The sequence below is a fragment of the Arthrobacter sp. P1_B9 genome (assembly GCF_056406495.1).
In genome coordinates, this window is the sequence record NZ_JBFUAA010000003.1 from 57672 (window position 1) to 115342 (window position 57671).

A 57671-nucleotide genomic window follows, 5' to 3' on the forward strand; every position below is an offset into this window, starting at 1 on the left:
CGGAACTGTTGTTTGCCGAGCTGGGTGAGACCGGCCGTGCCGCGGCAGACGGCATCGAGGACGCCGTGGACTACCTGCGCGACCGCCGCCCGGAGGTCTACCGCTCCTGGGGAGTCTGACCGGCAGCCGACGCCTGACCTGCGCTGGCCGGTGCACTGGACGCCTGACCTGCGGTGGCCGGGGTGGGCGGCTCAGGCTCGGCCTGGTACTGCAGGGCGATCCAGAGTTCCGCGCGCGCCTGGGCCTGGTTGAGGTCTAAGCCCAGCAGCTCAGCGATGATGCCGATCTGCCGGCGGACGCTGTTTCGATGCAGTCCCGTGGCCTTTGCCGTGGCGTCCCAGCTTCCGTTTTCGCCCAGCCAGGCCCGCAGGATGCCGAGCAGGCTGTCGCGGCGCTCCGGCTCGAGGGCGAGCAGGGGCGCCAGCAGATGGCCCGCCAGCAGGGTGCCGGCAGCCGGTCCCAGCAGGCCGGCCACCGACCACGTCACGTCATCCGCCCGGACGCTCCGGCGGCTCGTGAGAACGCGGTTGCGCAGTGAAGCGGCGTGCCGGTAAGCCTCCGGCAGGTTCGCGAAATCGGTGCCGCTGCCGATCACCAGGCGCCAGCCGAGCCGCTCCACTTCGGCGAGCAGGGCGTCGTCGACCTTTAACCGGGTAATGGCGGCAAAGCCGTACTCGGTGAGCTCCACGAGCTTTGTGTCGAACAGCCGCCGCCACTCCAGCAACGCCCGCACCGGAGCCTCACCCGGTCCGCCCGGGGTCCGGGAGCTGTCCGGGGCGGCGTCAATCCGGAGACCCTGCACGACCCGCAGCTGGCCGGACCGGGTGGAGGAGATGCTTTGGGCCAGCAGGTCCTTGAACCCGTTGACATGCCGTGCGGATCCCGAGGCCACGCTCTCCGGGTGCAGCAGCAGCGCCGTGGCCAGCTGGCTCGGGGCCAGGGAGCCGCTGATGCGCTGGCGGACCAGCAGTTCCAGCAGCCCGACCGCGGTGGAGACAACGCTGTTCTGGGCCGGGGTCAGCGGGGCGTCCGTGCCGAGGATGAGCGCGCCGAGGTTGGCGTCCCGGGTGCTGCGCAGCGGATACCCGAAGACGAGGGACGAGCCCGCGGCGTCGAACGAATCCATCTCGACCCGCGGACCGCTGCCGGCGAGCAGCCGGGCCAGCAGCGGCTGCAGGTCGGCGGAGTCAACTCCCGGCACGGTGCCGGCAGCGGCGCCGGCGGCCCGCGGACCGGGGGAGGGGCCCGAACCGCGGGCGCGCACCCGCCCGTCGGCGCCGACCAGCACGGCCCAAACCGGGACGCGCTGGACCAGGGCCGCGAGGAGTTCGTGCTCGGGGCGCGCGGACAAGACCGCGCGCATGAGCTGCCGGCTGGTGTCGGCCAACTGGCGGAAGGTCTTGGCGTTGTCCGACTCCAGGAGCCGGGAGAATTCCAGTCCCAGCGCGGCGAACGGGAGGCTCTCCGGGATGGCGACCAGGGTCAGGTTGTGCTGCCGGCAGGCCCGCACCACGGCATCGGGCACGGCGTTGAAGTACGGTTCCAGGCCAAAGCCCAGGGCGCCCACGCGGGCCTGGACCAGGCGCCGCACGTAAGCGTCCACCGCCTCCTCGCTGCCGCCCCCGCCCACGAACGGCAGGCCGGCCGTGAGCAGGAACTCGCCGTCGAGCAGGTAGGGGGTGGGATCTTCCAGTTCGCTGGGCTCCACCCAGCGCAGGCGCTCCTGGCCGTTGCCGCCGTCGTGCACGACGGCCAGTGCCGGCAACTGGCCCAGGAACTGCGCCAGAGTGACGAAGCCGAGCCGCTCCGGGTCCTCAGCAGCCACGGCCGCGGCCCCCGTGCCGGCCGCCCGGCCGGCGGAGTCCAAGTGCATTAAGTCTCATGAGTGAAGACTACAGGTCGTTTTGCACAACCTTGAGAGGTGGCTCACACGCCTAGGGTTGGTTCGGGAAACCGACCACTACTGAAGATAAGGACGTCAATGATGACTGTGCCAACTCTGATCGGCGAACGCCCGCCGGCGGAAGCCGGCCGTCCCGGGCTCACCGCCCAGCTCCTGCGCCGCAAGCCGATCGGACAGCTGGTCCGCGAGGCCGAGACCGGACACGGCGGCACGCGGCTGGTCCGCAGCTTCGGTGTCCTGCAGCTGACCATGATCAGCGTCGGCGCCACCCTGGGCACCGGCATCCTGGTCATCCTGGGCCAGTCGGTGCCGCTCGCCGGCCCGGCCATCTGGATCTCCTTCGCCATCGCCGGCTTCGCCGCCCTGCTCTCCGCCGTGTCCTACGCGGAGATGGCCGGCCTGGTCCCTGCCGCCGGTTCCAGCTACTCCTACACCTATGCCACCATGGGCGAGGGCATGGCCTGGATCTGCGGCTGGTGCCTGGTGCTCGAATACGCCGTCTCCGTGGCCGCCGTCGCGGTCGGTGCGGGCCAGTATGTCAACGAGGCCCTGGCGGTCTTCGGCCTGGAACTCCCGGACGCCATCTCGCAACCGCCGGGAGCCGGCGGCGTGCTGAACGTGCCCGCAATCGTGATTGTCGCCCTGGCCACCGTGCTGTTGGTCCGCGGCGCCAAGGAGAGCGCCTGGATCAACACGGCGATCGTCCTGGTCAAGGTCGGCATCCTGCTGTTCTTCTGCGCCGTGGCCTTCACCGCCTTCAACGGCGGACACTTCGAACCCCTCATGCCGATGGGCGCCGCCGGCGTCTCCGCCGCAGCCTCCCGGGTCTTCTTCTCCTACATCGGCTTCGATGCCGCCTCCACGGCCGGCGAGGAGGCCCGGAATCCCAAGCGCGACCTCCCGCGGGCCATCCTGCTCTCCATGCTGATCGTCACCAGCATCTATGTGCTTGTGGCCGTCGCCGCCATCGGCGCGCGCCCCTGGGGCTGGTTCGACGGCACCGAGGCGGCCCTGGTGAAGATCCTTGAGGAAATCACCGGCCAGCCGTGGGTTGGCGTGGTGTTCGCCGTCGGCGCCGTGCTCGCCATCGCCAGCATCGTGCTGACCGTGCTGTACGGGCAGACCCGGATCCTGCTTTCGATGTCGCGCGACGGCCTGGTGCCCAAGGTCTTCGGCCGGATCTCGGCCCGGACCGGCACGCCGGCTGCCGGAACCCTGATCGTGGGCACCGCCGTCGCACTGACCGCCGGCCTGGTGCCGCTCGGTGCCCTCGCGGACGCGACCAGCATCGGTACCCTGTTCGCCTTCGCCCTGGTCAACGTGGCTGTCATCTACCTGCGGCGGACCCGGCCCGAACTCACTCGCAGCTTCCGCGTCCCGCTCTTTCCGCTGACACCGGTTCTCGGCGCCCTCATGTGCGCTTACCTCATGGCCAACCTCGGCGCCGAGACCTGGGCGGTGTTCGGGGCCTGGATGCTCGTTGGCTGTGCCGCCTACTTCGGCTACGGCCGGAAGAACTCCAGGGTGGCTGCGCTGAGCCACGAGGACTACCTTGACCTATCTAGCCGCCACCCTGACAACACCACCACACCCCAGGAAATGAAGGCAGAGATCTCATGACCATCGCCACCGAACTTCCGGCTCCCCGGTCCGCCGCTGAAGCGGGCGCGGCGCCCATCACCATGCTGAATCCGGACTTCCCGTTCAGCTACGACCACTACCTCGCCCACCCGGAGGGCCTGGGATCGGTGCCGCCCGAGCTGTACGGGACGGAGGTCGCCGTCGTCGGTGCCGGACTGTCCGGACTGGTGACCGCGTATGAGCTCATGAAGCTGGGCCTGCGGCCGGTTGTCTACGAGGCCGACAGGATCGGCGGCCGGCTGCGGACCGCCAGTTTCCCGTCCGCGCCGGGGATCGTGGCGGACCTTGGCGGAATGCGTTTCCCGGAATCCGGCAAGGCCTTCTACCACTACGTGGACCTGCTCGGGCTGCAGACCCGGGCCTTCCCCAATCCGCTGGCGCCGGCGACCTCCAGCACGGTGATCGAGCTCGCGGGCCAGAAATACTATGCCGAGACCGCCGCGGACCTGCCGCCGTTCTTCCGTGAGGTGGCGGACGCGTGGAAGGCTGCCGTGAACGACGGCGCCGCGTTCGCCGAGATGCAGGACGCCATCCGCGCCCGGGACACAGCCCGGATCAAGGACCTCTGGAACGCGCTGCTCCCGCAGTTGGACGAGCAGACGTTCTACGGCTTCATCGCCGGCAGCGACTCCTTCAAGGAAGCCGGATTCGCCCACCGCGAGGCCTTCGGGCAGGTGGGATTCGGCACCGGTGGCTGGGACACCGACTTCCCCAACTCGATCCTCGAAATCCTTCGCGTGGTCTACACCGACGCCGATGACCGGCACCGGCTCATCGACGGCGGCGCGCAGCGGCTCCCCGAGGCACTGTGGGAGCACGCGCCGTCGGGCATGGCCCACTGGCCGGACGGCACCTCGCTGGCCTCGCTGCACGCAGGCGCGCCGCGCGGCGCCGTGGACCGCATCGCCCGCGACGGCGGCGGCGACTTCCGGATCCGGGAACGCTGGGGTCGCGAATCCGCCTACCCGGCGGTGGTGACCACCTGCCAGTCATGGCTGCTCTCGACCAGGATCCACACGGACGAGGCCCTGTTCCCCGCCGAACTGTGGACGGCGATCGAGCGCTCCCACTACATGCAGTCCTCCAAGACCTTCGTCATGGTGGACCGGCCGTTCTGGAAGGACATCGACCCGGCCACCGGCCGCGAGGTCCTGTCCATGACGCTGACCGACCGGCTGAACCGTGCCACCTACCTGCTGGACAACGGCCCGGACCAGCCGGCCGTGATCCTGCTGTCCTACACCTGGAACGACGACGCGCTGAAGTGGCTCTCGCTCACCGCGGAGGAACGGGCGGAGCTCATGTTGCACTCGCTGCAGCAGATCTACCCCGGGGTGGATATCGCCAGCCACATCGTGGGCCAGCCGATCACGGTCTCCTGGGAGGCCGACCCGAACTTCATGGGCGCCTTCAAAGCCAACCTGCCGGGACACTACCGCTACCAGCAACGGCTCTTCACGCACTTCAAACAGGACGGGCTGCCGGCCGAACAGCGCGGGATCTTCCTCGCCGGAGACGACGTCTCCTTCACCGCCGGCTGGGCCGAGGGAGCCGTCACCACAGGGCTCAACGCCGTCTGGGGCGTGGTCAACCACCTCGGCGGCTCCACCCCCGCCGGGAATCCCGGACCGGGCGAGCTGCTCTCCGAGCTCGGGCCGATAGCCCTGGACTGAGCGGCGCCGGCCCCGGCGCCGGTTTCCTCAGGCGCTGTGAAGTTCGCGGTGCGCGCGTGCCAGTTCCTGATAGTGGGCGGCGTTGTGCTGGACACCGGCGAACTCCTCGTCGCTGAGCTCGCGCCGGACCTTGGCCGGAACGCCGGCCACCAGCGAGCGGGGCGGGATGACGGTGCCCTCCAGCACCACGGCACCGGCGGCGATGAGGGACCCGGCGCCGATCACGGCCCCGTTGAGGATGGTGGCGCTCATGCCGATCAGGCAGTCGTCCTCAACGGTGCAGCCGTGGACCACGGCGCTGTGGCCGACGCTGACCCGCGCACCGACGGTGCAGGGGAAGCCGGGGTCGGCGTGCAGCACCACGTTGTCCTGCAGGTTGCTGCCGGCGCCGACGGTGATGGCAGCGGTATCGGCGCGGACTGACACGCCGTAGAAGGCGCTCGAGTTCTCGGCCAGGGTGGCGTTGCCGATCACGGACGCCGTGGGCGCGACGAAGGCGGAGTCATGGACGGCCGGAGTGGTACCGGCGAATGCGTAGAGGGGAGCCATGCCTCCAGCCTAGGACACGCCCCGGCTGCTGCCCTTCAATGCCGTTGAGCTATCAGTTCTGGTTGCCATGGGCGCGGTTTAACCACCACAAGTGATAGCTCAACGGGAAAAGGAGGGTCAGGCGGGGGAGCGGAGCACCGTGAAGCCCTCGCCGCCCCACTCGCTCTCGCCACGCCACTCGCCCTCGCCGCGCGGGTCGGCCGAGGTGTGCGGGTCGCCTGAGCTGCGCGGTTCGGGTGCGGGGAGTACGACGGCGATCGGCGCGCCCGGTTCCGCCACCCGCCCGAGTTCGCGGACGACGTCGTCCCACTGTTCCGCAGGCAGGCCCGCCAGGGCGTCCACCGCCCACACTGAGGCAAACGCGGCATCGGCGAACGGCAGGGAGACCGGTCCGGCCACGGAGGCTTCCAGCCCGTGGGATCGGGCGATGTGGATGTTCTCCTCGGACTGGTCGACACCGGTGAAATGGATGCCGGACTGCACAAAGTGCAGCCCGTCGGCGCCCGGGCCGCAATCCAGGCCCAGCACGCCGTGCCGGCCCTCGTTCTTCAACAGCGCCACAAACGATTCGAGCCGGTCCCTGCGGGAGGATTCCATAGCTCCAGTTAATGACCGCTTCTAGTTAAAGACAACCGTCCGGTTGCCGTCGAGCAGGACGCGGTGCTCGGCATGCCACTGCACGGCCTGGGCGAGGGTCCGGCCCTCCACGTCGCGGCCCATCTGGACGAACTGCTCCGCGGTGCGCCGGTGGTCCACGCGGATGACTTCCTGCTCGATGATGGGCCCCTCATCCAGGGCCGCCGTGACGTAGTGCGCCGTGGCGCCGATGAGCTTCACGCCGCGGGCATGCGCCTGGTGGTAGGGCTTGGCACCCTTGAAGGAGGGCAGGAACGAGTGGTGGATGTTGATGGCCTTGCCCGTCAGCTCGGTGCAGAGCTCGTCCGAGATGATCTGCATGTACCGGGCCAGGACGGTGAGCTCGATGTCGTGTTCCTTCATCAGGACCCGGAGGGCGTCCTCGGCCTGGATCTTGGTGTCCGGGGTGACCGGGATGTGGTGGAACGGGATGCCGTAGAACTCCGCCAAACCCTCGAGGTCGCGGTGGTTGGACACGATGGCCGGAATGTCGATCGGCAGGGTTCCGGAGCGCTGCAGGAACAGCAAGTCGTTGAGGCAGTGGGCGGACGTGCTGGCCATCAGCAGGGTGCGGACCCTCCGCCCGGCCGGGTTGAGGCTCCACTGCATCCCGAAGGCCTGCGCCACAGGTTCCAGCGCCGCCTGCAGCTCCGCCTGGGCCGCCGCCGTCGTCGCCTCGACCCGCATGAAAAAGGTGCCCGTGCCCTGGCTCCCGTACTGCTGGGAATCTGTAATATTGCAGCCCGCCACCAGGAGGGCCCCGGCGACGGCGTGCACGATGCCAGGCCGGTCAGGGCAGGAAAGAGTCAGGATGTAGGAGGCAGTCAGGTTCTCATCAGTCACGAGGAACAGCCTACCTGCGCTTCAAGGGCAGTTTTGAAAGGGTTTTGGTAGTGTTAACCCGTCGCAACTGGCGTTGGATGGCTAACCATCAGGGAGCGGCACTCACGAAGACCACGGATCGTACGCCTGGGCCGAGGGTCATGTCTTACCGGTCGGCAGCATCACTGCTGCCGCACCGTTGCTGGTGCCCGCGCGGGGTGCCGGCCGCCGCTGTCGCGGCCCGCTGTCAAGGGGCCCGTAATCAAGGGGCGGCGCAACGGGCCAGCCGGTAGCCTGACCAATAGCCGTACCCGTTGCCAACCAGGAGTTCCTCGTGACTACTACCACCGCCACCTCAGCCGCCGTGAGCAACCAGCCGCTGGCCGAACTCGACCCTGAAATCGCCGCCGTCCTTGCCCAGGAACTTGGCCGCCAGCGCGGCACCCTGGAAATGATCGCTTCCGAGAACTTCGCCCCGCGCGCCGTGATGGAAGCCCAGGGCTCCGTCCTGACCAACAAGTACGCCGAGGGCTACCCGGGACGCCGCTACTACGGCGGGTGTGAATACGTCGACGTCGCGGAGCAGCTCGCGATCGACCGCGTCAAGGACCTCTTCGGCGCCGAATACGCCAACGTGCAGCCGCACTCCGGTGCGCAGGCCAACGCCGCCGCGCTCGCCGCCATGATCACTCCCGGCGACAAAATCCTGGGCCTGTCCCTGGCCCACGGCGGGCACCTCACCCACGGCATGAAGCTGAACTTCTCCGGGAAGCTCTACAGCGTCGCCGCCTACCAGGTCGAGGAAGATGACTTCCGCATCGACATGGACAAGCTGCGCGAGCAGGCCATCGCCGAAAAGCCCCAGGTCATCATCGCCGGCTGGTCCGCCTACCCGCGGCACCTCGATTTCGCGGCCTTCCGTTCGATCGCCGACGAGGTCGGCGCCCTGCTCTGGACCGACATGGCGCACTTTGCCGGCCTCGTCGCCGCCGGACTGCACCCGAGCCCGGTGCCGTACTCCGACGTCGTAACCTCCACCGTGCACAAGACGCTGTCCGGTCCGCGCTCCGGCGTGATCCTGGCCAAGCAGGAGTGGGCCAAGAAGCTTAACTCCGCCGTGTTCCCCGGCCAGCAGGGCGGCCCGCTCATGCACGTGATCGCGGCGAAGGCCGTGGCCTTCAAGATCGCCGGCACCGAGGAATTCAAGGAGCGCCAGGAGCGTGTGCTCGAAGGCGCCAAGATCATCGCCGAGCGCCTCGGCCAGGCCGACGTCGCCGGCGCGGGCGTCTCGGTCCTGACCGGCGGCACCGACGTGCACCTGGTCCTGGTGGACTTGCGCAACTCCCAGCTGGACGGCCAGCAGGCCGAGGACCTCCTGCACTCGATCGGCATCACCGTCAACCGCAACGCGGTGCCGTTCGACCCCCGCCCGCCGATGGTCACCTCCGGCCTGCGCATCGGCACACCGGCCCTGGCCACCCGCGGCTTCGGCGCCGAGGAATTCACCGAGGTGGCGGACATCATCGCCACGGCGCTGAAGTCCGGAGCTGCCACGGAGATCGAACCCCTACAGGCCCGCGTGGACAAGCTCGCCGCCGATTTCCCGCTGTACCCGCAGCACGAGCAGTGGTAGGCCATGACTTCTTCGCACACCGCAAAAACGGCTGAAACTGCACGGATCCTTGACGGCAAGGCCACCGCCGCCGCCATCAAGGCCGAGCTGACCGAGCGCGTGGCCGTGCTCAAGGCCCAGGGCATCACGCCCGGGCTGGGCACCATCCTGGTGGGCTCCGATCCCGGCAGCACCTGGTACGTCGGCGGCAAGCACAAGGACTGCGCCGAGGTGGGCATTACCTCCATCCGCCGCGACCTGCCGGAAGAGACCAGCCAGGACGAACTCCTGGCCGTGGTCCGCGAGCTCAACGAGAACCCGGAATGCACCGGCTACATCGTCCAGTTGCCCCTGCCCAAACACATCGACCAGGACGTCATCCTGGAGGCCATGGATCCCGAGAAGGACGCCGATGGCCTGCACCCGATGAACCTGGGCCGGCTCGTGGCCAACGTCAGCGGACCCATGAAATCCCCGCTGCCGTGCACGCCCAAGGGCTGCGTGGAGCTGCTGACCCGGCACGGGATCGACCTGAACGGCAAACGCGTCCTCGTGGTGGGCCGCGGCGTCACCATCGGCCGTCCCGTGGGTCTGCTGCTGACCCGCAAGGACGTCAATGCCACGGTCATCCTGGCCCACACCGGAACGGTGGACCTGCCGGCAGAACTGCGGCAGGCTGACGTCGTGATTGCCGCCGCCGGGCAGCCGCACATGATCAAGGCCGGGGACCTCAAGCCCGGGGCGATCGTGCTCGACGTCGGTGTCAGCCGGGTCGATGACGGCAGCGGCAAGGCAGTGGTCACCGGCGACGTGGACCCCGCTGCGGCCGACGTCGCCGCCTGGCTCTCGCCGAACCCCGGGGGAGTGGGGCCCATGACCCGCGCCATGCTGCTCGCGAACGTGGTGGAAACCGCGGAACGCCAATGGGCAGAGAAAAACCGCTGAGCAGAGGAACGCCGCCCGGGGCCCGCCTAAGGCTCCCGCGGTGGTTGGGCCGGCTTTCGGCGGGCCCAACCACCGCAGGATTCCGCACGTTCTAACGCCTGCCGGCATAACGGAACGGATACGTCAGGAGTTTTTACGAAAAGACTCTTTCATAGTTTGCGGGGATCCACTACCGTAGTGCGGGTGTCCGAACTTGCCTCTAAAGAATCACGCGCGAGCAGCCCCTCCGACGCCGCTCTCCCATACGTCATCACCGCCGAGAACCTGACCAAACGTTACGGCGACGTCACCGCCGTCGACGGCATTTCCTTCCGCGTTCCCGCCGGGGAAGCGTTCGGCCTGCTGGGCCCCAACGGCGCCGGCAAGTCCACCACGATGAAGATGATCGGCGGGGTCTCGCAGCGCACCTCCGGCAGCCTGAATATCATGGGCCTGGACCCCGAACAGCACGGGCCGGAGGTCCGCGCCCACCTGGGCGTCGTGCCGCAGCAGGACAACCTGGATGAGGAACTGAAAGTCCGGGACAACCTGCTGGTCTACGGCCGCTATTTCGGCCTGCCCATGAGCTACCTCAAGCCCAAGGCCGATGAGCTGCTGGAATTCGCCCAGCTCACCGACAAGGCCAACTCCAAGGTCGATGCCCTCTCCGGCGGCATGAAGCGGCGCCTGACAATCGCCCGCTCGCTCATCAACGAGCCCCGGATCCTGCTGCTGGACGAGCCGACGACCGGCCTTGACCCGCAGGCCCGGCACATCCTCTGGGACCGGCTGTTCCGGCTCAAGGAACAGGGCGTCACCCTGATCCTCACCACGCACTACATGGACGAGGCCGAGCAGCTGTGCGACCGGCTGATTGTGGTGGACAAGGGCAGGATCATGGCCGAGGGATCGCCGGCCAGCCTGATCCGCGAATACTCCACCCGCGAGGTCCTGGAACTGCGCTTCGGCTCGGAACGCAACGCGAGCGTCGGCGCGGAGCTCGGCGGCATCGGCGAACGCGTGGAAACCCTGCCGGACCGGGTGCTCATCTACGCCCACGACGGCGAGGCCGCCCTGGAGCAGGTCACCGCCCGCGGCCTGCGTCCGGTCACCTCACTGGTCCGCCGCTCCTCACTCGAAGACGTCTTCCTGCGCCTGACCGGCAGGAGCCTCGTTGACTAAGAAAGAGCAGCTGACTAAGCCAATTCAAGCAGCGGGAACGACGGCGGGCGCCGCGGCGGGGACGGCCCTGCGCGCGCACTCGCCGGAAGTCTCGGCCGCCCGTGCCCGCCGCTGGGGCGCGTTCTACTACGCCGAACAGGTCCTGCGGGTCATGAAGGGCTACGGCTGGACCATCGTGATGTACGGCGTGGGACAGCCGGTGGCCTACCTGTTCGCGATGGGCGTTGGCCTGGCCACCCTGGTCGAGGCCAACGGCGCCGGCGTCTTCGGCGGGGTCAGCTACCTGACGTTCATCGCGCCGGCCCTGCTGATCTCGGCGGCCGTCATGACGGCCGCCAACGAGTTCACCTTCCCCGTGATGGACGGCTTCAAGTGGCGGCGCGTCTACTACGGCCCGCACGCCTCGCCGCTGACTCCCGAGCAGATCGCCGGCGGCCAGATCATCGCCGTGACGGTGCGCTTCCTGCTGCAGTCGGCCATCTACTTCGCCGTCGTCGCGCTCTTCGGCGCCTCGCCCGGCGCCTGGGGCTGGGTGTCGATCCTCATCGCCACCCTCGCCGGCCTGTCCTTCGGCCTGCCGCTCATGGCCTACGCGGCCACCATCCAGCACGACAAGGGCCAGTTCGCCATGGTCATGCGGTTCATCGTCATGCCGTTGTTCCTGTTCTCCGGCACGTTCTTCCCGCTGGACACGCTCCCGCTCGCAGTCCGCTGGATCGGCTGGATCTCACCGATCTGGCACGGAACCGAGCTTGGCCGCGTGGTCAGCTACGGGTACGAGGAAGAGCCCTGGCTCACCGTCGTCCACGTCCTCTTCCTGCTGGGCCTGGCGGCTGCCGGCTGGATCCTGACCAAACGCCAGTTCGCCAAAAGGATGGCCTCATGAGCGTCCTGACCGGAAGTTTCAACACAGGGGACCACAGCGTCACCGAAGCCGCGCGCCGCCGCCGCTACGGGCCCATCTACTCCCGCAACGTCCGCGCCGTCGTCGCCCGCGGGCTCATGGCCACCAAAAGCAGCAACTGGATGGTCATGGTCTCCGGGTTCTTCGAACCCGTGCTGTACCTGATCTCCATGGGCGTGGGCCTGGGCGCCATTGTCGGGTCGGTCCAGGGCCCGGGCGGGCAGGAAATCAGCTACGCCGCGTACATCGCGCCGGCGCTGCTGGCCGTGTCCGCCATGAACGGCGCCGTCTACGACTCCACGTGGAACGTCTTCTTCAAGATGAACTTCGCCAAGCTGTACCAGGGCATGCTCTACACCTCGCTGGGGCCGCTGGATGTCGCCATGGGCGAAATCTTCCTCGCCCTGCTGCGCGGGGCCATGTACGCGACCGGCTTCACGGCCGTCATGGGCCTGATGGGCCTCATCACCACGCCGTGGGCCATCCTGATGATCCCGGCCTCGGTGCTGATCGCCTTCGGCTTCGCGAGCTTCGGCATGGGGATCACGAGCTACATGAAGACGTTCCAGCAAATGGACTGGATCAACTTCGTCATGCTGCCCATGTTCCTCTTCAGTGCCACGTTCTATCCGCTCAGCGTCTACCCGCAGTCCATCCAGTGGCTGATCCAGGCCATGCCGCTGTGGCACGGCGTGGAACTGCTGCGCCAGATCAGCGTGGGGGTGTTCACCCCGGCCACCGCCGTGCACATCGGCTACTACCTCGTCATGATTGCCCTCGGCGTCCTGCTCACCACGAGCCGGCTGCGCAAACTGTTCCTAAAGTAGCCGTCCTTCCAAAAAAGGAGACCCCATGATCGGAAAATGGCAGGCCCTCGTCATCGACTGCGAGGACCCGGACAAGCTCGCCGGCTTTTACCAGGAGCTGCTGGGGATGATCCGGGTGCAGGAGGACGAGGAATGGATTTCGATCGGCGACGCCGCCGACCGTCCCGCCGTCGCCTTCCAGCGGGTGGAACGGCTGGTCCGCCCGCAGTGGCCCGACGCCGAGCACCCGCAGCAGATGCACGTGGACGTGCTCGTCGGGGACCTCGACGCCGCCGAAGCCGAGGTGCTCCGGCTCGGCGCCACCAGCCTCGACGCCGGTACGGAAACCTTCCGGGTCTACACGGACCCCAGCGGCCACCCGTTCTGCCTGGTCCTGACCTAAACCTCCGTCCTGACCTAAACGCCGGTCCTGACCTAAACGCTGGTCCTGACCCAGGCCGGGCGCCGGGGCGGCGTTCGCCCGGGGTGGAAGCGGAACGGGCGGCCGGCCCCGTTTGCGATAATGGGCTCATGCAATCTCTGGGTAGCTCCTCGTCCACGTCCAACGACACAACGGCCCGCGGCCGGTTCTCCATGTTCCGCATCAGCGGGCCGGGGCTGCTGATCTTCATCATCGCGTTCGTGGTGGCCGTGATCTTCGCGGCCAACCAGAACGACGTCGTGGGCTGGATCGTGGCGATCATCGCCGGCTTCTGGCTGGCGCTGGCCTCCTTCGTCGTGTTCAGCATCCAGAAGGCCGCCAAGAAGGCCGGGGCCAGGCTGACCGAGGCCCAGAACGCGTTCAACGCCGCAGCGGGCCGGCCGCCGGCTGCGGGCAGCGCGGACCACGGCGGAACCCGCGTGGTGAGCGAAAGCCGCGCAGCGGACAGCGTCCGCGACATGAAGCTGGACCACTCCTTCAAGATTGTCCAGGTCCAGGTCCGGGTGGTCGAGCAGGAGCGGGCGAAGGGCGAGGCGGCGGACCGCGACACGATCAGCCGCGCCCTGGAGACCATCGAGATCACCGCCACCAACGCGCGGGACATGATCAAATCCCCGGGCGGCGATGACGCTCCCGTCAGCGGAACCATCATCGACTAGAGTGGATCGGGTGAGCTCGGCATTGAAGAAGGACCACCTTCGCATCGCGTCAGTCAACGTCAACGGCCTCCGTGCCGCCTACAAGAAGGGCATGGCGGAGTGGCTTGAGCCGCGCGAGGTGGACATCCTGTGCCTCCAGGAGGTCCGCGCGCCGGACGCGATCGTCGAGGAACTGCTCGGCGAGGGCTGGTACATTCTCCACGCCGAGGCCGAGGCCAAGGGCCGGGCCGGCGTTGCCATTGCCTCCCGGGAAGAGCCCCTGGCCACCCGGGTGGGGATCGGCGATGACTTCTTCGCCACGGCCGGACGCTGGGTCGAGGCGGACTACATCGTGCGGGACGCGGACGGGCAGGCTTCACAGCTGACCGTCGTGAGCGCCTACGTGCACTCGGGCGAGGCCGGCACACCCAAGCAGGACGACAAATTCCGTTTCCTCGACGTCATGGTCCAGCGGCTGCCCGAACTCGCCAAGCACAGTGACCACGCGCTGGTGGTGGGCGACCTCAACGTCGGCCACACGGAGCTGGACATCAGGAACTGGAAGGGCAACGTCAAACGTGCCGGCTTCCTGCCCGAAGAACGGGCCTATTTTGACCGTTTCTTCGGCGAGGAAATCGGCTGGAAGGATGTTCACAGGGGCCTGGCGGGTAACGTCGACGGCCCCTACACTTGGTGGTCGCAACGGGGCCAGGCCTTCGACAACGACACCGGCTGGCGCATCGATTACCACATGGCCACGCCCGCTCTCGCTGCTGCCGCAGTGTCAGCCGTTGTTGACCGGGCAGCGTCCTGGGACACACGCTTCTCCGACCACGCCCCGCTGGTAGTGGACTACCGGCTCTAGTCTTAAGGCTTCCACGAATGACCACCACTTCAACTGCGACCACTGTGGCCCAGGCCGGCGCCGCCCCCGACGCTCAGACCGCCACCGCGAAGGACGCCTCTGCGGCCACCACGGCCCGGCACCGCATCCTCTCCGGCATGCAGCCTTCCGCCGACTCCCTGCACCTTGGCAACTACCTCGGCGCCCTCGTGAACTGGGTCCGGATGCAGGACGAGTACGACGCCGTCTTCTTCATCCCGGACCTGCACGCGATCACCGTTCCGCAGGATCCTGCCGAGCTGGCGCACCGCACCCGGGTCACGGCCGCACAGTACATTGCGGGCGGCGTCGACGTCGACAAGTGCACGCTCTTCGTCCAGTCCCAGGTGCCCGAGCACGCCCAGCTGGCGTGGGTCCTGAACTGCATCACCGGCTTCGGCGAGGCGTCCCGGATGACCCAGTTCAAGGACAAGGCGCACAAACAGGGTTCTGACCACGCCAGCGTCGGGCTGTTCACCTACCCCATCCTGCAGGCAGCCGACATCCTGCTGTACCAGCCGCACGGTGTCCCCGTCGGCGAGGACCAGCGCCAGCACGTGGAACTCAGCCGTGACCTGGCCCAGCGGTTCAACTCCCGCTTCGGCGACACGTTCACAGTGCCGCAGCCCTTCATCCAGAAGGAATCCGCGAAGATCTACGATCTGCAGCACCCCACCGCCAAGATGTCCAAGTCTGCGGAGTCGCCGGCAGGGCTGATCAACCTGCTGGACGAGCCCAAGGTCACGGCCAAGCGGATCAAGTCCGCCGTGACGGACACGGAGACCGAGATCCGGTTCGACCGGGAGGCGAAGCCGGGCGTGTCCAACCTGCTGACCATCTACTCCTCGATCACCGGGCAAAGCGTCGACGCCCTCGTCACCGCCTATGAGGGAAAGATGTACGGCCACCTGAAGGCGGACCTCGCCGAGGTGGTCACGGAGCACCTGACCCCGATCCGGAACCGGGCCAAGGAGCTGCTGGACGATCCCGCGGAGCTGGACCGGCTGCTGGGCCTCGGCGCGGACAAGGCCCGGGAGATTGCCTCGGTGACCCTGCGCGACGTCTACGCCAAGGTGGGTTTCCTGCCCTATGCCGGCGCCCAGGGAGTCCGCTAGGTCAATGTCCTCCGTCAGCAAAGTCACCGCGAAAGCCGCCACGTCGAACGGACAGCGCAGCGAAGGCATCAGCATCGGTGTGATCCTGAGGTTCCCGGCGGACATCGCTGAGGAGCTCCAGCGCTGGCGGGCATCCTTCGGGGATCCCATGGCCGCCGTCGTCCCGGCCCACATCACGCTGGTCACCACCACCATGACGAAAGACTGGGCCGCGACCCAGCGCCATGTCCGGGACGTGGCACGGCGGCAGGAGCCCTTCACTGTGACCATCGCAGGGACCGGGTCTTTCCGGCCGGTGTCCCCGGTGGTCTTCCTGAACGTAGAGGACGGCTTCGGGGACTGCGTGAACCTGCACCGCCAGCTGCAGTCCGGCCCCCTGGAGCGGGAACTGCCGTTCGGTTACCACCCGCACGTCACCGTGGCCCACGATGTCGCCCCGGAAAGCCTCGACGAGGCCGAAACGGTCCTGAAGGATTACAGGGCCACGTTTCCTGTGGCTAGCATGGGACTTTACGAGCACGATGACAACGGCATCTGGCAGCTACGGGAAGAGCTTGATTTTGGGACCAAACCTGACCACGACAGAGGCCCGGACGGCACCGCAGGCGCCCGATAAGCCGCCGCTCCCCACCGATCTGGCCGGGCTGAAACTGGAAGTCATCCGCAAGAGGGTCGAATGGGGCCGGGCCCGGCGCTCCGGCGGCGGCATGGTCGCGTCCCTGATCGCGATGATGAACTGGCTCCTGGCCCGGCTGAACATGCTGCTGCCCCTGCGCGCATACTCGCACTACCTGCGTCAGCGTGGCCCGCTGTTGAGTGCCGGCATCGGCTTCCGGATGTTTTTCTCCATCACGGGCCTGTTGGCCACTGGCTTGTCCTTGGCGGGCCTCGTGCTCAGCGACCACCCGGCCCTGCTGGACCAGGTCATCAGGAGTGTGGCCGCCGCCGCGCCCGGCCTGTTGCAGGTCGACGGCAGCGAGGGGCTGGTTGACCCCTATGCGCTGCTGAACCCCACCAGCCTGGGTTGGGCCGCCGGGATCGCCGCCGTGGTGACGGTGTTCACGTCCCTGGGCTGGATCAGCGGCATCCGCGACGGTATGCGGAGCATGATGCAGCTCGGCCCTTTGGTGATGAATCCGATCCTGCAGATACTCAAGGACGTGGGCACGCTGCTGCTCATGGGGCTGGCCCTGGTAGTCAGCTCCGCGGCCTCGCTGATCTTCGGCACGGCCGCCGGATGGGTTACCGGGCAGCTGGGCCTCGAGCCGATAATTGCCGGGCCGCTGACGACCTCCGTCACGATCCTCGTCCCGCTGTTGCTCGGCTGGGGCACCGCCGTGATCATGTACCGGGTGGCCGCCGGGCTGAAGCCGGCACGGCGCTCCCTTCTGGAAGGGACCACTCTCGCCGCGGTGGGCACCACCATCCTGCAGATCTTCAGCACCCAGCTGCTGGCCAGCGCGGGCAAGAACCCCATTCTGGCGCCCTTCGCCATCATCATCGGCCTGCTGATCTGGTTCAACCTGGTCAGCCAGGTCTACGTGATCTGCGCCGCGTGGGTGGCGATCCGGGAAGAGGACCTCAAGGCCGGGCCCGCCGCCGCGACCACCGGCTGGGGTGCCCGGCGCGTCCAGCCGGGTAAAACCCCGGTAGAGCAGCGGGTCCGCCGCGGGCCGCTGGCCGCCGCGTTCAGGCGTCGAGGTACTGGTCGGCCCACGCCGAAATAATCTTCGCCGCACGGGCCGCCTGGCCTTTGCCGGTCAGGAGATGGTCGCTGCCCTCCAGCGACACGAAGCTGCGCGGGTGGCGTGCCGTCTGGAAGATGGTGCTGGCGTTTTCGATCCCGACCGTATTGTCGGTGGGGGAGTGCAGCACGATGAGCGGCTTGTGCAGCTGCCGGATGCAGTCCGTCAGGTCCGCGTTTTCGAGATCCTCGACGAAGTGCCGGCGGATCTCCACCCGCTTGCCGCCGAGGTCCACCTCGGCGCTTCCCTCGCTCAGGATGCGGTCCAGGGCCGCGTCAAAGACGTGGGCCACGTGCTTGGGGGAGAAGGGGGCACCCACGGTGGCCACGGCCCTCAGTTCCGGGATCTGCCGCGCGGCGGACAGGACAGCCGCGCCGCCAAACGAGTGGCCCACCAGCAGGGAAACCCGCCGGTCTGAGTCCCGCATGAATTCGGCGGCCTTGACGGTATCGGCCACCTTGTGGCTGAAGGACCCCTCCGACCACATTCCCGCCGACTCTCCGAGCCCCACGTTGTCGAACCGGAGCATGCCCACGCCGTTGTCCGCCAGGGCCTTGCACATCCGCGACGCCGAGGGGCTGTCCTTGCCCAGGGTGAAGCCGTGCGAGAACACCCCCCAGCCCTTGACCGGGCCCTCCGGCAGGTCCAGCACGCCGGAGAGCCGCTCGCCGGTGGAACCCAGGAACGAGACTTTTTCTGAGCGGGACAAAGTGTCCCCTTTCGTGTGAGGGCGAATCATTGAGGGCCGAAACGACGGCGGCGCCCCCACCCGGAAGGTGAGAGGCGCCGTCGTCGGTAACTACTGAAGGTGAAGCCGGTAATGCCGGCCGGCGAAACCGGTCCTTAGACCTTGCGGGACAGGATGGCCTGCTTGACCTCAGCGATTGCCTGCGTGACCTGGATGCCGCGGGGGCATGCTTCGGTGCAGTTGAAGGTGGTGCGGCAGCGCCACACGCCTTCCTTGTCGTTGAGGATCTCCAGGCGCATGTCGCCGGCGTCATCACGGGAATCGAAGATGAAGCGGTGCGCGTTGACGATCGCCGCCGGGCCGAAGTACTGCCCGTCGGTCCAGAACACCGGGCAGGACGAGGTGCACGCGGCGCACAGGATGCACTTGGTGGTGTCATCGAACCGTTCGCGGTCCTCGGCCGACTGCAGGCGTTCCTTGGTGGGCTCGTGGCCACGGTTGATCAGGAACGGCATGACTTCGCGGAAGGACTGGAAGAACGGCTCCATGTCCACGATCAGGTCCTTCTCCACCGGCAGGCCCTTGATGGGCTCGACCGTGATGGGTTTGGACGTGTCCAGGTCCTTCAGCAGGGTCTTGCAGGCGAGGCGGTTGCGGCCGTTGATGCGCATGGCATCGGAGCCGCAGACGCCGTGGGCGCAGGAACGGCGGAAGGAGACGCTGCCGTCCATCTCCCACTTGATCTTGTGCAGGGCGTCCAGGACACGGTCGGTGCCGTACATGGTGACCTTGAAGTCATCCCACGTGGCGTCCTCGGAGACCTCGGGGTTGTAGCGGCGCACGCGCAGCGTGACGTCGAAGGACGGGATTTCCCCGCCCCCGCCGACGCCGGCGGGCAGTTCGATCTTGGATGCTGGCTCAGCGAGTTCAGCGCTCATCTTAGTACTTCCTCACCATCGGCTCGTAGCGCGTAAAGACCACCGGTTTGGTGGCAAGCCGGATGCCGGCAATCGACTCGGCGGAACCGTCCGCCGGGGCGTGGTCATCCTTGTACGCCATGGAGTGCTTCATGAATTTTTCGTCGTCGCGCTCGGGGAAGTCCTCGCGGAAGTGGCCGCCGCGGGATTCCTCGCGGTGCAGGGCCGCCACGGTCATGACCTTGGCGAGCTCGAGCAGGAAGCCCAGCTCCACGGCCTCGAGCAGGTCCAGGTTGAAGCGCTTGCCCTTGTCCTGGACGCTGATGCGCTGGTACCGCTCCTCGAAGGAGGCAATGTCTTTCAGGACCTGGTTCAGCGTGTCGGCGGTGCGGAACACCTGCATGTTGGCGTCCATGGTGTCCTGCAGTTCCTTGCGGATCGCAGCGACCTTCTCGGTGCCGTCAGAGGTGCGGACGTGCTCCAGCAGGTTCAGCGTGTAGGCCTCCGGGTCAACGGGGAGCTCCACGAAGTCGGCGGTTTTGGCATACTCGGCGGCGGCGATACCGGCGCGCTTGCCGAACACGTTGATGTCCAGCAGCGAGTTGGTGCCCAGACGGTTGGAGCCGTGGACGGAGACGCAGGCGACCTCGCCGGCGGCGTAGAGGCCCGGGACCACCGTGTCGTTGTCCTGGAGGACCTCGGCGCTGATGTTCGTGGGGATGCCGCCCATGGCGTAGTGGGCCGTTGGGAACACCGGAACCGGCTCCGTGTACGGCTCCACACCCAGGTAGGTGCGGGCGAACTCGGTGATGTCCGGCAGCTTGGCATCGATGTGTGCAGGCTCAAGGTGCGTCAGGTCCAGGAGGACGTAGTCCTTGTTCGGGCCGCAGCCTCGTCCCTCACGGACTTCGTTGGCCATGGAGCGGGCCACGATGTCGCGCGGGGCGAGGTCCTTGATGGTGGGCGCGTAGCGCTCCATGAAGCGTTCACCCTCGGAGTTGCGCAGGATCGCGCCTTCGCCGCGGGCGGCCTCGGAGAGCAGGATGCCCAGGCCGGCCAGACCTGTCGGGTGGAACTGGAAGAATTCCATGTCCTCCAGGGGGATGCCCCGGCGGAACGCGATGCCCATGCCGTCACCGGTCAGGGTGTGGGCGTTGGAGGTGGTCTTGAAGACCTTGCCGGCGCCGCCGGAGGCGAACACCACGGACTTGGCCTGGAAGACGTGCAGCTCGCCGGAGGCGAGGTCGTAGGACACGACGCCGGCGACGCGCTTCTGCTTGTACGGCGTGCCGTCCTCGCGGACAGCGTCCTCTTCGACGGTCAGCAGGTCCAGGACGTAGTACTCGTTGTAGAACTCGACGTTGTGCTTGACGCAGTTCTGGTACAGGGTCTGCAGGATCATGTGGCCGGTGCGGTCGGCGGCGTAGCAGGCGCGGCGGACCGGTGCCTTGCCGTGATCGCGGGTGTGGCCACCGAAGCGGCGCTGGTCAATGCGGCCCTCGGGCGTGCGGTTGAACGGCAGGCCCATCTTTTCCAGGTCCAGGACGGCGTCGATCGCTTCCTTCGCCATGACCTCGGCGGCGTCCTGGTCAACCAGGTAGTCGCCGCCCTTGATGGTGTCGAAGGTGTGCCACTCCCAGTTGTCTTCCTCGACGTTGGCCAGGGCTGCACACATGCCGCCCTGCGCCGCGCCGGTGTGGGACCGCGTGGGGTAGAGCTTGGTCAGTACTGCTGTTCGGGCGCGCTGACCTGATTCGATCGCCGCGCGCATCCCGGCGCCACCGGCACCGACGATCACGACGTCGTACTTATGGACCTGCATACCAGACGCTCTTTCTCTCAAAATTCGCTATAAACCACCGGCAGGCCGCGCCTGCCCGGTGAAGTCTCGTGCAATCTGCGCCTGCGCTCGGCAGGCAAGATCAGTTGCCGTGACGGACCGCGGATTCCTGCCCGGACGGGCTGCTGTCCGCGGCGGTTCCGCCGCTACGGCTGAGTCGTATCGGCTGCGCCCTAAGGCGCGGGGCAGAAACCGCCGGGAAGCTGGACGCCGTTGGCCACGGGGCACGGATTGAACGTGAAGATGACCAGGGTGCCCAGGATGATGATGACCGTGGTGGCCGCATAGAGCACAATCTTCAGCCAAAGGCGCGTTGCGTCCTTCTCGGCGTAGTCATTGATGATCGTGCGGACGCCGTTGGTGCCGTGCAGCATGGCGAGCCACAGCATGGCCAGGTCCCAGAACTGCCAGAACGGGTCGGCCCACTTGCCGGCCACAAAGCCGAAGTCGATCGCGTGGATGCCCTCGCCGACCAGCAGGTTCACCGTCAGGTGGCCGAAGATCAGCACCACCAGCACGACGCCGGAGAGGCGCATGAAGAGCCAGGCGAGCATCTCGAAGTTGCCCTTGGAACCGCCAGTGCGGCGGTACTTGGGCTGGATCTTTCCGCTACCGGGTTTTCCACTACCGGGTTTTCCGCTGCGCGGACTCTGAATGGTTGCAGTCATGGCTTAGTGACCTCCAAGGGCGAGGGACAGGTGGCGGATGGAGAAGCCGACCATGACGACGACCCAGAGGCCCAGGACCGTCCAGAGCATCTGACGCTGGTACTTGGCACCCTTCTTCCAGAAGTCGACGGCGATGATCCGCAGGCCGTTGAAGGCGTGGAACACGATCGCCGCGACAAGGCCCGTTTCACCCAGGGCCATGAGGGGGTTCTTGTAGGCACCAATCACTGCGGTGTAGGCCTCGGGGGACACACGCACCAATGAGGTGTCCAGCACGTGGACCAACAAGAAGAAGAAAATCACTACACCGGTAATGCGGTGTCCAACCCAGGACCACATGCCTTCACGGCCGCGGTACAAGGTGCCAGCTGGTTTTGTCGGCACTGAATAAACCTCCCTGCAACACAGCGGCGCTGGCATGGGATCCACGCGGGGGGAACGCCTGCTGCGAGAGCACTCGTAAGCTCAAGCCTAAATCTAGGCTTCGCTCACAGCTTATTCAATTTGGGAACTCCTTGTTGACAGGCCCCGGCGCGGTTTTGCGTTTGTTTTGAGACGAACGCCACATTTGACCGTGGTCGCAGGCGCCGGAAGGGCCTGATCCCGGCCCAATTCGGACCGAATTGGCCGCCGTCGGCTAAAGTAGCCGTGATGACTACAGACAAAGTGACAAGCCAGGATTCACCGCTGGACCGTTTTATTGCGGTTATTCCGGCGGGCGGGGTGGGGACCCGCCTCTGGCCCCTGTCACGGGCAGCGGCCCCGAAATTCCTTCACGACCTCACCGGTTCGGGCAGTACTCTGCTGCGCGCGACCTATGACCGCCTCCAGCCCGTCGCGGGCAAGCACGTGCTGGTGGTGACCGGCTCCGCCCACAGGGCAGCCGTCTGCCGCCAGCTGCCTGAGGTCCTGGAAGCCGACTTGGTGCTGGAGAGCGAACCCAAGGACTCCGGTGCTGCGATCGGCCTCGCCGCGGCCATCCTGCACGAGCGGGACCCGGACATCATCATGGGCTCGTTCGCCGCGGACCAGGTCATCAGCCCGGACGACCTCTTCCAGGACGCCGTCCGTGAAGCCGTCTACACCGCGGCCGCGGGGAAGATCGTCACCATCGGCATCAAGCCGACCCATCCCTCCACCGGATTCGGCTACATCCGTTCCGGCGCGAACCTCCACATCCCGGACGCGCCCAGTGCGCAGTCCGTGGTGGAGTTCGTGGAGAAGCCCAGCGAGGAAGTGGCCCAGGAGTACGTCGACAGTGGCGAATATGTCTGGAACGCGGGCATGTTCGTGGCCCCGGTCTCGCTGATGCTCAAGCACCTCGAAGCCAACCAGCCCGAGCTCTTCGCCGGACTCCAGGAGATCGCCAAGGCCTGGGACACTCCGGAGCGCGACGCCGTCACGGCCCGGGTGTGGCCCACGCTGCCCAAGATCGCTATTGACTACGCCGTCGCCGAGCCCGCCGCCGCCGCCGGCGACGTCGCCGTGGTGCCCGGAACGTTCCTCTGGGACGACGTCGGAGACTTCGCCTCCGTGGGCCGGCTCAACAGCGCCAAGGAAGTCGACGAGGTCACGGTCCTGGGTGAGGGCGCACGCGTCTTCACCGAAAACGCGAGCGGCGTGGTGGTCTCCGACACCAAACGGGTGATCGCCCTGATCGGCATCAAGGACGTCGTGATCGTTGACACCCCGGACGCCCTGCTGGTCACCACCAAGGAACACTCGCAGCGGGTCAAGCAGGCCGTGGATGCCATCAAGGCCAAGGGCGACACCGACGTCCTGTAGGCGGAGGGGAGCGGATCACGGCCTGTGCAATGTTCAGCAATCCGTAACGCGCCGTACCCGATGCCGCTATTCTTTGGCCGCTCGATAGAGTTATTCCGTGCGCAACTATTCGACTGAAGCTGAGCCCACGACTCTCGTGGGGCCGTGGCTGGAGCCCCTCCTGCCGGAGCTGATCGCTTTCCGCCGCGACCTCCATGCGCATCCGGAACTTTCGTTCAAGGAGTTCCGCACCACCGACAAGCTGGCGAAACGGCTCGAGGAAGCCGGGCTCAAGCCGCGCCGCCTCGAGGGCACGGGCCTGACGGTCGACGTCGGGCAGGGCCCCATCGCCACCGCACTGCGCGGGGATATCGATGCCCTGCCCATCATCGAGGAAACTGGCCTTGAGTTCGCCTCGAAGAACCACGGCGTGACCCATGCCTGCGGCCACGACGTCCACACTGCCACCATGCTTGGGATCGCGCTGGTCCTGCAGCGCATGCACGAGGCGTCCCCGCTGAACGGGACCGTCCGGATCATCTTCCAGCCGGCCGAGGAAACCATGCCCGGCGGCGCCACCTCGTGCATCGAACAGGGTGTCCTGGAAGGCGTGCCGCGCATCCTGGCGCTGCACTGCGACCCCCGGATCGAGATCGGCAAGATCGGCACCCGGATCGGGGCGATCACCTCCGCCTCGGACACCATCAAGATTGAACTCTCCGGCCGCGGCGGCCACACCTCGCGCCCGCACCTGACCGAGGAGCTGGTTTTCGCCTTGGCGCAGATCGCGGTCAACGTTCCCGCAGTGCTCTCGCGCCGCGTCGATGTCCGCAGCGGCGTGTCCGTGGTCTGGGGGCAGATTTCCGCGGGCTCGGCCCCGAACGCCATCCCGGGCAGCGGCTACATGGCCGGCACCATGCGCTGCCTGGACCGCGACGCCTGGCACGACGCCGGCGAGCTGCTCGACGACATCATCCGGCAGGTCGCCGAGCCGTACGGCGTCGATGTCCACCTAGAACACACCCGCGGCGTGCCGCCGGTGGTCAACTCCGAGCACGAGACCGCGCTGATCGAGGCCGCGGCCCGCGCCGAAATCGGCGAGGGCGCCGTGGTCCTGACCCCGCAGTCCATGGGCGGGGAAGACTTTGCCTGGTTCCTGGCCGACACCCCCGGCGCCATGATGCGCCTCGGCACGAAGACGCCAGGCGGGGAAGAATACGACCTTCACCGCGGCGACTACATCGTCGATGAGCGGGCGCTGGGCCTGGGCATCCAGGTGCTCACGGCGGCGGCCCTGCGCACCATCCGCGACCTGTAAGCCGTTCCGCCCGGGCCCCTACACCGGGCCCGCCCTGCTGCACCCGGCCAGGACCGCCGCACGGAGTTTCCCCACCTATTCCGGCACGACGCCGGGACACGCCGGCGGTGCGGGCCGACACGCCGTCGGCACCCGTCAAACGTGGGGAAACTCGGCGGCAGCGACGGGGAATCGTGCCGCGGCGGCCCCTTCTACGTCGATGCCGGTTCCCGCTCCGCAATTCAGTTGTGCACAACCGAATTGCACGCAACTAAATTGTGCGGTACGGTGGAGTCATGACCACGTCAGAAGAGGCCCGCACGGACGGCCCGGAAGCGCTCCGCCTGAACCGGCAGGTGTGTTTTGCGATGTACTCTGCCTCACGTGCCGCCACGGCCGCCTACCGGCCCATGCTCGAGGAGCTCGGCCTGACCTACCCGCAGTACCTCGCCATGCTGGTGCTCTGGGAAGCGGAGCCGCGCAGCGTGCGTGAACTGGGGGAGGAGCTGGGCCTGGACTCCGGCACGCTCTCGCCGCTGCTCAAGCGGCTCGAAGCGCTCGGACTCGTCCAGCGCCGCCGCTCCGCCGAGGACGAGCGCCGCGTGGAGATCTTCCTGACCGGCGCCGGCGCCGCCCTGAGCGCCAAGGCCAGCGGCATCCCGCAGCGCCTGGCGGACGCCGCCGGGCTCACCGCCGCGGAACTGGACCAGCTCCGCGACACCCTGGGCCGGCTGACGAACGCGCTCCACGCCTCCCACTAAGCCCTTCCCTTAAGCCCTTCCCCCTCCACCACCCTTCCCCGGCCCCCACGGCCGACGTCGAAATCGCGGGAGGCGTGCCAGCTCGCCGGAAGTTTACGGCGACTCCGCAGGCTTCCGGCGAGTTCCCCGCTGAACCCCTTCTTCCCGCCGACAGAACGGAATCACCATGAAGACCCTTTACACAGCAGAGGCCCTGGCCTCAGGCGAAGGCCGCGACGGCACCGCCATCAGCAAGGACGGCAAGCTGAGCGTCACCCTTGCCAGCCCGGTCGAACTCGGCGGTGACGGCGCGGGCACCAACCCCGAACAGCTCTTTGCCGCCGGTTACGCCGCGTGCTTCCACTCCGCCCTGCGCCTGGTGGGACGCAAGGAGCGCGCCGACCTGACGGACTCCGCCGTCGCCGCCAAGATCCACTTCGGCGCTCTCGAGGACGGTGCCGGCTACGGTCTGGCCGCCGAACTTGAGATCGCCCTGCCCGCCGTGGACCGGGACACGGCCGAGGCCCTCGTGGCCAAGGCCCACCAGATCTGCCCGTACTCCAACGCCACCCGCGGCAACATCACTGTCGACATCACCATCCTGGAGGTAGCCGCATGAGCAACAACACCGAAACTCTCACCCTTCCCGCCACCACCCGCGAGATCCAGCTGGCGTCCCGCCCCCACGGCCGCCCCGTCCCGGCGAACTTCCGCCTCGCCGAGTCGGCGCTGCCCGAACTGCAGGACGGCCAGGTCCTGGTCCGCAACCTGTTCATCTCGGTGGACCCGTACATGCGCGGACGCATGAACGACGTCAAGTCCTACTCCGCGCCGTTTGCGCTGGATACCGCCCTCGACGGCGGCGCCGTCGGCGAAGTGATCGCGTCCCGGGCCGAAGGCCGCGCTGTGGGCGACACGGTGGTGCACGGCCTCGGCTGGCGCGAATACGCCGTCGTCGATGCCGCGGCCACCACGGTGGCGCGCACCGATCTGGCCCCCGCGTCAGCATTCCTCGGCGCCCTCGGCATGACCGGGCTGACCGCCTACGCGGGACTGCTGAAGGTCGCGGAATTCAAGCCCGGCGACGCCGTGTTCGTCTCCGGCGCCGCCGGCGCGGTCGGCTCGCTCGTCGGGCAGATCGCCAAGGCCATGGGCGCGTCCCGGGTGATCGGCAGCGCYGGCTCGCCGGAAAAGGTGGCACGCCTGCTCGAACTCGGCTTCGATGCCGCGTTCAACTACCACGACGGCCCCGTGGCGGAACAGCTCGCCGCGGCCGCGGGTGAGCGCGGGATCGACGTCTACTTCGACAACGTCGGCGGCGAGCACCTCGAAGCCGCGCTGTCCGCCCTCACGGTCGGTGGCCGGGTGGCCATGTGCGGGGCCATCGCCCAGTACAACGCGACCGAACCGACGCCGGCACCGCGGAACCTCATGCTGGCGATCGGCAAACAACTGACGCTCAAGGGCTTCCTGGTGGGCGGCTACTGGCAGCACATGGCCGAGTTCGTCGAGACCATGTCCGGCTGGCTGGCCGACGGAACGGTCCGTTACGACGAGACGGTGGTGGACGGGCTGGAGAACGCCCCGCAGGCCTTCATGGACCTGCTCGACGGCGCCAATACCGGCAAGATGCTCGTGCGGCTGTAGCCGGACACCCGGCAATCGCCGTGCCGCCACATACGCCTCCGGCGCCGGTTCCTGCGGGGACCGGCGCCGGAGGCGTCTGTGGTCGCGGCGGGCACCGGCTACCTCTAGGTAACAAGTTCTCAACAATCTGGGCATTCGCCGGGACGTGTGTTATCGGGACGTGGCGCAGGCCACTACAGTAGCTTGCATAAGTGCGCCTCGGCGCAGTGCTGCGAAATCCATCAGTGACAACAGAGATCAGCGGAACACCGCAGACAGACACTCATTGAACTTCCGTCGTAGCGCCTACTCTTTCTTCCTGGAGGAAAATTGAAGAACTCTCTGCGTGCCACCTTTAAGCGCGGATCAATGGCCGGCGTTGCCACCGCGGGCGCGGCTGCACTCCTGCTGACCGGCTGCGGAGCTGCCCCGGAGGCCAGCACCGCCACCAACACCGCCAGCAACTACACGGGCTGCATCGTGTCCGACTCGGGTGGATTCGATGACCAGTCGTTCAACCAGTCGTCCTACGAGGGACTGCAGAAGGCCAAGAAGGATCTCGGCATCGAGATGAACCAGGCCGAGTCCAAGACCAACAACGACTTCGAACCGAACCTGCGCGCCATGGTCTCCGCCGGCTGCAACCTGACCATCACGGTCGGCTTCCTGCTCGGCGACGCCACCAAGTCCCAGGCCACCGCGAACCCGGACAAGCACTTCGCCATCATCGACTTCGGCTATGACACCCCGGTCGCCAACGTCAAGCCGATCATCTACGACACCGCCCAGGCAGCATTCCTGGCCGGCTACCTCGCAGCCGGCACCACCAAGACCGGGACGGTCGCCACGTTCGGCGGCATCAAGATCCCCACGGTCACCATCTTCATGGACGGTTTCGCCGACGGTGTGAAGTACTACAACGAGAAGAAGGGCAAGGACGTCAAGCTTCTCGGCTGGGACAAGGCCAAGCAGGACGGCTCCTTCACCGGTGACTTCGAAAAGCAGGACAAGGGCAAGCAGTTCACCCAGAACTTCCTGGACCAGGGCGCAGACATCGTCATGCCCGTCGCCGGTCCGGTCGGCAAGGGTGCCGGCGCGGCCCTGCAGGAAGCCAAGGCAGCAGGCAAGGACGTCAAGCTCATCTGGGTTGACTCCGACGGCTACCTCACGGCACCGGATTACAAGGACATCATGCTCTCCTCCGTCATGAAGCAGATGGGCGAGGCCGTCGAGACGGTCGTCAAGCAGGACAAGGACGGCCAGTTCACCAACAAGCCGTACGTTGGCACCCTCGCGAACGACGGCGTCCAGCTTGCCCCGTTCCACGACATGGATTCCCAGGTTCCGGCCGAACTGAAGTCCGACCTGGACCAGATCAAGAAGGACATCGCCGACGGCAAGCTGAAGGTTGAATCCGCAGCCAGCCCGAAAGCCTAACTTCCTCCGCTAAGCGCCACGGCCCGTCCGGTCACCACCGCACGGGCTGTGGCGCTTTTCGTTGCGGCCCTTAGTGCCTCAGATCCCAGGCACTAAGCTGGTGCTGCAGCGCCCCTACGCGTCCGGCCCAAGCCGTCTGGACACCTCGAGATTGGTCAGAGTTTTGAAACTTGAACTCAAGGGCATTACCAAACGCTTCGGCTCCCTGGTAGCGAACGATCACATCGATGTGGTTGTTGAACCCGGGCAGATCCACTGTCTGCTCGGTGAGAACGGCGCTGGCAAGTCCACGCTGATGAACGTCCTCTACGGACTGTACGAGCCCACAGAGGGCGAAATCCTAATCGACGACAAACCGGTCACGTTCCGCGGCCCCGGCGACGCCATGGCGGCCGGCATCGGCATGGTGCACCAGCACTTCATGCTGGTCCCCGTCTTCACCGTCGCGGAGAACGTTGCCCTTGGAGCGGAGACCACCAAGACCGGCGGATTCCTGGACCTGGATGACACCCGCCGGAAAATCCGGGAGATCTCGGACCGGTACGGTTTCGACGTCGACCCCGACGCGCTGATCGAAGACCTCCCCGTGGGCGTGCAGCAGCGCGTGGAGATCATCAAGGCACTCGTCCGCGACGCCAAGGTGCTCATCCTCGATGAGCCCACGGCCGTGCTGACCCCGCAGGACACCGATGAACTGCTGGACATCATGCGCCAGCTCAAGAGCCACGGCACCTCGATTGTCTTCATTTCCCACAAGCTGCGTGAGGTGAAGGCCGTTTCGGACACCATCACCGTCATCCGGCGCGGCAAGGTAGTGGGCTCGGCCGATCCCGGCGCCTCGACCACCGAGCTGGCTTCCATGATGGTGGGCCGGGCCGTGAGCCTGACCCTGGACAAGGCTCCCGCGAATCCGCAGGAGACCACCTTCGAGGTCAAGGACCTCACGGTCATCGCCCCCAACGGCCAGCACGTGGTGGACGGGATCAGCTTCGGAATCGCCCGCGGCGAGATCCTCGCCGTCGCCGGCGTCCAGGGCAACGGCCAAACCGAGCTGACCGAAGCCATCCTCGGCCTGCACGAGCGGGTCCACGGCTCGATCACCCTCGACGGCGAAGAACTCGTGGGCCGCAGCGTCAAGGAGGTCCTCAACGCCGGCGTCGGGTTCGTCCCGGAGGACCGCTCCCTCGACGGGCTGATTGGCACGTTCTCCATCGCCGAGAACCTGATCCTGGACCGCTACGACCAGGCGCCGTTCGCCAAGGGCATCAGCATGAGCCCGGCCAAGGTCCTGGAGAACGCCAAGACCCGGATCGAGGAATTCGACGTCCGCACCCCGTCCGGCTCACTGGCAGCCGGCACCCTGTCCGGCGGCAACCAGCAGAAGGTCGTCATGGCCCGGGAGCTCTCCCGGCCGCTGCGGCTCTTCATCGCCTCCCAGCCCACCCGCGGCGTGGACGTGGGCTCCATCGAGTTCCTGCACAAGCGGATCGTCGCGGAGCGGGACCACGGCACGCCCGTCATGATCGTCTCCACCGAACTGGACGAGGTGATTGAACTCGCCGACCGGATCGCCGTGCTGTACAAGGGCCGGCTGGTCGGGATCGTCCCGGCCGGCACCGGTCGTGACGTCCTGGGTCTGATGATGGCCGGCGTTTCCCCGGACGAGGCCCAGACCGACGCCGCAGGCAGGCACTCGGCCCGATCCCTTTCTGAAAACCCGGCCGCGAACGCAGCAGAAACCCCGGCCGGCACCCCGGCCGAAAACCCCGCAACGAAGCCGGCCATGAACCCGGCCCCCGCCGCCCCGTCCGTGCAGGAGCCCGGCTCCGGCGCCGTAGGAGACCCCCATGAGTGAGAACACCGAGCCGCGGTCCGCGGCCGCACCGGACCCGGACCGGCTTCCGGCATCGCAGGCCACCGACGTGGAGCCTGAACCGCTCGAGGACGATGCAGACTTCGTCACCTCGCTGGACACCGCGGGCGGCGCCCACCAGCCATCGGCCGTTCCGGTCTCGACCCAGAGCGGAGCTCTTCCGGGTGCCCCGGAAGAGGAGTCGCTGCTGCGCAAGATCTTCACCGGCAACGGCATCGTGACCATCCTGGCGGTGCTGCTCGCACTGATCCTCGGCGGCCTGCTCATCGCCATGACGGACAAGGTGGTCGGCACCACGGCGGGCTATCTCTTTGCCCGGCCCAGTGACTTCCTCATCGCCGTCTGGTCCGCCGCCACCGATTCGTACGTCGCGCTCTTCCAGGGCGCGGTCTTCAACCCCCGCGGGAACGGCGTGGCCGGACAGTTCGCCCCCCTCATGGAGACGCTGACCATCGCCACCCCGCTGATCACCGCCGGCCTCGGCGTCGCCCTGGCCTTCCGCGCGGGCCTGTTCAACATCGGTGCGCAGGGCCAGATCATCATGGCCGGCATCCTCGCCTCATGGGTCGGCTTCGCGCTGCACCTGCCGCTGGGGATACACCTGCTGCTGGTCCTGATGGCCGGCGTCATCGGCGGCGCCGTCTGGGGCGGCATCGTCGGCGTGCTCAAAGCCCGGACCGGCGCCCACGAGGTCATCGTGACCATCATGTTCAACTACATCGCACTCTATTTCCTGCGCTACCTGCTCGACACGGACTTGTTCCAGCGTCCGGGGGCGGACACACCGATATCGCCCATCGTGGACCCCAGTGCCGCGTACCCGCTGATCTTCGGCAGCCAGTACCGGCTGCACCTGGGATTCCTGCTGGCCATCGCGGCCACCGTGTTTGTTTCGTGGCTGCTGAACCGCTCCACGCTCGGTTTCGAATTCCGTGCCGTCGGGGCCAACCCCAAGGCAGCCCTGACCGCCGGCATCAACGTCTCCCGGGCCACCATCCTGGTGATGACCATTGCCGGTGGCCTGGCCGGCCTGGCCGGCGTGGCACAGGTGGCGGGCACCGAAAAGGTCCTGACCGACGGTGTCGCGGCAACCTACGGCTTTGACGCGATTACGGTCGCGCTGCTGGGTCGGTCCTCGCCATGGGGCACCTTCGCCGCCGGCCTGCTGTTCGGGGCCTTCCGCGCAGGCGCTGTCCAGATGCAGATCCAGACCGGAACTCCGATCGACATCGTGCTCGTGGTCCAGTCACTCATCGTCCTGTTCATCGCGGCGCCGCCGCTGGTCCGGGCGATCTTCGGACTCAACCCGCGCAAGAAGAAGGCCGCGACCGCCGGCAAAACCAAGCAGGCCGCAACCACCGGAGGTGCCGCATGAGCACAACAGCAACCTCGCCCGTTGAAGGAAAACCCCAGCCGGAGAAGAACCACAGGCCGACGGTGTCCGCCAAGCCCGTGACTTGGAAGTTGCCGGTCACGCTTGCGGTGCTGGCCACCGTAGCGTTCATCTTCTTCGGACTGCTGGGCCCGCAGGCGAACGCCAAGTTCGGCGTTTCATCCAGCGGAGACTTCTTCCAGCTCCCGGCGATCGAAGTACCCGCATTCCTGTCCGGCATGGTGCTCTCCCTGATCCTGCTGGGCCTCGCGGGCTACGCCCTGGTCCTGAAGGCGAGAGCGAACCGGCGGCCCCCGCGCTGGGTGCCGGCCGTGTTCACCGTCGTGTTCGTGGTCGCCTTCCTGATCTGGGTGGTGGGCGGCGCCCGGACCCCCAGTATTTCGCTGGCCGGCCTCATCGCCGGATCCGTGACCCTCGCCGTGCCGATCGTCTTCGGCTCCCTGTCCGGTGTGCTGTGCGAACGCGCCGGCGTCGTTAACATCGCCATCGAAGGCCAGCTCCTGGGCGGTGCCTTCACGGCCGCGCTCGTCGCCAGCCTGACGCACAACCCCTACCTGGGCCTGCTTGCGGCGGCCGTGGCGGGCGCCCTTGTGTCGGTGGTGCTGGCAGTGTTCAGCATCAAGTACGTGGTCAACCAGATCATCGTCGGCGTCGTGCTCAACGTCCTGGTCTCCGGGCTCACCGGCTTCCTGTTCACCACCGTGATGCAGTCCGATCCGGAGAAGTACAACTCGCCCGCCGAGCTGCCCATCATCGATATCCCGGTCCTGTCCAGCATCCCCGTGATCGGGCCCATCCTCTTCAAACAGTCCGTGGTGGGCTACCTGATGTACGTGGCAGTCATCGTGATCTGGGTCGCACTGTTCAAGACGAAGTGGGGCCTGCGCGTCCGTGCCGTGGGCGAGCACCCGCAGGCGGCCGACACCCTGGGCATCAAGGTCAACGCGACCCGCTTCTGGAACGTCACGCTCGGCGGCGCCGTCGCCGGGATCGGCGGATCGTTCTTCACCCTCGTGGCCATCGACAGCTTCACCAAGGAAATCTCCGGCGGGCGCGGCTTCATTGCCCTCGCCGCCATGATCCTGGGCCGCTGGAACCCGATCGGGGCGTTCTTCGCCGCGCTGCTGTTCGGCTTCGCCGACAACCTGCAGAGCATCGTGACGATCATCGGCACCCCGGTGCCGAGCCAGTTCATGGCCATGCTGCCGTACGTGGTGACCGTGTTTGCCGTGGCCGGGCTCGTCGGCCGCTCCCGGCCCCCGGCCGCTGACGGCATACCGTACATCAAGGGCTGAGAATGGACAGCATCGACGTCGACTGGGCTGCACTCGAAGCCGCGGCAGTGTCCGCCATGAAGAACGCCTATGCGCCGTATTCGAAGTTTCCGGTGGGGGCCGCGGCCCTCACCGGAGACGGGCGGATCGTCAGCGGCTGCAATGTCGAAAACGCCAGCTACGGGCTGACCCTGTGCGCCGAGTGCGCCCTGGTGGGCAACCTGCAGATGACCGGCGGGGGACGGCTGCGCGCCTTCTACTGCGTCGACGCCGGCGGGAATGTCCTCATGCCGTGCGGGCGCTGCCGCCAGCTGCTCTACGAATTCCGGGCTCCGGACATGGAGCTCATGACCACGCAGGGAATCAAGACCATGGACCAGGTCCTTCCCGATGCCTTTGGCCCCCAACACCTGGAGGAACCCCGGTGACACAAACGACTCAGAACCCCAACAACAGTGAAGCGTTCGACGCCGTCGACATCATCCGCATCAAGCGGGACAAGGGTGTGCTCAGCCCGGCCCAGATCGACTGGACAATCGACGCGTACACCCGCGGCGCCATCGCCGACGAACAGATGGCCGCCCTGAACATGGCCATCCTGCTCAACGGCATGGACCGGGCCGAGATCTCCCGCTGGACGGCGGCCATGATCGCCTCCGGCGAGCGGATGGACTTCTCCAGCCTGCGGCGGCCCGACGGCGGCGTGAAGGCGACGTCGGACAAGCACTCCACCGGCGGCGTCGGGGACAAGATCACCCTGCCGCTGGCTCCGCTCGTAGCGGTGTTTGGCGTGGCAGTGCCGCAGCTCTCGGGCCGCGGCCTCGGCCACACCGGCGGCACCCTGGACAAGCTCGAGGCCATCCCGGGCTGGCGTGCGGCCCTGAGCAATGAGGAAATGATGGCCCAGCTCCAGGACGTCGGCGCGGTCATTTGCGCGGCCGGCGCCGGGCTGGCCCCGGCGGACAAGAAGCTCTACGCGCTCCGCGATGTCACCGGGACCGTGGAGGCCATCCCGCTGATCGCCTCCTCGATCATGAGCAAGAAGATCGCCGAAGGCACCGGCTCGCTGGTGCTCGACGTCAAGGTGGGCAGCGGCGCGTTCATGAAGGACGAGGCCCGCGCCCGCGAACTGGCCGAAACCATGGTGGCCCTGGGCAAGGACGCCGGCGTCAACACGGTGGCCCTGCTCACCAACATGAACACGCCGCTGGGCCTGACCGCGGGCAACGCGATCGAGGTCGAGGAATCCGTGGAGGTCCTCGCCGGCGGAGGCCCGGACGACGTCGTCGAACTCACCGTCCGGCTCGCGGAGGAAATGCTGGCGTGCGCCGGCATCCGCGACGCCGATCCCCGGGCAGCACTCCGGGACGGCCGGGCCATGGACGTCTGGAACCGGATGATCGAGGCCCAGGGCGGAGACCCGCGCGCCAAGCTCCCGGTCGCCAAGGAATCCGAGGTCATCTACGCCCCGGCCGACGGTGTCCTGGTGGAGCTCGACGCGATGGCCGTCGGCGTCGCTGCCTGGCGGCTCGGTGCCGGGCGCGCCCGCAAGGAGGACCAGGTCCAGGCCGGTGCCGGGGTGCGGATGCACGCCAAGCCCGGCGCCACGGTCAAGGCAGGCGAACCGCTCATGACCCTGCTCACGGACACACCGGAGAAGTTCGAGCGTGCCAAGGAAGCGCTCGAACACGCCGCCGTGATCGCCCCCGAGGGCTCCCGGCCCGCCCAGAAGCTCATCATCGACCGCATCGCCTAAGCCCGTTGCCCTATCCCTTACGGTGCCCAAACCCTGGGGATAACAGCCGTACGGGAGAGGGCAGCGGCGGCCGGAGCCGGCGTTACACTGACTCCACAGCAGTACCCGTCAAGCGCAGGCCCGGCTCCGGCCGAGCCTGCGCTTGGATAGATCTGGCCCCGCCGCGCGTTAGGAAGCTGTGCAGGCAATCAATGACTTCATCCTCGCCGCCGCAGGGCAACCCTGGGTCCTCGTCCTGGTTTTCGCCTGCTGCGTGATCGACGGGTTCTTCCCCCCGATTCCGAGCGAATCGGTGGTGGTGGGCCTGGCTGCAGTCGCCGCCACTGCGGGCGTCCCCAACCCTCTGCTCCTGGTCGCAACGGCTGCCGCAGGGGCCCTGGTGGGCGACAACATGGCTTACCTGATCGGCCGCGGGACCGGAATCCGGCGCTGGGCGTGGCAGCGCGGCCCGCGCATGCAGGCGGCCTTCCGCTGGGCCGGCCGGGAACTGCGGAAACGGCCTGCCTCACTGATCCTTGTGGCGCGCTTCGTCCCGATCGGGCGGGTGGCCGTAAACCTGACCGCCGGCGCCACGCACTACCCGTGGCGCAGATTCGTCAGTCTGACGGTGCTCTCGGCGCTGCTGTGGGCCAGCTACTCGGTGGGGATCGGACTGACTGTTGGTCCGTGGTTTGAGGAAAACCACGTGCTGGGCGCGGCCATTGCCATCGTCTGCGCGATCGTCCTGGGCGTCGTCCTGGACCGTGTGATCAGCAGGGTGCGCGGCCGCGCACCGGAGGAACCGACGCATTCCGTGCCGCCCGCCGAGTCCTAGGCGGATTGGGCCCGCCCATGGGACACTTAGGAGCGATTTGGGTCACGTTTGTTGGCCGCACGTCGTGCAAAGTTTCGTCCATGGTTCTACCCACTGTCATCGCGAGTACGATACGGCTTAGTTGTCCGTTCCCAGTCATCAAGGAGCACCACCTGCATGGAGTTCATTAACGAGGCCGTGCTCCATGCCGCTGGCCAGTGGTGGATCTACCCCCTCCTGCTGGTTTTCTTCTTCGTGGACGGCTTCGCGATGGTGGTCCCCAGCGAGACCCTGATCGTTGCCCTGGCGGCGTACTCCGTGCACAGCGGCCAGCCCAACCTGTGGATCCTGGGCCTCACCGCCCTCGTGGGAGCCATGGCCGGCGACAACATGGCCTACATGCTGGGCCGCAAGATTGGCCTCGAGCGGTTCCGCTGGATGCGCAAACCGAAGGTCCAAAAGGTGTTCGGCTGGGCCCACTACGAACTTGAAAAGCGCGGCGCCGTCCTGATCTTCACCGCCCGGTACATTCCGTGGGGCCGTGTCGCCGTCAACTACGTGGCAGGCACGACGGCGTTTCCGCACCGCCGGTTCTTCTTCCTTGACGGCTTTGCCTGCCTGACGTGGGTGGCCTACTCAATCGGCATCGGCGTCCTGGCCAGTTCCTTCCCGTGGCTGCACCACAACCCGTTGCTCAGCGCGGGCATCGCGGTGGTATTCGCCATTGTGCTCGGTGTCCTCATCGACCATCTCCTGCGCTGGTGGCACAAGCGCCTGGGCCGCCACGACACCAGTCCGGTCCCCTCCGAGACCGAATACGCCACCGAACCCGCCTCCGGTGAGCGTGCTTCCGAGCTGCACGGCACGATGCTGGCCGGTCCGTCCGCTGAGTCCGGAGCGTCCGGAAAGTAGCTTCCGGCGCCCGGCGACCCTATGGTTGGAACGTGACTGAGACTATTCCTGACGCTGCCCCTGACCTCGACTTCGACCTGAAGGGCCTTCCCAAGGTTTCCCTTCACGACCACCTGGACGGCGGACTCCGGCCGGCCACCATCATTGAACTTGCTGAGGCCGTCGGCCACACGCTGCCGTCCACGGACCCCGTTGCACTGGGGGAGTGGTTCCGGGAATCCGCCGACTCCGGCTCCCTGGTCCGCTACCTGGAGACTTTCGACCACACCATCGCCGTGATGCAGACCAAGGAGGGCCTGTTCCGCGTCGCGAAGGAATTCGTCGAAGACCTGGCCGACGACGGCGTCGTGTACGGCGAGGTGCGCTGGGCGCCCGAACAGCACCTGCAGAAGGGCCTGAGCCTGGACGACGTGGTCGAAGCCGTGCAGGCCGGCCTCGAAGCTGGAGTGGACGCCGTGGCAGAGACCGGCCGCGATATCCAGGTGGGCCAGCTCATCACCGCCATGCGCCACGCCGACCGCGGCCAGGAGATCGCCGAACTGGCCGTCCGCCACCGCAACAACGGTGCCGTCGGCTTCGACATCGCCGGCGCCGAGGACGGCTTCCTGCCGTCCCGCTTCAAGGACGCCTTCACCTACCTGGCCCAGCACAACTTCCCGGCCACCGTCCACGCCGGCGAAGCCGCCGGCCTGGAAAGCATCCAGTCGGCCCTCGTCGACGGCCGGGCCCTGCGCTTGGGCCACGGCGTCCGGATCGCCGAGGACGTCACGATCGAATTCGAAGAGGACGAAGAGGCCGGCGACGCCGAAGGCTTCGACGACTCCGTCAACGACACCATCGGCATGGTGACCCTGGGCGAGCTCGCCAGCTGGGTGCGGGACCGTGGCATCGCCCTGGAGATCTGCCCCTCCTCCAACCTGCAGACCGGCGCCATTGCCGGCTTCGGTGAGGGCATCGAAAGCCACCCGCTGGACATGCTCTACCAGCTCGGCTTCAACATCACCATCAACACCGACAACCGGCTCATGAGCGGCGTGACGCTGACCGACGAGTTCGAACTCCTGGTTGAAACGTTCGACTACGACCTCGATGACCTGCTGGAGCTGACGCTGAACGCGGCCGAGGCCGCCTTCCTGCCGCTCGAAGAGAAGGAAGCCCTGGTCGAATACATCAACGAGGCCTACTCCGATCTTGGCTAACGAGGACACATCACCCGTCCAGGGGCTCGCTGGGCCCACAGCGGCAGGGGTCCCTGGCCGAGCTTGCGAGGTCGGGGAGCTGCTGGGGCTGATAGCGGCCCTGCGCGAGCATTGCCCCTGGATGGGTGCCCTCACCCACGAGTCCCTCGTGGAGTACCTCCTGGAGGAGGCCTATGAAGTGGCCGAGACCATCGAGACCGGCGCCGGCGACGCGGAACTGCAGTCTGAACTGGGGGACGTCCTGTTGCAGGTGGTGCTCCACGCCCGGCTCGCCGAGGAACGCGGCGCCTTTGACCTGGGCGATGTCGCCCGGGGCCTGAAGGCCAAGATGATCCGGCGCAACCCGCACGTGTTCCGGCCCGACGGCTCGCTGCAGGATTCCTTCCCGGCAACGGTGGAGGAGATCGTCCTGAAATGGGACGCCGTCAAGAAGGCCGAGAGGCCCGAACGTGGCCACGTCTTCGACGGGGTTCCCGCCGCGCTGCCGGCCCTCGCGCGGGCCCAAAAGCTCCTGGACCGCGCCGAACGCGCGGGTATGGCAGCGGCCGCCGGCCAAACCGCCGCCCGAACCGCCGTCGACCTCCCGGCCGCCGAGGAGGAACTCGGCGACCTGCTGTTCGGGATCGTGGCCGCTGCCCGGGCCGGCGGGCTCGACGCCGAACGCGCCCTCCGCGGCGCCCTGCGCCGGTTCCAGGACAGCACCGGCCCCCGGCCATCGGCACAATAGCGCTGGCAGACTAGAGTCGGCACGGTAGCGGCACCATCATGACGTCCGGGGATTGGATAGGTTTCCGTAACTTATCCCGCTCTCGACTACGCTAGTAGCGACGACGACGTCGGCTTTTCCGCTTGATGTACAGCCAGAGTCCAAGCAGTCAGATTCCCTGCAGATCGCTTCACCCAAAGGAGCATATCCATGGCGCTTATCGATGCCATCCACGCCCGCGAAATCCTCGATTCCCGTGGCAACCCGACCGTAGAAGTTGAAGTCCTGCTCTCGGACGGCCAGATCGGCCGCGCAGCAGTTCCCTCCGGCGCTTCCACCGGCGAGCACGAGGCCGTTGAACTTCGCGACGGCGACAAGGGCCGCTACCTCGGCAAGGGCGTCCAGAAGGCCGTCGACGCGGTCATCGACCAGATCGCCCCGGCCCTGACCGGCTTCGACGCGACCGACCAGCGCAGCATCGACCAGGCCATGATCGACCTGGACGGCACCCCCAACAAGGGCAAGCTCGGCGCCAACGCCATCCTGGGCGTGTCCCTGGCCGTGGCCAACGCCGCCGCCGCCTCCGCTGACCTGCCGCTGTACAAGTACCTGGGCGGGCCCAACGCGCACGTCCTGCCCGTGCCCCTGATGAACATCCTCAACGGCGGCTCGCACGCCGACTCCGACGTGGACATCCAGGAATTCATGATCGTCCCGATCGGCGCCGAGACCTTCTCCGAAGGCCTGCGCTGGGGCGTCGAGGTCTACCACAACCTCAAGTCCGTCCTGCAGGCCAAGGGCCTGTCCACCGGCCTGGGTGACGAGGGCGGCTTCGCGCCGAACCTGCCGTCCAACCGTGCCGCCCTGGACCTGATCCAGGAAGCCATCAAGAACGCCGGCTACACCCCGGGCAAGGACATCGCCCTGGCCCTGGACGTCGCCTCCTCCGAGTTCTTCAAGGACGGCGCGTACCAGTTCGAGGGCAAGGCACTTTCCGCCACCGAGATGAGCGCCTACTACGCCGAGCTCGTGGCCGACTACCCGCTCGTGTCCATCGAGGACCCGCTGGATGAGAACGACTGGGAAGGCTGGAAGACCCTCACCGACACCATCGGCGACAAGGTCCAGCTCGTGGGCGATGACCTCTTCGTCACGAACCCGGCCATCCTGCAGCGCGGCATTGACACCAAGACCGCGAACTCGCTGCTCGTCAAGGTCAACCAGATCGGTTCCCTGACCGAGACCCTGGACGCCGTTTCCCTGGCCCAGCGTGCCGGCTACACCACCATCACCTCACACCGCTCCGGCGAAACCGAGGACACCACCATTGCTGACATCTCCGTTGCCACCAACGCGGGACAGATCAAGACCGGTGCCCCGGCACGCTCCGAGCGCGTGGCCAAGTACAACCAGCTGCTGCGCATCGAAGAGGAACTCGACGACGCCGCACGGTACGCCGGCCGCAGCGCGTTCCCGCGTTTCAAGGGCTAGTTAGCCGCGAAAACCGGTAACCGGTGGCTATGGTTGAAAGACCATGGCCACCGGTTCTTTTTTTGGTCCGTTTTTGAAGGAGTGACATGGCAACCCGACGCCCCAATGTTCCCCGGGCTACGCCTGCCGCCAAGGCTGCTGCTGCCAAGCCTGCGGCCACGGGTCTGGGGGCAGCAGCCGACGGCGGCGAGGTGATCCAGGCGGACTTTGGCGGCGCCCGCAGCGGCGCGGCGGCGCCGGCCGGCGCTGCGCCTGCCCCGCCACGGGTGTCAGCTCACACAGGCAAGCCGGCCCCGGGCAGCACCGGCGCCGGATCTGCGGCCAGAGCCCGTCCCGCAACAGCCCCGGCAGGAGCACCGGCAAAGCCCGAGACCCGCCCGGCGGCCGGGAAGGCCGGCGCCAAGTCCGGCGGCAAGTCCGGCGCCAAGGCCGGCGGCAAGGCCGGCGGCAAGACTCAGAACCGGACCGCCGCAGGGGGTCCGGACGAATCCCTGGACCCCGTGCCCGCCAAGGCGTTCTCGGGCCGGCTGCTGGCCCTGGGCGTCGTCATGATTGCCATCACCATCCTGCTGGCCCCCACGGTCAAGATCTTCCTGGACAAACGCGCCGAAATCGCGGCGCTGCAGGCCGATATTGCGGCCAAGCAGACGAAGCAGGAGGACCTCAAACGCCAGGTGTCGCGGTGGCAGGATCCCAACTATGTGAAACAGCAGGCCCGCGACCGCATTAACATGGTTATGCCCGGAGAGACGGGCTACTGGGTATTCGGCAGCGATCTTCCTGCCGCGCAGTCCGGTGGCGCGGCGGGTGCAGCATCAGCACAAGACCCGGCCAACCTGCCCTGGGTGGACGCCCTCTGGGAGTCCATCAGGCGATCGGCAACAGACTAGAAGCGGCGCCCGCCGCCGGGATTGTCCCGCGGACAATCCGGAACAGGGCAGGAAGGTGCCACTCCCGTGGACGAGAACCGAGTGGACCAGAACCGAGCAGCCGAGAACAACGACGGGGCCAAGGCCCCGGCACCACGGCACAGGGCAGACGCCCCGGAGGGCTCCCGCCAGCCGTCGCCGCACGATCTCGAGGTCCTCAGCCGCCAGTTGGGCCGGCCCGTGCGCGACGTCGTCGAAATCCCGGCACGCTGCGTCTGCGGAAACCCGCTCGTTGCCGCCACTTCGCCGCGGCTCAGCAACGGTACGCCGTTCCCCACCACGTTTTACCTCACCCACCCGGTGATCACGTCGGCGGTATCGCGGCTGGAGGCCGCCGGGCTGATGAACGAAATGAACGACCGGCTCGCTGCCGACGCCGGCCTCGCGGCCCGGTACCGGTCCGCCCACGAGGCATATCTGGCCTCCCGTGCCGAGATCGGCGCGCGCTCCGGCATCGGGGCCGTTCCCGAAATTGACGGCGTCTCCGCCGGCGGAATGCCGACCCGCGTCAAATGCCTGCACGTCCTCGTGGGGCATTCGCTGGCGGCCGGCCCGGGCGTGAACCCGCTGGGCGATGAATCGATCGCGGCCATCGCCGAATGGTGGACCGTGGAGCGCTGTTACTGCGAAGGCGCCTGGGACACCGGCGGGGAGGCCCCGTCCCGGGACCTCAGCCGCCATGGCCCCCAAGGCCTGCCGGAGATCGTGGGTCGGCCCGCACCGGTCCGCAAGTCCCGCGTCGACGCCGCCGGCGCCGGCGCCGCTGACACGGCCGCCGCCGCCGGTGCTGCTGAGACGGCCGGTACCACCGGCACGGGGGAGTCCAAGTGACCCGGGTCGCGGCCGTAGACTGCGGCACCAACTCCATCCGCCTGCTGATCGCAGATGTGAGCGCAGGCGGCGCAACAGGGCCGGCCACGCCGCGGCTGACCGACATCGTGCGGGAAATGCGCGTGGTCCGGCTGGGCCAGGGCGTGGACTCCACAGGTGAACTGGCCCAGGAAGCGCTTGAGCGCACCTTCGCCGCGACCCGGGACTACGCTGCCCTCATCCGCGAGCACGGCGCCGAAAAAGTGCGCTTCGTGGCCACCTCCGCCACCCGCGATGCCCGCAACCGCCAGGTTTTCGTCGACGGCATCCGCGACATCCTCGGCGTCGAACCCGAGGTGATCACCGGCGACGAGGAAGCCGCGCTGTCCTTCGCCGGCGCCAGCAGTGTCCTGCCCTCCCGCGGGCAGGACCCCGTGCTGGTGGTGGACCTCGGCGGCGGCAGCACGGAGTTCGTGCTGGGCAACGCCGACGGCGTCATCGCGGCCCGCTCGGTCGACGTCGGCTGCGTCCGGATGACCGAACGGCACCTGCGCAGCGATCCGCCCACAGCGGATCAGATCGCAGCGGCAGAGGCCGACGTCGACGCCGCCATCAGCGAGGCGGCACAAACCGTTCCGCTGGAACGCGCCACCGCCGTCGTCGGCGTGGCCGGCTCCGTCACCACCATCACGGCGCACGCGCTGCGCCTGCCGGAGTACTCACCGGCCGCGATCCACGGCACCGAACTGGACCTGGACGCGGTCCGGAAAGCCTGCACCGAGCTGCTCGAAATGACCCGGGAGGAGCGGGCCGCGCTGCCTTACATGCACCCCGGGCGGGTGGACGTGATCGGCGCCGGTGGACTGGTCTGGCGGCGGGTCCTGCAGCGCCTGGCCGAGGTCACCGGCGGGCGCATCACCACGGCCGTGAGCAGCGAACACGATATTCTTGACGGAATTGCCCTCAGCATCCGATGATCCCGCCCCAGCAGCCGTGCCCCAGCGCGCGCCCGTGCCGCTGGTGCATCCGCCGATAGGACCTGAATGACCAGAGCAACAGCCCGGCGCCGCCGGACCGCCTCCGCGTTGATGGCCTTGGCCCTCGCCGGCGGAGCGTCCACGGCGGCGCTGACCCTGGCCGCACCCGCCCACGCCGACTCCTGGCGGGACAAGGAATACTGGCTCGCCGAGTCCGGCATCATCAAAGCCTGGGACGTTTCCAAGGGAGCCGGGGTCAAGGTCGCCGTGATTGACAGCGGCGTGGACGGCCGGCATCCGGATTTGGGCGGCGTGCTCGCTGGCGGCGCGGACATTTCCGGCGCCGGCAAGGCCAACGGCCAGGAGAGTATCGGCGCCAAACCCGAACACGGCACGCTCGTGGCCACCATGCTGGCCGGACGGGGGCACCAAGCGCCCGAAGCGACCGCCAAACCGAGCGCCAGCGCAACTGGCCCTGCCGCCGGCCCGGCCGCTGGACCTGACGGGGTTGTCGGCGTCGCCCCGGAAGCGCAGCTGCTGTCCGTCTCCACCTGGCTCGGTTCCGCCAACCCGGGCGGCAAGAGCGACCAGGACCAGATCCCGGAGGCAGTGCGCTGGGCCGTGGACAACGGCGCCCGCGTCATCAACATCTCCCTCGGCAGCACGTCGCCGGAATGGCCGCAGAGCTGGGACGCGGCATTCCTCTACGCCGAACAGAAGGACGTCGTGATCGTCGCCGCCGCGGGCAACCGGGTGGGCGGCAACGTCCAGGTCGGCGCCCCGGCCACCATCCCCGGCGTCCTGACGGTTGCAGGCCTGGACCGCACGGGCGCGGCCAGCATCGACTCCTCCTCCCAAGGCATCAGCATCGGCGTCGCAGCTCCCGCCGAGGATCTGGTTGGCGGCCTGCCCGGCGGCGGCTACGCCGACTGGGCCGGCACCTCCGGAGCCACGCCCATCGTGTCCGGCGTCGCGGCCCTGATTCGCTCCAAATGGCCCGAAATGTCCGCCAGTCAGGTCATCAACCGGATCGTCACCACGGCCAAGGACGCCGGGGCGCCAGGGAAGGATCCGCTCTACGGCTTCGGCGTGCTGAACGCCGAGGCCGCACTCAAGGCCGATGTCCCGGAAACCAAAGTCAATCCGCTGGGGTCCATTTCGGACTGGATCCGGGTTCACCGGCGCGGAAACCTCGCCACGACTGCCTCTGCCGCGGAGCCCGCGCCCTCCAGCGCTGCCCCCACCCTGCCCGAAGCGACCGTGCCCGTCGCGGAGAAGCCGTCCCAGCTGGACAGTGCCGTGCCGGCCGCGGTGGTCCTGGGCTTCGGAGCCCTGCTCGTGGGAATCGTTGTGGCCGCCGCGTTCCAGCTGCGGGCCGCCATGCGCACGCCGCCGAAGGACGGCCCGGACGGCCCGGACGGGACCGGCAAGGCCGAACCCGAGGCCGTCAATCCGGTGGACTCCAGCAAGCCGTCATAGTTAGTGAAGGTTTTCACAAACTACTGTATTCTTGAGATATGGCATCCTCCCTTCAGCTCCAGGACCGTCCCCGGGTACTCGTCGTCGGCGGCGGGTACGTCGGCCTGTATGTAGCCCTCAAACTTCAGAAAAAGATCGCGAATGCTGGTGGCATCGTCACCCTCGTGGATCCGCTGCCCTATATGACCTACCAGCCCTTCCTGCCGGAAGTTGCCGGCGGCAACATCGAGGCGCGCCACGCAGTCGTCTCGCACCGCCAGCACCTGAAGCAGACGGAACTCATCCAGGGCCGCGTCACCTCGATCGACCACGCCAACCGCACGGCAGTGGTCGCACCCTCCGACGGTGGCCACACCTTCGAGATTCCGTACTTCGACGTCGTGCTTGCCGCCGGCGCCATCACCCGCACGTTCCCGATCAAGGGCCTCGCGGACAAGGGCATCGGCCTGAAGACCATCGAAGAGGCCGTCGCCCTGCGCAACAAGGTTCTCGAGCGGATCGAGACCGGTTCCCTCATGACGGACCCCGTTGAGCGCGCCCGCGCCCTGACGTTCGTCGTCGTCGGCGGCGGCTTCGCCGGCATCGAGTGCATCACCGAAATGGAAGACCTGGCCCGCGCCGCGGTCAAGAACAACCCGCGCATCAAGCAGGAGGAAGTCCGCTTCGTCCTGGTCGAGGCGATGGGCCGCATCATGCCCGAGGTCACGGCATCGCAGGCCGAATGGGTCGTCGAACACCTCCGCAGCCGCGGCATCGAGGTCCTGCTGAACACCTCCCTCGACAACGCCGAGGGTTCCCTGAAGCTCATCAACCTCCCGGACAAGAGCCCGGCCCAGGAATTCGAGACCGACACCCTGGTCTGGACTGCCGGTGTGCAGGCCAACCCGATGGTCCGCTCCACCGACTTCCCGCTCGAGCCGCGCGGCCGCGTCCGCGTCCTGGCCGATCTGCGCATCGCAGGCGACGAGGGCATCATCGAGAACGCCTGGGCCGCCGGCGACGTCGCTGCCGTCCCCGACCTCACGGGCAGCGGCCTGCCGGACGGCACGTGCGTGCCGAACGCGCAGCACGCGCTGCGCCAGGCCAAGCGCCTCGCCAAGAACCTGTGGGCCTCCCGCTGGGACAAGCCGCTCAAGGATTACAAGCACAAGAACCTGGGCGCCGTCGCCGGCTTCGGCGAATGGAAGGGCGTGGCGAACATCAACCTGCTTGGCCGCATCGGCCTCAAGGGCCCGCTGGCCTGGCTGGCACACCGTGGCTACCACGGCATGGCCATCCCCACCGTGGAGCGCAAGATCCGCGTGATCTCCGGCTGGATCTGGGCCTTCTTCCTGGGCCGCGACACCACGCAGCTGATGGATCTGGACAACCCGCGCGGCGCCTTCGTGGCCGCAGCGACGCCGGCCCCGAAGCCTGCCGCTGCTCCCGTTGCCGGCACGCCTGCGGATGCTGCCAAGAACGACGCCGCGAAGAGTGGCACTGCCAAGAACGACACTGCCAAGAACGACACCAAGGAAGCTGTTCCGGCCGACTCCAAGTAGCCTGATCCGAGCCTTCGACGGCGGCTGTTCCCCCCAGGGGGAGCGGCCGCCGTTTTCGTGGCGGGCAGCCGCCCCAGGACGCCGGGAGCGGGCAGGAGCGCGGGACCCCCGCCTAGACTGGCTCCATGACAGCTGAAAAGGACCTGCACGCCCTCCTGGCCACCATGCACCCCGAACTGCGCGAGGGCGAATACGTCTACGCCCTGTGGCCGCACGGCAAGCCCCTGGCCGGGGCCATTGCGGCCGCCGTCCGTGAGGCGGAAGGGCTGACCGTCGTGCTGCCGCGGAACGAAGCGGACAGCCTGGGGCTCTCCTACGACTTCGTCGCGGCCTGGATCACGCTCCAGGTGCACTCTTCGCTTGAGGCGATCGGCCTCACGGCAGCCGTCAGCGCGGCCCTGACCGAGGCGAAGATCAGCTGCAACGTCCTTGCCGGCTTCCACCATGACCATCTGCTGGTGCCGGTGGCGGACACCGAACGGGCGCTGGAGGTACTGCACGAGCTCGTCGCGGCCAACGGGGTGCACAAACCGGCACCGGAACTCGTGCTGCGCAGCGAGGAACCGGCGGACCGTCCAGCCATCCTCGCCCTCACCGCCGCCGCGTTTGCCATCTCGCCCGCCACCGGAGAGCACGTCGACGGCGAACCCGAGGAAGTGAAGCTGCTGGCGCGGTTGTTCGAGTGCCAGGAATACCTGCCGGCGTTCAGCATCGTGGCCGAACTCGACGGCGAAATCGTGGGGCATGTGATCAGCACCCGCGGGTGGGTGGACGGTCTGGAGCTGCTCGGCCTCGGGCCGATCGGGGTGGTGCCGCGGCTGCAGCGCCACGGCATCGGCACCGCGCTCATGAACGAGACCGTGGCGCGGGCCAACACCGCGGGGGAGCGGGGGATAGCCCTGCTGGGCAGCCCCGAGTACTACTCCCGCTTCGGCTTTGTTCCGTCCACCTCGCTCGGGGTGGCGCCGCCGGAGGCAGGCTGGGCCGCGCACTTCCAGTTGCTGCCGCTCGCCGTCTGGCCCGGCGGCGTGAGCGGCACCTTCCGCTACGCGGGGCCATTCGCGGGCTGATCCGCCCGGCGACGGGATACCATTGACCGGGCGCCCCAGTAGCCCAATTGGCAGAGGCAGCGGACTTAAAATCCGCGTGTTGTGGGTTCGAGTCCCACCTGGGGCACTGAGCTGCGCGCCGCCCTGCGGCGCCCGACAGCCGGGTGGCCCTGACCCCCGGCGTTCCCAGGCCCCTCGCACGGGCTTGTCCCACGCACGTGCTTGCCCTCGGGGTCGCCTGACCCGGGCAGCCGTTCCGGGCCGTCGCCCCCGACAAAACAGCCGCCGCAAACCGTCCAGATTTCCTCTATGCAACGAGTGTTATAAGGATGTGACCGTAGTCACTTATTTTCACGTCGAAATTGCACTAGCTTGAAGTGGAATCAGGAACACCTGATCTTTCGCGTCAAAGGCCGTTCGCACCTTTAGATCGAGGAGCTTGTACATGACTTCACTCCCCCGGGTTGCGCCCCGCGTCGCTAAGCTCACCGTGCTTAGCCTCGGCGTCGCCCTTTTGGCTACGGCTTGTGGCGGTTCACCCGCCCCGAGTTCGTCGGGATCCAGCTCAGCCGCGGCCGCGGGAATCGCGTGCCCGGCACCCAGCGCCACCGGTGGCGGTACCAGCGCCGCCGGCGAAACGGGCACTGTGCCCGCCTCGGCCACCACCACCCCCACGCCCCTGAAGATCGGCTCGCTCCTRCCGACGACGGGTTCGCTGGCCTTCCTCGGCCCGCCCGAAATTGCAGGTGTCAACCTCGGCATCAAGGAGGTCAACGATGCCGGCGGCGTCCTGGGCAAGCCGGTGGAGGTCATCCACCGTGACTCCGGCGACACCAAGACCGACATCGCCACCCAGTCCACCACGGCACTGCTCGGACAGGGCGTCAGCGCAATCGTCGGCGCCGCCTCCTCGGGTGTCTCCAAGACCGTGATCAACCAGATCACCGGTGCCGGCGTCGTCCAGTTCTCCCCGGCCAACACCTCCCCGGACTTCACGGCGTGGGATGACAAGGGCCTCTACTGGCGCACCGCGCCCTCGGACGTGCTCCAGGGCAAGGTCCTCGGCAACTACATGGCCACCTGTGGCGCCCAGACGGTCGGCATGATCGTCCTGAACGACGCCTACGGAACCGGCCTTGCTAAGAACGTCCAGGCAGCTTTCGAGGCGGCCGGCGGCAAGGTTGTTGCCCAGGAGCTGTTCAATGAAGGCGATTCCCAGTTCAGCAGCCAGGTGGACAAGGTTCTGGCCGCCAAGCCGGATGCCATTGCCCTGATCACCTTCGACCAGGCCAAGAGCATCGTTCCGCTGATGACGGGCAAGGGCGTCAAGCCGACCCAGATCTTCATGGTGGACGGCAACATGTCCGATTACAGCAAGGACTTCCAGGCAGGAACCCTGAAGGGCGCCCAGGGCACCATCCCGGGCACCTTCGCCAAGGAGGACTTCAAGAAGAAGCTCCTGGCGATTGACCCGGCGCTGAAGGACTACAGCTACTCCGGCGAGTCCTACGACGCAGTGAACCTGATCGCACTGGCGGCTGAGGAAGCCAAGAGCACCAAGGGCACCGACATCGCGGCGCACCTGAAGGACGTCTCTGAGGGTGGGGAGAAGTGCAACACCTTCCCGAGCTGCGTCACCCTGCTTCGCAACGGTAAGGACATCGACTACGACGGCCAGTCCGGCCCCGTAACGTTCTCCGACGCCGGCGACCCGACGGAAGCCTACATCGGCATCTACGAGTACCAGGATGACAACACCTACAAGCCGGTCAAGGAAGAATTCGGCAAGCTGTAAGCCGCTTCCCCTCGACTAACAAAAGACCCCCGTCCAGTCCGGACGGGGGTCTTTTGCGTGCGGGGGAGCGGGGGCGGAGCGTCAGGACCGCGGAACCGGACGCGGTTGCGGAACCGGATTTGCGCTGCGGATTCGGACAGGGGCGGCGCGGATCCGAGGTGCGCCGGTCCGGAGCCGGTGCGAAAACAGGACATGAGGACGCCAGGAGGGGCCGGCGTCGTGGTGTCGACATCCGAGGTGCCTTGGCAGCCACGAGGTTCGGGGAAAGGGCTGCCGTGGCCGCGCGGCGGCTGCGGAACCGGATTCGCGCTGCGGATTCGGACGAGGGCGGCGCGGATCCGAGGTGCGCCGGTCCGAAACCGCCGCGAAAACGTGGCTCAACCGAAGGGCGACGGAGGCCGAGCAAGTGGCTGCGGGGGCGGCCGGGGGCGGCCGGAGGCGACTGGAGATGCCGTGGGGCCACGGACTGTTGTAGCAGGCACCGGGCACGCAGAAGGGCCGCCACCGGCTGGTGACGGCCCCTGTGGGGATACTGCCCGAAGCGCTATTCGACAGTGTCTGCGAGCGTCCCCAGGTAGAGCTGGATGACCTTGGGATCCTTCATGAGCTCCCGGCCAGTACCGGTGTACGCGTCCTTGCCCTGGTCCAGCACGTAGGCGCGGTCGCAGATCTGCAGGCAGCGGCGCGCGTTTTGTTCCACCATGATGACGGAGACGCCGGCACGGTTGATCTCGTGGACCCGGAGGAAGGTCTCATCCTGCTTGACAGGGGAGAGGCCCGCGGAGGGCTCATCGAGCAGCAGAACGGCCGGGTCCATCATGAGGGCCCGTCCCATGGCGACCATCTGGCGTTCGCCGCCGGAGAGCGAGCCGGCACGCTGGGCGCGCCGTTTGGCGAGCTCCGGGAACAGTTCGGAGACAAAGTCGAACCGTTTGGCGAAGTCCTTGGGCCGCTGGAACATGCCCATCTGCATGTTTTCCTCGATGGTCAGGGCGGCGAACACGTTGTTGTTCTGCGGAACGAAGCCGACGCCCTTGCTGACCAGCTTGTTGGCCTTGAGCCCGGTGATGTCCTGCCCGCGGACCACCACCGAGCCGGAGTGGACCTTGACCAGGCCAAACATGGCCTTCAGCAGCGTGGACTTGCCGGCGCCGTTGGGGCCGATGATGCCGATCAGCTCACCCTTGCGGGCCTCGATGCTGCAGCCGTTGAGGATATTGACGCCGGGGATGTAACCAGCCACCAGATCGGTGACCTTCACGACCGAGTCGCCATCGAAGGCGGGCTGGGCGGCCGGTGCCGCGCTGGTGGCGCTCATTCTTTGTCCTTCTCTGTGCGGTTTGGCTCTTCGGCGCGGTTCGGCTCTCCGGCGCTGCGGCGGCCGCGCGTCGTCCCGTTCGCCGCCTCCTCCGCCTCGGTGGCGAGGACGTCGGCGGAGATGATGCCGGCGTTTTCAGTGCCGACAATCGATTCCTCGTCGGCGACCAGCTCCGCGGCCAGTTCCTTGATGCCCTCGGCGTCGCCGAGATCCACGTCGTGGTGGGCGCCGAGATAGGCGTCGATCACGGCGGGGTTCTTCATGACTTCGGCGGGAGGCCCTTCGGCCACGATCTTGCCCTCTGCCATCACGACCACCCAGTCGGCGATGTGGCGGACCATGTTCATGTCGTGCTCGACGAACAAAACCGTCATGCCTTCGGCCTTGAGGTTCTTGATGTGGTCCAGCAGCGACTGCGTCAGCGCCGGGTTAACGCCGGCCATCGGCTCGTCGAGCATGACCAGCTTGGGCCGCACCATGAGGGAGCGGGCCATTTCCAGCAGCTTCCGCTGCCCGCCGGAGAGTGACGCCGCGTAGTCGTCCCTCTTGGCGTCCAGTTTGAACTTCTCCAGCAGCACGTTGGCTTCCTGGGTGATCTTCTTTTCCTGGCCGCCCCAGATGCCCTTGAACAAAGCCTTGGACAGCCGTTCCCCGGACTGGCTGGAGGCGCCGAGGCGCATGTTCTCCATGACGGTGAGCTTGCCCATGACCTTGGTGAGCTGGAAAGTGCGCACCATCCCCATCCGGGCAACCTTGTACGAGGAGACGCCGGCGATGTTGTTGCCCTCGAACTGCCATGTACCCGAGTTCGGGGTATCGAATCCCGTCAGCAGGTTGAACAAGGTGGTCTTGCCGGCGCCGTTGGGGCCGATCAGCGCGGTGATCTTGTGCCGCGGGATCTCGAGGTACTGGACGTCGACGGCGTTGATGCCGCCGAAGGTGCGGGTGACGTTTTCTGCCACCACGATCGGATCACGCTTCTTGCAACCGGGCGCGATCTCGCCGGCGGCGATCGGACGGTTGTCCGTCATGTAGTCGATCTCTTCCGACGTGCGGGGTTCGTCCCGTGACTCTTCGCTTGGAATGCTCATGCGAATGCCAGCTCCTTCTTATTGCCGAGAACGCCCTGGGGCCTGAAGATCATCAGCAGCATGAGCGCCACGCCGACCAGGATGTAACGCAGCTGCCCGGCCTGGACCGTGTTCAGCCACGTGATGGTGCCGGACTCGATCAGGCCGTAGAGGATGCCCTGGGTGAGCGAGAGCACCACCCAGAAGATCATCGCGCCGACCACCGGGCCGAGCACAGTGCCGAGCCCGCCGAGCAGCAGGCAGGTGTAGAGGAAGAACGTCAATTCCGTGCCGTAGTTGGCCGGCTGCACCGCGCCGCGGGGAATCGTGAAGATCATGCCTGCCAGGGCACCGAGCGCGCCGCCGATGATCAGGGACTGCATCTTGTAGGCGTACACGTTCTTGCCGAGCGAGCGGACGGCGTTCTCGTCCTCGCGGATGCCCTTGAGTACCCGGCCCCAGGGGCTGCGCATCAGCAGCCAGACCAGGGTGCAGAAGAGGGCCACGACTGCCCAGGCGACCACCCGGATGAAGAAGTCGCGGTTGTTCATGCCAACGTAGGTCCCCGGCGGGAAGGGGTTCATGGCGTAGAAATCGCCCTCGAAGGCGGCCAGGCCGTTGGCCGAGCCGGTGACGGCGGTCAGCTGGTTGGTCGTGACGATGTAGCGCACGATTTCGGCCGCCGCGATGGTCACGATGGCCAGGTAGTCCGCCCGCAGCCGCAGCGTCGGGATGCCCAGCAGCAGGGCGAAGATGGCGGAGGCGACGACGGCGATGAGCAGCCCGACGAAGAACGGCACATGGAACGTCAGTGTGGAGATGGCGAAGCCGTAGGCCCCCACTGCCATGAAGCCTGCCTGGCCGAAGTTGAGCAGGCCGGTGTAGCCGAAGTGAACCGCGAGGCCGAGGGTGGCCAGGGCGTAGGCAGCTGTCGTCGGGCTGAAAAGTTCGCCGGCGGCGCTGGAAAATATGAATCCGAAGTCCATGGCTGTCTCCTAACCCACGCGCTCTTTGCGGCCCAGAATGCCCTGAGGGCGGAACAAGAGGACAACAATCATGATGAACAACGCTCCCACGTATTTGAGGTCGGCTGCGAGGCCGAACACGGTGGTCAGCTCAACGAAGATGCCGACGATGATGGAACCGACCAGGGCGCCCCAGACTGTGCCGAGGCCGCCGAGGGTGACGCTGGCGAAGATGAGCAGCAGGATCTGCGAGCCCATGTCGAAGGTGACGCCGGGACGGTAGTAGGCCCAGAGGATGCCGCCGAGGGCGGCGAGCATGCCGCCGACCACCCAGACGATCCGGATGACGGAGTCGACGTCGATGCCGGAGGCCGCGGCCAGCGCCGGGTTGTCGGCCACAGCACGGGTGGCCTTGCCGAGGCGGGTCTTGAGCAGGACGATCCCGAGGGCGGCGATCACGACGGCGCTGACGAGGAGGGACAAGAGGTTGTTGGGGGAGATGGAGATCGGGCCGATCAGGATTTCCACGCTCTGGGCGAACGGCAGTTGCTGGGTGGCGCCGCCGAAGTAGAACTGGATGATGTAGCGCACGGACAGGGCGAGGCCGATGCTGACGATCATCATCGGAACAAGTCCGGTTCCGCGGCGCCGCAGGGGTTTCCACAGGCCCGCGTCCTGGACGTAGCCGAACAATCCGCCGCCGATGACGGCCAGGATGACGGCCAGCCAGAACGGCAGGTGCATCTGGTTGAAGGCGAACACCAGCACCGCGCCGAGGGTGACCATTTCACCGTGGGCGAAGTTGGTCAGGCCGGTGGTGCCGAAGATCAGGGACAGGCCCACGGACGCGAGGGCGAGCAACAGGCCGAAGCTCAGGCCTGCCACCAGCCGGTTGAGCAGGTTTTGCATGAAATTCTGCTGCTCCACGACAATGCCCTTGCCAAACGTGAAGATCACCGAGAGGTTTGAGGTCTGGCTGAAGGTGACGTTGCGGGGGTTCTCCTGGCCCTCGGCCAGTTTGATGCCCTGCGGAAGCGTGGACTCATCGAGTTTGACCTCGTAGGTTCCCTGGGTGGGGACGCCGATGGTCCAGGCGCCGTTGGCTCCCGATTTGGTGGTTCCCGTGAAATCGCCGCTCGTGGCGGTGATGGTCACCCCGGGGATTGGTGCGCGGTCGTCGCCGCGCAGGAAGCCGCTGATGCTGTTCGTGAACTGGGTGGCCGACGGGGATGGTGTCGGCGAGGGGGTCGTGGCGCTGGACGCCGGGGCCACGATGAGCAGTAGCGCAGCCGTGGCTGCAAATACTGACCCCACAGCCCTCAATAGTCTGCCGCGCCGTCTCTGCGACAGGCCGCTCGTTGTGCTTCTCAAATTGAAAACCTCCACATGGGGGTGCTGTGGGTTGCGCCTTTGCAACCGTTGCGAACGGTCAGGGGACGAGCGTCTGGCAATACGATCATGTGTTGTGATGTCCGTCACCCTGTGTGGCCTATGCTACAGCCCGGGGGGCCCAAAGAATGCCGCCGCGAGCAGGGAGAACGTCGCGATCGGGTAACAACCGTGTAGCGCCGCCGACACCTTGCTGTAGCCCAGCTAAAGAAAACTTTTGTTGATTCCGAGTATGCCTAAACAGTGGCCTGCCCGGTCCCCAATTCGCCGGGCCGCCCGGGGCTGGCGCGGGCGGCCGGGCACGTCCGCTCCGGCCCGCGTCACCGCCACCCCCAAGCTTTTTCCAAGCCCGCCGGCGTTATGGTGCGAAGAGCGCCAGAACCCGAGTCCGTTCGTTCCGGAATCCGGCCGGCGCCGAAGGCAGGGGCCGATCGTGGAGGGCCGACTGATGAACCGGGTGGTCAAGCTGTGCCTCGCGGGTTCGCTTGTACTGGCGATCCTGGGCCTCCCGGCGCTCAGCCTGGGCCCCGAAACCGCTGGGGCGCAGGCCTGCGTTCCCTCCACGGAGGCACTCAGGGACCCCTATCCGGGGATCCAGGCGGCGGCGTCCAGCTTCGAGGCAGGCACCCTGGACGGGTTCGGCATTTCCGCGGCCGGGACGGGGAACGCCTCGGTGTCCACCGGGCTCTCGCGCTCCGGGAACTGTGCCGCCCTCCTGCACACCACCGCGGCGCCGGGCTCCATCGCCAGGCTGACGGTGGGCCTGACCCCCGGGACCACGGAGGCATATGCGGACGGCTGGTTCAACATCGCCGCCGAAGGAATGGCGGGAAACAATGTTCCCTACTTCCGGTTCTTTGCCGGCGGAGTCCGCGTCCTGGATGTTTTCCGGCAGAACATCTCCCATGAGCTCGTGCTCCGTACCTCGTCACCCGCAGGGTTCGCCTACACCACCTTGCGGCGGGACGTCCCGACTGACTCCTGGCACCGGCTCGTCATGCACGTGGTCCCCAACGGCCCCGGGACCAACGTCCAAATCTGGTGGGACGGGCGTTCGGTCTACGCCGGCACTGTCAGTATTTCCGCCACGACGCTCGACACGCTCCAGCTTGGCTCCGAACACGATCAGCAAATGGCCGACATCTATATCGACGACGTCATTGTCAACAGCGGTACGGGAACGCCGGCGCCGGTTCCCGGCCCGCTCCCGGAGCCGAAGGGGGACCCGTCGCAGCGGTTCGACGATTTCCACGGTGACGGACAGTCCGGCCTGCTGGCGGCCGGCACCGTCACGAGCCGCACTCTCGCGAGCCGCGCCGGGAGGCCGGCGTCCGCGGACATGCTCGGCCTGAAAAACCCGCTGACCTAGATCACGGTTCGGTTGCGGCGGTCCCCGTGGGGAACTATCCCTCCCTGTCAGCCGTGGGAATTGGTAGCGTGACTATATAAAACCCTGTTTCGTCTAGTCCGCAACGCACTAGTCCGCATCGCACCGGAACATCACCCACCCCCTTATTTTGGAGGACACCCGCAATGGCACATGGCGGAAACCCGATCTTCAGCGGAAAGAATTTCCGCGAAGCCACCCAGGCACCGCCTGCCCCGCAGGCCCCATACGGTCAGAACCCGTACGGTCAGAACCCGTATGGCCAGACCGCTTACGGCCAGGCCCCGGGCCAGGGCGGGTGGAATTCGGCCCAGCAGGGCATGACCCAGGAACAGCTCCAGGACCTGTACAACCGCCCGGCGGCCGGGCCGGCTGACATTGGACGGATGACGTACGACGACGTCATCGTCAAGACCGCCGGGTGCCTCGGCATCCTGGTAGTCGGCGCCGCAGTGGCGCTCGCCGTCCCGCAGGGCACTGGATCCATGCTGATGATCCTCGGAGCCCTCGGCGGCTTCGCCCTCGCAATGGTCAACACCTTCAAGAAGCAGCCGTCGCCCGGACTGATCCTGGCCTACGCCCTGCTCGAAGGATTCTTCCTCGGCGGCCTGACCCGCATCCTCGACAACCTGTTCCCGGGAGTCGGCATCCAGGCCGTCGTCGGGACGCTGTCCGTCTTCGCCGTGACGCTGGTGCTATTCAAGAGCGGCAAGGTCCGGGCGACGCCCAAGCTCATGCGGTTCTTCATGATCGCCCTGATCGGCTATGCGGTGTTCGCGCTCATCAACCTCTTCATGATGATGACCGGGGCCGTGACCACGCCGTTCGGACTGAGCACCAGCGTGGAGATCATGGGCATCCCGCTCGGCGTCTTCATCGGCTTCCTGGCGATCGGCCTGGCCGCCTTCTCCCTGATCATGGACTTCACGTCCATCGAGGCGGCCATCAACGCCGGCGCCCCGCAGCGCTTCTCCTGGACCGCTGCCTTCGGCCTCACGGTCACGCTGGTCTGGCTCTACGTCGAGATCATCCGACTCCTGGCCATCCTCCGCGGTGACGACTGACCGGCGTCGTTCCTGAAATACCCCTGATTTCCCGAGAGGAGCCCCGCCCAACGGCGGGGCTCCTCTCGCGTATGCGGCAGCTGGTGGCTGCTGGTGCGGCTCAGCTGCAACGCCTCAGCTGAGCCGCTCCAACACAACCGCCATGCCCTGGCCGCCGCCGACGCACAGCGTGGCCAGGCCGAGGGAGGCGTCGCGGGCGCGGAGCCCGTTGAGCAGCGTGGTGGTCATGCGTGCGCCGGTCATCCCGAAGGGGTGGCCGAGCGCGATGGCGCCGCCGTGGACATTGAGCTTCTCCGGATCGATGCCGAGCTCCCGGGCGCTGGCCACCACCTGGACCGCGAAGGCCTCATTGAGCTCCACCAGGTCGATGTCCCCGATGCCCAGCCCAGCGATCGCGAGTGCCCGGCGGGTCGCCTCCACCGGCCCCATGCCCATCAACTCCGGGGACAGCGCGCTGACACCGGTGGAGACGATCCGGGCAAGCGGCTCGAGGCCCAGTTCGCGGGCGCGCGAGTCACTCATGACCACGACGGCGGCGGCCCCGTCATTGAGCGGGCACGCGTTCCCGGCCGTCACAGTGCCGCTACTGCGGAAGACGGGCTGCAGGGCACCGACCGCCTCTGCTGTCACCCCGGCACGCGGTGAATCGTCGCGGTCCACCACCGAGCCGTCGGCACGGGTGTAGGGCGTGATTTCGCGGGCGTAGAACCCGGAGGCGATGGCTGCCTCGGCCCGGTTCTGGCTGAGCACCGCCCAGTCGTCCTGCTCGGCGCGGGTGATGCCGTAGCTTGTGGCGACGTTCTCCGCCGTCTGGCCCATGGCGATGTACACGTCCGGCATCCGGCCGCCCAGCCGCGGGTCGGTCCACGGCGTGTTGGCGGCCGCGCGGGCCTCGGTGCGTTTCCGGGCCGCCTCGAAGCGCGGATTGTGCGTGCTGGCGTCGGTCTCGCCGGCGCCGGCCCAGTCCCGGTAGCGCGACACTGCCTCCACCCCGGCGGCCACGAACGCCTGGCCTTCGCCGGCCTTGATGGCGTGGAAGGCCATCCGGAGCGTCTGCAGGCTGGAGGCACAAAAACGGTTGATGGTGGCGGCCGGAACGTTGTCCAGCCCGGCCAGGATGCTGACCACCCGGGCCATGTTGGAGCCGGCCTCACCGCTTGGCTCGGCGCACCCCAGATAGATGTCGTCCAGGCCGCGGCCTGGCCCGGCGGCGGCGTCGAACGCAGGAATCCCGGCGAGGGCCGCTGTGATCATGGCCGCGGCGAGATCGTCGGGACGTTCGTCTTTCAGGGATCCTTTGAAGGCGCGGCCGACCGGGCTCCGGGCGGTAGAAACGATGACAGCTTCTGGCATGCGCCCAGACTACGCCCCGCCTAGGCCAGGCGCATGGCTCCGGCCGCGGGGCTGACGCTGAAGATCTCCGGCGCGGCATACCCGGCCCGGGCAAAGGCACGTTCGACGGCGGAGCGAACCTGCTGCGCCGATCCCGCCGGGGTCAGGGCGATCGCGGAGCCGCCGAAGCCGCCGCCAGTCATGCGGGCGCCGACCGCGCCAGCCGACCGCGCCGTGTCCACGGCAAGGTCCAGCTCCGCGCAGGAGATCTCGAAGTCATCGCGCATCGAGGCATGGGACGCGTCGAGCAGGGGGCCGATGGCGGCCGGGCCCCGGGTGTCCAGCAGCTCCACCGTCTGCAGCACGCGCTGGTTCTCGGTGACCACATGCCGGAGCCGGCGGAAGGTCTCCTGGTCCAGAAGGCCGCTGGCCTCCCCGAGATCCTCGAACCCGACGTCGCGCAGCGCCCGCACGCCAAGGACCTCGGCGGCGAGTTCGCACGATTCCCGCCGGGCCGCATACCCGCCGTCGGCGTGGGAATGGGAAACCCGGGTGTCGATAACCAGCAGCACCAGTCCCGCGGCGTCGGCGTCGAACGGCACCAGCCGGACACTCTGGTCCCGGCAGTCGAGGAAGACGGCGTGGCCGGCCGTGGCCCGGAGCGAGGCGGACTGGTCCATGATGCCGGTGGGCGCGCCGACGAAGTCGTTCTCCGCC

General features: G+C 67.4%; 54 protein-coding genes and 1 tRNA gene (2 of these 55 cut by a window edge). 40 read left to right on the top strand and 15 right to left on the bottom strand.

The features are described 5' to 3' along the window. Positions 1–119: the end of a nitrilase-related carbon-nitrogen hydrolase gene (locus tag AC1D1A_RS05275; protein ID WP_476947287.1), read on the top strand. It extends 688 nt beyond the left edge of the window; only the last 119 of its 807 coding nucleotides appear in the window; its start codon lies beyond the left edge, outside the window; it ends in the stop codon at positions 117–119. Here AC1D1A_RS05275 and AC1D1A_RS05280 read toward each other — a convergent pair. Next, the gene (locus AC1D1A_RS05280; RefSeq protein WP_476859174.1) at positions 98–1873 is read right to left on the bottom strand and encodes a PucR family transcriptional regulator; all 1776 of its coding nucleotides are present in this window, start codon (positions 1871–1873) and stop codon (positions 98–100) included. The two genes, AC1D1A_RS05275 and AC1D1A_RS05280, sit on opposite strands and share 22 nt — an antisense overlap. 111 nt (positions 1874–1984) lie before the next feature. On the opposite strand from AC1D1A_RS05280, the gene AC1D1A_RS05285 reads away from it, so the two are divergent. Together AC1D1A_RS05285 and AC1D1A_RS05290 are read left to right on the top strand one after the other, a co-directional pair. After that, entirely contained in the window at positions 1985–3523 is a 1539-nt protein-coding gene (locus AC1D1A_RS05285; RefSeq protein WP_476947288.1) for an amino acid permease, read from the top strand. After that, entirely contained in the window at positions 3520–5217 is a 1698-nt protein-coding gene (locus AC1D1A_RS05290) for a flavin monoamine oxidase family protein (protein ID WP_476856604.1), read from the top strand. The genes AC1D1A_RS05285 and AC1D1A_RS05290 overlap by 4 nt, the downstream gene beginning before the upstream one ends. Positions 5218–5244: 27 nt before the next feature. On the opposite strand, the gene AC1D1A_RS05295 is transcribed toward AC1D1A_RS05290, so the two are convergent. The 3 genes from AC1D1A_RS05295 to purU all read right to left on the bottom strand — a co-directional run bounded on the left by AC1D1A_RS05295 (position 5245) and on the right by purU (position 7245). Continuing rightward, positions 5245–5766: a gamma carbonic anhydrase family protein gene (locus tag AC1D1A_RS05295; protein WP_223914204.1), complete on the bottom strand. Its 522-nt coding sequence runs from the start codon at positions 5764–5766 to the stop codon at positions 5245–5247. 117 nt (positions 5767–5883) lie between these two features. After that, positions 5884–6363, bottom strand: coding sequence for a methyltransferase domain-containing protein (locus tag AC1D1A_RS05300; protein ID WP_476856603.1), 480 nt, complete (start codon positions 6361–6363; stop codon positions 5884–5886). Between the two features lie 21 nt (positions 6364–6384). After that, positions 6385–7245 (bottom strand): formyltetrahydrofolate deformylase, encoded by an 861-nt coding sequence (purU, locus tag AC1D1A_RS05305; RefSeq protein WP_476856602.1) that lies wholly within the window; start codon positions 7243–7245, stop codon positions 6385–6387. Positions 7246–7558: 313 nt separating this feature from the next. Between purU and glyA the strand changes: the two genes are divergently transcribed. The 11 genes from glyA (at position 7559) to AC1D1A_RS05360 (ending at position 17457) form a co-directional block, all read left to right on the top strand. Beyond that, a complete protein-coding gene (glyA, locus tag AC1D1A_RS05310; protein ID WP_476947289.1) occupies positions 7559–8857 on the top strand; it encodes a serine hydroxymethyltransferase in 1299 nt (432 codons plus the stop codon). Between the two features lie 3 nt (positions 8858–8860). After that, complete coding sequence (locus AC1D1A_RS05315) at positions 8861–9781, top strand: bifunctional methylenetetrahydrofolate dehydrogenase/methenyltetrahydrofolate cyclohydrolase (RefSeq protein WP_230008086.1); 921 nt, start codon at positions 8861–8863, stop codon at positions 9779–9781. A 183-nt stretch (positions 9782–9964) separates the two neighbouring features. Then, on the top strand, positions 9965–10942 hold the full coding sequence (locus AC1D1A_RS05320) for an ABC transporter ATP-binding protein (protein WP_043436284.1): 978 nt from the start codon (positions 9965–9967) through the stop codon (positions 10940–10942). 10 nt (positions 10943–10952) lie between these two features. After that, complete coding sequence (locus tag AC1D1A_RS05325) at positions 10953–11828, top strand: ABC transporter permease (RefSeq protein ID WP_476871289.1); 876 nt, start codon at positions 10953–10955, stop codon at positions 11826–11828. Continuing rightward, complete coding sequence (locus tag AC1D1A_RS05330; RefSeq protein WP_476849124.1) at positions 11825–12673, top strand: ABC transporter permease; 849 nt, start codon at positions 11825–11827, stop codon at positions 12671–12673. The genes AC1D1A_RS05325 and AC1D1A_RS05330 overlap by 4 nt, the downstream gene beginning before the upstream one ends. Before the next feature lie 25 nt (positions 12674–12698). Then, complete coding sequence (locus tag AC1D1A_RS05335; protein ID WP_230009984.1) at positions 12699–13055, top strand: VOC family protein; 357 nt, start codon at positions 12699–12701, stop codon at positions 13053–13055. Positions 13056–13183: 128 nt separating this feature from the next. After that, positions 13184–13753: a hypothetical protein gene (locus AC1D1A_RS05340; RefSeq protein ID WP_476947290.1), complete on the top strand. Its 570-nt coding sequence runs from the start codon at positions 13184–13186 to the stop codon at positions 13751–13753. A 10-nt stretch (positions 13754–13763) separates the two neighbouring features. Further along, a complete protein-coding gene (locus AC1D1A_RS05345) occupies positions 13764–14597 on the top strand; it encodes an exodeoxyribonuclease III (RefSeq protein WP_476849121.1) in 834 nt (277 codons plus the stop codon). A 17-nt stretch (positions 14598–14614) separates the two neighbouring features. After that, positions 14615–15730 carry a tryptophan--tRNA ligase gene (gene trpS, locus AC1D1A_RS05350; protein ID WP_476947291.1) on the top strand — a complete coding sequence of 372 codons (1116 nt, stop codon included), beginning with the start codon at positions 14615–14617 and terminating at the stop codon, positions 15728–15730. A 4-nt stretch (positions 15731–15734) separates the two neighbouring features. Further along, entirely contained in the window at positions 15735–16346 is a 612-nt protein-coding gene (locus AC1D1A_RS05355) for a 2'-5' RNA ligase family protein (protein WP_223914197.1), read from the top strand. Then, complete coding sequence (locus AC1D1A_RS05360) at positions 16291–17457, top strand: YihY/virulence factor BrkB family protein (RefSeq protein ID WP_476947417.1); 1167 nt, start codon at positions 16291–16293, stop codon at positions 17455–17457. Before AC1D1A_RS05355 ends, AC1D1A_RS05360 begins: the two co-directional genes overlap by 56 nt. On the opposite strand, the gene AC1D1A_RS05365 is transcribed toward AC1D1A_RS05360, so the two are convergent. The 5 genes from AC1D1A_RS05365 to sdhC form a co-directional block, all read right to left on the bottom strand. Further along, positions 17420–18184: an alpha/beta hydrolase family protein gene (locus tag AC1D1A_RS05365; RefSeq protein WP_476947292.1), complete on the bottom strand. Its 765-nt coding sequence runs from the start codon at positions 18182–18184 to the stop codon at positions 17420–17422. The genes AC1D1A_RS05360 and AC1D1A_RS05365 overlap by 38 nt on opposite strands. Positions 18185–18318: 134 nt before the next feature. Continuing rightward, complete coding sequence (locus AC1D1A_RS05370) at positions 18319–19101, bottom strand: succinate dehydrogenase iron-sulfur subunit (protein WP_026537821.1); 783 nt, start codon at positions 19099–19101, stop codon at positions 18319–18321. Between the two features lies 1 nt (position 19102). Then, complete coding sequence (gene sdhA / locus AC1D1A_RS05375) at positions 19103–20902, bottom strand: succinate dehydrogenase flavoprotein subunit (RefSeq protein WP_476849119.1); 1800 nt, start codon at positions 20900–20902, stop codon at positions 19103–19105. 191 nt (positions 20903–21093) lie between these two features. Beyond that, positions 21094–21588, bottom strand: coding sequence for a succinate dehydrogenase hydrophobic membrane anchor subunit (locus AC1D1A_RS05380; protein ID WP_476859163.1), 495 nt, complete (start codon positions 21586–21588; stop codon positions 21094–21096). Positions 21589–21591: 3 nt separating this feature from the next. Continuing rightward, complete coding sequence (sdhC, locus tag AC1D1A_RS05385) at positions 21592–21972, bottom strand: succinate dehydrogenase, cytochrome b556 subunit (protein WP_079553238.1); 381 nt, start codon at positions 21970–21972, stop codon at positions 21592–21594. Positions 21973–22239: 267 nt separating this feature from the next. Between sdhC and AC1D1A_RS05390 the strand changes: the two genes are divergently transcribed. The 24 genes from AC1D1A_RS05390 (at position 22240) to AC1D1A_RS05505 (ending at position 48429) form a co-directional block, all read left to right on the top strand. Then, positions 22240–23373: a mannose-1-phosphate guanylyltransferase gene (locus AC1D1A_RS05390; RefSeq protein WP_026537818.1), complete on the top strand. Its 1134-nt coding sequence runs from the start codon at positions 22240–22242 to the stop codon at positions 23371–23373. Positions 23374–23470: 97 nt separating this feature from the next. Then, on the top strand, positions 23471–24670 hold the full coding sequence (locus AC1D1A_RS05395; RefSeq protein WP_476947293.1) for an amidohydrolase: 1200 nt from the start codon (positions 23471–23473) through the stop codon (positions 24668–24670). A gap of 275 nt (positions 24671–24945) precedes the next feature. Continuing rightward, positions 24946–25410, top strand: a complete 465-nt coding sequence (locus AC1D1A_RS05400; RefSeq protein ID WP_476856598.1) for a MarR family winged helix-turn-helix transcriptional regulator — start codon at positions 24946–24948, stop codon at positions 25408–25410. Positions 25411–25576: 166 nt separating this feature from the next. Further along, on the top strand, positions 25577–26008 hold the full coding sequence (locus AC1D1A_RS05405) for an organic hydroperoxide resistance protein (RefSeq protein ID WP_028277343.1): 432 nt from the start codon (positions 25577–25579) through the stop codon (positions 26006–26008). Then, the gene (locus tag AC1D1A_RS05410) at positions 26005–27036 is read left to right on the top strand and encodes an NADP-dependent oxidoreductase (RefSeq protein WP_476856597.1); all 1032 of its coding nucleotides are present in this window, start codon (positions 26005–26007) and stop codon (positions 27034–27036) included. The genes AC1D1A_RS05405 and AC1D1A_RS05410 overlap by 4 nt, the downstream gene beginning before the upstream one ends. Before the next feature lie 309 nt (positions 27037–27345). Beyond that, positions 27346–28452: a BMP family lipoprotein gene (locus tag AC1D1A_RS05415; RefSeq protein ID WP_476849114.1), complete on the top strand. Its 1107-nt coding sequence runs from the start codon at positions 27346–27348 to the stop codon at positions 28450–28452. A gap of 163 nt (positions 28453–28615) precedes the next feature. Continuing rightward, the gene (locus AC1D1A_RS05420; RefSeq protein WP_476947294.1) at positions 28616–30307 is read left to right on the top strand and encodes an ABC transporter ATP-binding protein; all 1692 of its coding nucleotides are present in this window, start codon (positions 28616–28618) and stop codon (positions 30305–30307) included. Next, entirely contained in the window at positions 30300–31700 is a 1401-nt protein-coding gene (locus tag AC1D1A_RS05425) for an ABC transporter permease (protein ID WP_476947295.1), read from the top strand. Before AC1D1A_RS05420 ends, AC1D1A_RS05425 begins: the two co-directional genes overlap by 8 nt. Next, a complete protein-coding gene (locus tag AC1D1A_RS05430) occupies positions 31697–33013 on the top strand; it encodes an ABC transporter permease (RefSeq protein WP_223914190.1) in 1317 nt (438 codons plus the stop codon). Before AC1D1A_RS05425 ends, AC1D1A_RS05430 begins: the two co-directional genes overlap by 4 nt. Before the next feature lie 2 nt (positions 33014–33015). Then, positions 33016–33420 carry a cytidine deaminase gene (locus AC1D1A_RS05435; RefSeq protein WP_230010838.1) on the top strand — a complete coding sequence of 135 codons (405 nt, stop codon included), beginning with the start codon at positions 33016–33018 and terminating at the stop codon, positions 33418–33420. After that, a complete protein-coding gene (locus tag AC1D1A_RS05440) occupies positions 33417–34748 on the top strand; it encodes a thymidine phosphorylase (RefSeq protein WP_476856593.1) in 1332 nt (443 codons plus the stop codon). The genes AC1D1A_RS05435 and AC1D1A_RS05440 overlap by 4 nt, the downstream gene beginning before the upstream one ends. Before the next feature lie 178 nt (positions 34749–34926). Beyond that, on the top strand, positions 34927–35562 hold the full coding sequence (locus AC1D1A_RS05445; RefSeq protein ID WP_476856592.1) for a DedA family protein: 636 nt from the start codon (positions 34927–34929) through the stop codon (positions 35560–35562). Between the two features lie 156 nt (positions 35563–35718). After that, on the top strand, positions 35719–36453 hold the full coding sequence (locus AC1D1A_RS05450) for a DedA family protein (RefSeq protein WP_476871236.1): 735 nt from the start codon (positions 35719–35721) through the stop codon (positions 36451–36453). Positions 36454–36485: 32 nt separating this feature from the next. After that, entirely contained in the window at positions 36486–37652 is a 1167-nt protein-coding gene (locus tag AC1D1A_RS05455) for an adenosine deaminase (RefSeq protein WP_476947296.1), read from the top strand. A gap of 121 nt (positions 37653–37773) precedes the next feature. Next, positions 37774–38379, top strand: coding sequence for a MazG nucleotide pyrophosphohydrolase domain-containing protein (locus AC1D1A_RS05460; protein ID WP_476871290.1), 606 nt, complete (start codon positions 37774–37776; stop codon positions 38377–38379). 189 nt (positions 38380–38568) lie between these two features. Further along, positions 38569–39849 carry a phosphopyruvate hydratase gene (eno, locus tag AC1D1A_RS05465; protein ID WP_018774732.1) on the top strand — a complete coding sequence of 427 codons (1281 nt, stop codon included), beginning with the start codon at positions 38569–38571 and terminating at the stop codon, positions 39847–39849. An 86-nt stretch (positions 39850–39935) separates the two neighbouring features. After that, positions 39936–40739 (top strand): FtsB family cell division protein, encoded by an 804-nt coding sequence (locus AC1D1A_RS05470; protein WP_476856590.1) that lies wholly within the window; start codon positions 39936–39938, stop codon positions 40737–40739. 207 nt (positions 40740–40946) lie between these two features. Continuing rightward, positions 40947–41609 (top strand): DUF501 domain-containing protein, encoded by a 663-nt coding sequence (locus AC1D1A_RS05475; protein WP_476931528.1) that lies wholly within the window; start codon positions 40947–40949, stop codon positions 41607–41609. Beyond that, positions 41606–42565: a Ppx/GppA phosphatase family protein gene (locus AC1D1A_RS05480; RefSeq protein ID WP_476887327.1), complete on the top strand. Its 960-nt coding sequence runs from the start codon at positions 41606–41608 to the stop codon at positions 42563–42565. Before AC1D1A_RS05475 ends, AC1D1A_RS05480 begins: the two co-directional genes overlap by 4 nt. 66 nt (positions 42566–42631) lie before the next feature. Beyond that, a complete protein-coding gene (locus AC1D1A_RS05485; protein WP_476947297.1) occupies positions 42632–44044 on the top strand; it encodes a S8 family serine peptidase in 1413 nt (470 codons plus the stop codon). 38 nt (positions 44045–44082) lie between these two features. Further along, positions 44083–45585 (top strand): NAD(P)/FAD-dependent oxidoreductase, encoded by a 1503-nt coding sequence (locus tag AC1D1A_RS05490; protein ID WP_476856586.1) that lies wholly within the window; start codon positions 44083–44085, stop codon positions 45583–45585. Between the two features lie 125 nt (positions 45586–45710). Then, positions 45711–46655, top strand: coding sequence for an N-acetyltransferase (locus AC1D1A_RS05495; protein WP_476947298.1), 945 nt, complete (start codon positions 45711–45713; stop codon positions 46653–46655). Between the two features lie 32 nt (positions 46656–46687). After that, a tRNA-Leu gene (locus AC1D1A_RS05500) sits at positions 46688–46761 on the top strand. A gap of 318 nt (positions 46762–47079) precedes the next feature. Further along, the gene (locus AC1D1A_RS05505; RefSeq protein WP_476849104.1) at positions 47080–48429 is read left to right on the top strand and encodes an ABC transporter substrate-binding protein; all 1350 of its coding nucleotides are present in this window, start codon (positions 47080–47082) and stop codon (positions 48427–48429) included. 544 nt (positions 48430–48973) lie between these two features. Here the strand turns inward: AC1D1A_RS05505 and AC1D1A_RS05510 are convergent. From AC1D1A_RS05510 to AC1D1A_RS05525, 4 genes are read right to left on the bottom strand one after another with little or no spacing between them, the layout of a single operon-like run. Next, positions 48974–49747 carry an ABC transporter ATP-binding protein gene (locus tag AC1D1A_RS05510; RefSeq protein ID WP_230009341.1) on the bottom strand — a complete coding sequence of 258 codons (774 nt, stop codon included), beginning with the start codon at positions 49745–49747 and terminating at the stop codon, positions 48974–48976. Next, complete coding sequence (locus tag AC1D1A_RS05515; RefSeq protein WP_476856584.1) at positions 49744–50838, bottom strand: ABC transporter ATP-binding protein; 1095 nt, start codon at positions 50836–50838, stop codon at positions 49744–49746. Before AC1D1A_RS05515 ends, AC1D1A_RS05510 begins: the two co-directional genes overlap by 4 nt. Further along, complete coding sequence (locus tag AC1D1A_RS05520) at positions 50835–51803, bottom strand: branched-chain amino acid ABC transporter permease (RefSeq protein ID WP_223914177.1); 969 nt, start codon at positions 51801–51803, stop codon at positions 50835–50837. Before AC1D1A_RS05520 ends, AC1D1A_RS05515 begins: the two co-directional genes overlap by 4 nt. 9 nt (positions 51804–51812) lie before the next feature. Next, positions 51813–53096: a branched-chain amino acid ABC transporter permease gene (locus tag AC1D1A_RS05525; RefSeq protein WP_476856583.1), complete on the bottom strand. Its 1284-nt coding sequence runs from the start codon at positions 53094–53096 to the stop codon at positions 51813–51815. Between the two features lie 508 nt (positions 53097–53604). Between AC1D1A_RS05525 and AC1D1A_RS05530 the strand changes: the two genes are divergently transcribed. Together AC1D1A_RS05530 and AC1D1A_RS05535 are read left to right on the top strand one after the other, a co-directional pair. Beyond that, entirely contained in the window at positions 53605–54540 is a 936-nt protein-coding gene (locus AC1D1A_RS05530; RefSeq protein WP_476947299.1) for a hypothetical protein, read from the top strand. A gap of 164 nt (positions 54541–54704) precedes the next feature. Beyond that, entirely contained in the window at positions 54705–55622 is a 918-nt protein-coding gene (locus AC1D1A_RS05535; protein ID WP_476947300.1) for a Bax inhibitor-1/YccA family protein, read from the top strand. Between the two features lie 114 nt (positions 55623–55736). Here the strand turns inward: AC1D1A_RS05535 and AC1D1A_RS05540 are convergent, their stop codons facing one another. Further along, positions 55737–56975, bottom strand: coding sequence for an acetyl-CoA C-acetyltransferase (locus AC1D1A_RS05540; protein ID WP_476947301.1), 1239 nt, complete (start codon positions 56973–56975; stop codon positions 55737–55739). 20 nt (positions 56976–56995) lie between these two features. Beyond that, a protein-coding gene (gene galK, locus AC1D1A_RS05545; protein ID WP_476947302.1) for a galactokinase crosses the window boundary here: on the bottom strand, positions 56996–57671 show its 3' portion. It continues 485 nt past the right edge of the window; 676 of the gene's 1161 nt are visible here — the last part of the coding sequence; its start codon lies off the right edge, out of view — the gene reads right to left on this strand; the stop codon is at positions 56996–56998.

Coding starts and splice junctions, on each gene's coding strand:
- AC1D1A_RS05280 (WP_476859174.1), bottom strand. CDS start 1,873: ATGCACTTGGACTCCGCCGGCCGGGCGGCCGGCACGGGGGCCGCGGCC.
- AC1D1A_RS05285 (WP_476947288.1), top strand. CDS start 1,985: ATGACTGTGCCAACTCTGATCGGCGAACGCCCGCCGGCGGAAGCCGGC.
- AC1D1A_RS05290 (WP_476856604.1), top strand. CDS start 3,520: ATGACCATCGCCACCGAACTTCCGGCTCCCCGGTCCGCCGCTGAAGCG.
- AC1D1A_RS05295 (WP_223914204.1), bottom strand. CDS start 5,766: ATGGCTCCCCTCTACGCATTCGCCGGTACCACTCCGGCCGTCCATGAC.
- AC1D1A_RS05300 (WP_476856603.1), bottom strand. CDS start 6,363: ATGGAATCCTCCCGCAGGGACCGGCTCGAATCGTTTGTGGCGCTGTTG.
- AC1D1A_RS05315 (WP_230008086.1), top strand. CDS start 8,861: ATGACTTCTTCGCACACCGCAAAAACGGCTGAAACTGCACGGATCCTT.
- AC1D1A_RS05330 (WP_476849124.1), top strand. CDS start 11,825: ATGAGCGTCCTGACCGGAAGTTTCAACACAGGGGACCACAGCGTCACC.
- AC1D1A_RS05335 (WP_230009984.1), top strand. CDS start 12,699: ATGATCGGAAAATGGCAGGCCCTCGTCATCGACTGCGAGGACCCGGAC.
- AC1D1A_RS05340 (WP_476947290.1), top strand. CDS start 13,184: ATGCAATCTCTGGGTAGCTCCTCGTCCACGTCCAACGACACAACGGCC.
- trpS (WP_476947291.1), top strand. CDS start 14,615: ATGACCACCACTTCAACTGCGACCACTGTGGCCCAGGCCGGCGCCGCC.
- AC1D1A_RS05355 (WP_223914197.1), top strand. CDS start 15,735: ATGTCCTCCGTCAGCAAAGTCACCGCGAAAGCCGCCACGTCGAACGGA.
- AC1D1A_RS05370 (WP_026537821.1), bottom strand. CDS start 19,101: ATGAGCGCTGAACTCGCTGAGCCAGCATCCAAGATCGAACTGCCCGCC.
- sdhA (WP_476849119.1), bottom strand. CDS start 20,902: ATGCAGGTCCATAAGTACGACGTCGTGATCGTCGGTGCCGGTGGCGCC.
- AC1D1A_RS05380 (WP_476859163.1), bottom strand. CDS start 21,588: ATGACTGCAACCATTCAGAGTCCGCGCAGCGGAAAACCCGGTAGTGGA.
- AC1D1A_RS05390 (WP_026537818.1), top strand. CDS start 22,240: ATGACTACAGACAAAGTGACAAGCCAGGATTCACCGCTGGACCGTTTT.
- AC1D1A_RS05400 (WP_476856598.1), top strand. CDS start 24,946: ATGACCACGTCAGAAGAGGCCCGCACGGACGGCCCGGAAGCGCTCCGC.
- AC1D1A_RS05405 (WP_028277343.1), top strand. CDS start 25,577: ATGAAGACCCTTTACACAGCAGAGGCCCTGGCCTCAGGCGAAGGCCGC.
- AC1D1A_RS05425 (WP_476947295.1), top strand. CDS start 30,300: ATGAGTGAGAACACCGAGCCGCGGTCCGCGGCCGCACCGGACCCGGAC.
- AC1D1A_RS05430 (WP_223914190.1), top strand. CDS start 31,697: ATGAGCACAACAGCAACCTCGCCCGTTGAAGGAAAACCCCAGCCGGAG.
- AC1D1A_RS05435 (WP_230010838.1), top strand. CDS start 33,016: ATGGACAGCATCGACGTCGACTGGGCTGCACTCGAAGCCGCGGCAGTG.
- AC1D1A_RS05450 (WP_476871236.1), top strand. CDS start 35,719: ATGGAGTTCATTAACGAGGCCGTGCTCCATGCCGCTGGCCAGTGGTGG.
- AC1D1A_RS05460 (WP_476871290.1), top strand. CDS start 37,774: ATGGGTGCCCTCACCCACGAGTCCCTCGTGGAGTACCTCCTGGAGGAG.
- eno (WP_018774732.1), top strand. CDS start 38,569: ATGGCGCTTATCGATGCCATCCACGCCCGCGAAATCCTCGATTCCCGT.
- AC1D1A_RS05470 (WP_476856590.1), top strand. CDS start 39,936: ATGGCAACCCGACGCCCCAATGTTCCCCGGGCTACGCCTGCCGCCAAG.
- AC1D1A_RS05485 (WP_476947297.1), top strand. CDS start 42,632: ATGACCAGAGCAACAGCCCGGCGCCGCCGGACCGCCTCCGCGTTGATG.
- AC1D1A_RS05490 (WP_476856586.1), top strand. CDS start 44,083: ATGGCATCCTCCCTTCAGCTCCAGGACCGTCCCCGGGTACTCGTCGTC.
- AC1D1A_RS05495 (WP_476947298.1), top strand. CDS start 45,711: ATGACAGCTGAAAAGGACCTGCACGCCCTCCTGGCCACCATGCACCCC.
- AC1D1A_RS05510 (WP_230009341.1), bottom strand. CDS start 49,747: ATGAGCGCCACCAGCGCGGCACCGGCCGCCCAGCCCGCCTTCGATGGC.
- AC1D1A_RS05515 (WP_476856584.1), bottom strand. CDS start 50,838: ATGAGCATTCCAAGCGAAGAGTCACGGGACGAACCCCGCACGTCGGAA.
- AC1D1A_RS05520 (WP_223914177.1), bottom strand. CDS start 51,803: ATGGACTTCGGATTCATATTTTCCAGCGCCGCCGGCGAACTTTTCAGC.
- AC1D1A_RS05535 (WP_476947300.1), top strand. CDS start 54,705: ATGGCACATGGCGGAAACCCGATCTTCAGCGGAAAGAATTTCCGCGAA.
- AC1D1A_RS05540 (WP_476947301.1), bottom strand. CDS start 56,975: ATGCCAGAAGCTGTCATCGTTTCTACCGCCCGGAGCCCGGTCGGCCGC.